Below are 54503 nucleotides of genomic sequence, written 5' to 3'. Positions count from 1 at the left end.
GCCGCCAGCGCGCCGGCGGCCTGGAAGCAGACGATCACCGCCAGCAGTGAGGTGAACTTGGCCAGCAGCGGCACCCAGTTCGGCACCGGTATGGCATCGGTCACTTCATTGATGCGCGCGCTGCGTTCCTTCCAGACCAGCTCACCGGCGAAGAACAGCACGATGATCACCAGCAGCCAGCTGAAGGCGCCCTGCAGGCCCATGATCATCTGCGAGGTGACCGGCCAGATCGAGGTGCCGTACAGGGTCTGCCGGAACAGCGCGCTGGGCAGGAAGTTGGCTAGGCCGAGCACCAGCAGCACGATGAACGGCACGCTGCGCAGGACGCCACGTGTATCGAAGCGGACCTGGCGCAGGAACTGCTGCCACGCCGTGGTGGTAGTGAACGCCGGTACCACGCGCGGCAGCGTTGCGCGGGTGGGGCGGACGGCGCCGGCATCGGCAACCGGTTGCGCCTGCCTGCGGCCCCAGCGCCGACGGCCACTGCCGCTGCGTTCGGTGCGGAACAGCGCGAAGGTGGCGGCGAACAGCGCGGCAGCCACGCCCAACCACAGGGCGCGATTGGCCAGCAGGTAACCGGCCAGCTCGGGAATCCCGTTGTTGCGTTCGGCGGTGGACCAGTAGCGGATCGTGCGGCCCAGTGCGCGCATGCCCAACGGTTCGCTCAGCACCGCGATCCACGTGTTGTCGATGTCGCGCAGCAGGGCCGCGCTGGCGCCGTACAGCACCAGGTAGGCCACCAGGCCGATGTAGACCCACAGGATCGAGCGCGTCAGCGCCGCCAGCAGCGACAGCAGCGCGGTGGTGAACAGCAGGTTCGGAATGACGATGACCGCGAACGTCCACGCATAGCCCTGCCAGCTGATCGGGCCCATGCGCTCGGGATCGACCCACGGCATGAACGGCGCCAGCCACAGGCCGAACGCGATCAGGACGTAGACCAGCAGCCCGGCCGCCAGGGCGGCAGCGATGCGCCCGGCCAGGTAATCGCGGCGCTTCACCGGACTGGCGAAGATCAGTTCGGCGGTGCCGAGTTCGAAGTCACGCAACAGCGCATTGCTGACGAACAATGCGGTGACCAGCATGCCAAGCAGGGTGAAGATGCCCAGCATCTGCGCGATCACGGTGGGCGCGTTGCTGTGCACGTTGCCAGTGCCGCCACCGATCTGCACGGCGTCGCTGGAGGCGGCGGCGAAGGCGAGCAGGGCGAACAGCCCGGCCAGCAGCCACAGCAGCGGGGAACGCAGCTGCTCGCGCAGCTCGAAGCGGAAGAAGTTGAGGATCATGGCGTGCTCCGCTCAGGCTGCCGCGCGGGCACGGGCCTGCAGGCGCAGGCGCTGGAAGTACACGTCCTCGAGGTCGGGAGCTACGGCCGCAAAGCCGTCACCGGGGTCGTTGGCGCTGTGCACGTGGATCACCGGGCGGCCACCGACCAGGCGGGTCGACAGCACCACATAGCGCGCTTCGTGGTCGGCCAGTTCCGAAGGATCAACCTGCTTGCGCCAGACCTGGTGCTGCAGGGCGTCGATGGCTTCGGCAGGACGGCCGGTCAGCAGCACCTGGCCCTTGTTCATGATCGCCATCGTCGGGCACAGATCGGTCACGTCCTCGACGATGTGGGTGGACAGGATCACCGCCACGTTTTCGCCGATCGCCGCCAGCAGGTTGAGGAAGCGGTTGCGTTCCTCCGGGTCGAGGCCGGCGGTGGGTTCGTCGACGATCACCAGCCGCGGGTCACCCAGCAGCGCCTGGGCGATGCCGAAGCGCTGGCGCATGCCGCCGGAGTACGTGCCGAGCTTGCGCTTGCGGGCGTCCCACAGGTTCACCTGCTGCAGCAGTCCATCGACCACCTCGCGGCGCTGCGCGCGCTGGGTCAGGCCCTTGAGCACCGCGAAATGCTCCAGCAGGTCCAGCGCGCTGACTTTCGGGTACACGCCGAAATCCTGCGGCAGGTAGCCCAGCCGGCGGCGCACCGCGTCCTTGTCGCGCAGCACGTCGATCGGTGTCTCGCCGGGGATGGTGAGCACGGCCGTGCCGCTGTCGGCCTCCTGCAGGGTGGACAGCGTGCGCATCAGCGACGATTTGCCGGCGCCGTTCGGGCCGAGCAGGCCGAACATGCCGCGCGGGATGTCCAGGTTGACGTTGTTGAGGGCATGCACGCCGTTGGCGTACGTCTTGGACAGCGAATCGATCTTCAGCATGCGACGTACACCTTTCAATGGGCGATGTCTGCGCGTTATCCGCGCATCAGCCTCCGTGCGCATCCGCCGTTGGTCATGGGGGGAGAATTCCGCCGTCGCACGTTGGGGCGTGGGGCGGTGGCCTGGCAGCGCTTACCCGCGCAGCGAAGATTCCCGCACCACCAGCTTCACCGGGATGCTCTGGCTCTCCACTGGCTGCCGGCCGATCAGTGCCAGCAGGCGCTCCACCAGCAGCTGTCCGGCCTGCTTGGTGTCCTGCTGCACGGTGGTCAGCGCCGGGGATACCGAGGCCGCCAGTGGGATGTCGTCGAAGCCGGTCACCGCCACGTCCTGTGGCACCCGCAGGCCAGCCTCGCGGAGCGCGCGCATCGCACCGATGGCGATCAGGTCGCTGGCGGCGCAGATCGCATCGATCGGTTCACCGCGCGCCAGCAGCACTTGGCAGGCCTCCTGGCCGGAAGCCTCGGTGGTGATCGCATCGTGCTGCAGCGCCGGCTCCGCAGCCAGGCCGTGTTCCTGCAGGGCCGCGACATGGCCGCGGTAGCGCTCCTGGAATTCGGGGTAATGGCTGGAGGCATGGCCGAGGAAGGCGATGCGGCGGCAGCCCTGCTGCAGCAGGTGGGTGGTGATGTCGTGCCCGCCCTGGAAGTTGTCGCTGCCGATCGAGACGCCGGGTTGGCCGGGCAGGGCGGCGCCCCAGCGCACGAAGTGCGTGCCCTGTTCGACCAGCCGCTGCAGGCGGTCGCGCGATTCGTGGTAGTCGCCGTAGCCGAGCAGGATGATGCCGTCGGCCTTGTTGCTGTCCTCGTAATCGGCCTGCCAGTCGGTGGACAGCTGCTGGAACGAGACCAGCAGGTCCTGCCCATGCAGGGCGCAGGCACGGGTGATCGAGCCCAGCATCGAGTGGAAGAACGGGTTGATCAGCGAGTCGTCGTTGGTCGGGTCCTCGAAGAACAGCAGGGCCAGCGTGCCGGCGTTGCGCAGGCGCAGGCTGGAGGCGTTCTTGTCGACCTTGTAGTTCAGTTCGCGGGCGATGCGCAGGATGCGCTCGCGGGTCTCGGCATTGACCATCGGGCTGCCTCGCAGCGCCCGCGACACGGTCGGCTGGGAGACCCCGGCCAGGTGGGCGATGTCCAGGGAGGTGGCTTTGCCTTTGATCGTCATGGGAACGCGGAAGCGGGCAGGCGGAAGATGCCTGAGCATGATGCCATGCGGTGGCTGCCGGCCGTCCTGGCCGACGCCGCTTGTGGTCAAGGTCGCGGGTGTGCGACGGTCAGTGCCACAGCCTGATGGAGCCAAGCGGTGTCTTTTCGCCTGTACCCGGATGTTCCGGATGATTTCGAGGCGCGGATCCGTATCCTCGCGCCGGAGGAGGGCGGGCGACGCAGCCCGGCCCGGAACGGTATCCGCTGGGACTTCGCCTACGCCGATGACGCCGGGACACCCGAGCTGTTCATGATCTGGCCCGACTTCCGGCACGCTGAGGGCGACAGCTGGGCGACCGAGCTGCCGCTGCCGGTGGGCGAGCCCCTTCTGGCGGGCCTGACCGTGGTAAATGAGGTGCTGAGGGCGGGGTTGCACCGGGAGCGTATCCAGCCGGGCGTGCGCTTCCACTGCCATGAAGGGCCCAAGGTGGTGGCGGTGGGGGAGGTTACGCGGGTCACCGGCCTGCTGCTGGATCGTCCCCTGCTTCGTTGAGGCCGGTTCCGACCCGGATCGGCCGGATTCCCGACGGGCCGGGGGCGAAGGGAATGGTAAGATGCCTCGTTCCGATATCCCCCATTCGCAACCGTGGGAGGTCCAGCGTATCGGCACCCCGTCGGGTGTGCTATCACTGGTCCAGCCCCGGACAACGGAAGAATCCATCTATGGCGCGCGGCATCAACAAAGTCATCCTGGTCGGCAACCTCGGCAACGACCCGGACGTGAAGTACACCCAGAGCGGCATGGCGATCACCCGCATCAGCCTGGCCACCACCAGCGTCCGCAAGGACAAGGATGGCAACCAGCAGGAACGTACCGAATGGCACCGCGTGGTGTTCTTCGGCAAGCTCGGCGAGATCGCCGGCGAGTACCTGCGCAAGGGCAGCTCGGTCTACGTCGAAGGCAGCCTGCGCTACGACAAGTACACCGGCCAGGACGGCGTGGAGAAGTACTCCACCGACATCGTTGCCGATGAAATGCAGATGCTGGGCGGCCGTGGTGACGGCGGCGGTGGCGGCGGCGGTGGCAACTACGGCGGCGACCGTCCGCAGCGCCAGCAGGCGCCGCGCCAGGAGTACGGCGGCGGTGGCGGTGGCCAGCGCGGCGGCCAGGGCGGTGGCTATGGCAACCAGGGCGGCAATCAGGGCGGCGGTTACGGCAACCAGGGTGGCAACCAGCGTCCGCAGCCGCAGCAGGCGCCGCCGATGGATGACTTCGCTGACGACGATATTCCGTTCTGATCGAACGCTCGTTCGCAGCAGAAAAGAAAGCCCCGCTCATGCGGGGCTTTTCTTTATCCGGAATCCCTTCGGAGTTGTGCCCCGCAGCATCGGTTTTCGTGCACCGCGACTTGCAAACAGACAATTTCCTCCCCTATGGTGCAATCGATTGCATTGCTGTGAATCGTTGCGTTTGATACCGGTTGGGAGGCCGGCAGGTGGATGTCCATCCATTCGATCAGACCGGCCCCGGCGACGGGCCTCACGCGGCGCGATGCGTTGCGCATGGCGGTTGCTGGAGGCGTAGCTCTGGGTACTGCGGGTACGCTGCCCGCATTCGCCGCCATGGCGCCGCTCAAGGGCAACCTGAAGCATTCCGTCGCCCGCTGGACCTTCCCGCAGCTGTCCGTCGCCCAGCTTTGCGCGACGGTGAAGGACATCGGCTTTGCCGCGATCGACCTGGTCGGCCCGGAAGACTGGTCCACGCTGAAGGCGAATGGCGTGTACAGCTCGATGTGCAACGGCGCGGAGCTGGGCCTGACCAAGGGCTTTGCCGGCCGCCAGTTCCATGACCAGCTGGTGGAGCGCTACACGCGGCACATCGATCTGGTCGCCGATGCCGGCTATCGCAACCTGATCTGCTTCTCCGGTAATCGCAACGGCATGGACCCCGCCGAAGGCATGGCCAATGCCGAAGCCGGCCTCAAGCGCATCCTCGGGCACGCCGAGAGGCGCGGGGTGGTGCTGGTGATGGAACTGCTGAATTCCAAGGTCGATCATCGTGACTACCTGTGCGACCACTCCGCATGGGGTGTGGAGCTGTGCCAGCGGCTCGGCTCGGACAACTTCGGCCTGCTCTACGACATCTACCACATGCAGATCATGGAGGGCGACATCATCGCCACCATCGGCAAGCATCACGCCTGCTTCAAGCATTACCACACCGCAGGCGTGCCCGGCCGGAACGAGATCGGAGACCAGCAGGAGCTCCACTATCCGGCCATCTGCCGCGCGATCCGCGACACCGGTTTCAAGGGGTATCTGGCGCAGGAGTTCACGCCTGCAGCGCCCGATCCCGTTGGCTCATTGCGCGAGGCGATCCGCCTCTGCGACGTCTGAAACGATATCCACCCAGGTGAGAAACCCATGGCAGATAATCACTACGACGCCATTGTTGTTGGCTCGGGAATCAGTGGCGGTTGGGCGGCGAAGGAGCTGACCGAAAAGGGCTTGAAGGTCCTGATGCTGGAGCGGGGCCGCAACATCGAGCACGTCAAGGACTACGTCAACGCGATGAAGGAGGCGTGGGATTTCCCGCACAGAAACCGTCCGACGCAGGCGATGAAGGCCAAGTTCCCGGTGCTGATGCGCGACTACGGCCTCGCCGAAAATCTGGAAGGAATGTGGGCCAACGAACAGGACTCACCCTACATCGAGACCAAACGCTTCGATTGGTTCCGCGGCTATCACGTCGGCGGCCGCTCATTGTTGTGGGGCCGGCAGAGCTATCGCTTCTCCGACCTGGACTTCGAGGCGAATCTCAAGGACGGCATCGCAGCCGATTGGCCCATCCGCTATGCCGACATCGCGCCCTGGTACGACCATGTGGAGAAGTTCGCCGGCATCGCTGGCACCCGCGAAGGGCTGGACGTGTTGCCGGATGGTGAGTTCCTGCCGCCGATCCCGTTGAATATCGTCGAGAAGGACGTAGCTGCACGGATCAAGAAGGCCTTTGGCGGAACGCGCCATATGATCCACTCGCGCACCGCCAACATCACCAAGCCCATGCCCGAGCAGGGGCGCGTCAACTGCCAGTACCGCAACAAGTGCATCCTGGGCTGCCCCTTCGGTGCCTACTTCTCGACCCAGGCGGCGACGCTGCCAGCGGCGATGAAGACCGGCAACCTGACCTTGCGGCCGTTCTCGATCGTCAAGGAAGTGCTCTACGACAAGGACCGCAAGCGTGCGCGCGGGGTGGAGATCATCGACGCGGAGACTGGGCAGACCTACCAGTACACGGCCAAGATCATCTTCCTCAACGCGTCGTCGTTCAACTCGACGTGGCTGCTGATGAACTCGGCTACCGACGTCTGGGACGGCGGGCTGGGCTCATCGTCGGGCGAGCTCGGGCACAACGTGATGGACCATCATTTCGGTGCGGGTGCCTCCGGCCGCGTCGAGGGGTACGAAGACAAGTACTACTTCGGGCGTCGCCCCTGCGGCTTCTACATTCCGCGTTTCCGCAACGTCGCGGCCGACAAGCGCGGTTACCTGCGCGGGTTCGGCTACCAGGGCGGCGCCAGCCGCACGGGGTGGTCGCGCGAGATCGCCGAGCTCAACATCGGTGCCGATCTGAAGGAGGCGCTGACCGTGCCCGGTGACTGGCGCATCGGCATGACCGGGTTCGGCGAGATGCTACCGCACCACGACAACACGATCCGCCTGGACCGCGACCGCAAGGACAAGTGGGGGCTGCCAGTGCTGGCGATGGACGTTGCCATGCGTGCCAACGAACTGGCGATGCGAAAGGACATGGCCGCCGATGCCGCCGAGATGCTGGAGGCGGCCGGCGTCAAGGACGTGAAGATGCACGACAACGATTACGCCCCGGGCAAGGGCATCCACGAAATGGGGACCGCGCGCATGGGGCGTGATCGGAAGAGCTCGGTGCTGAACCAGCACAACCAGGTCTGGGATGCGCCCAATGTCTATGTGACCGACGGTGCCTGCATGACCTCCAGCGCCTGCGTGAATCCTTCGCTGACCTACATGGCGCTGACTGCGCGCGCGGCCGACCACGCGGTACGCGAACTGAAAGCGGGGAACCTGTGATGGATCGCCGCGAGCTGTTGAAGATGATCGTCGCCGCCACCGGTGCGGCCATGGTTGGGTTGCCTGCCCTTGTGCAGGGTCAGGCACCGGCGGGCGCCACCAAGATTCATTTCTCCGATACCGACGTCGCTACGCTGGACGAGATCGCCGAGACCATCCTGCCTCGGACCCGGACACCAGGGGCGAAGGATGCCGGCGCCGGTCTGTTCATGGCGACCTTCGTCACTGACTGCTACACCGCCCGGCAGCAGGTGACGTTCCGCGCAGGGCTGACCGATATCGACAAACGTGCCGGTGGCCGCTTCGTGTCGCTCACACCGGAAGCCCGCACCGAATTGCTGCGCACGCTCGATGCAGAAGCCAAGGCACGTCATGCCGATGTGACCGAAACCGGTACGCCTGAAGAGGGCGAGGCGATGCCGCATTACTTCACGATGCTCAAGCAGCTGGCCATCTTCGGCTTCTTCACCTCCAAGGTCGGCGCCACCGGGGTGCTGCAGTACGTCGCCGTGCCGGGGCGCTACGACGGCGATCTTGCTTATGTTCCCGGCACGCCCGCATGGGGGACCAGCTGATGGAGTGCAACAGGATGATCAAGCCGCTGCTGATCGCGGCCACCGTGCTGGCCGCCGCACCCGTGTTCGCGCAGAACGGTGCCGACGCCGCGCGCGATCCGAAGAAGACCGAGGTGTGGACGCCGGTGCCTGCGACCGTTGCCACGCCGCCAGGCAGGGCCCCGTCCGACGCAATCGTGCTGTTCGATGGCAAGGATGTCTCCGCGTGGGAGTCGGAGCAGGGCGGAGGCGTGCCCTGGAAGGTTGCCGATGGCGCCATGACCGTCGTGCCCGGCAGCAAGGGCATTCGCACCAGGCAACGCTTCTGCGACGTCCAGCTGCATGTCGAGTGGCGCACGCCTACCGACACGAAGGGCTTCGACGGACAGAACCGCGGCAACAGCGGCATCTTCCTGCAGGAGCTGTATGAGCTGCAGGTGCTCGACAGCTACAACAACCCGACCTATGCCAATGGCCAGGCGGGCTCGATCTACAAGCAGGCCATGCCGTTGGTGAACGCCTCGCGCGCACCGGGTGAGTGGCAGGCCTACGACATCCTCTGGAAGGCGCCGCGCTTCTCGCAGGGCGGTGGGCTTGTGTCGCCCGCGCGCATCACGGTGCTGCACAACGGCGTGCTGGTGCAGGATGACACCGTGCTGGCGGGCAAGACCGAGTACATTGGCGCACCGTCGTACGCGCCGCATGGGTGCGCGCCGCTCTATCTGCAGGAACATGACGCCAGGGTCAGCTACCGCAACATCTGGGTGCGCGAGCTGTAGTGGCACATGGCCGGTGTGGTTGCCGGCCGCTTACTTCGCCAGATAGCTGGCGATGTCATCGATCTCCTGCTGTGACAGCTGGGAGAAGGGCGGCATCAGCCCGCCGCCCTTGCTGATCTTTTCCTTGATCTGTGCGGGTGCCATGCGCTTGCCGATGTCGGTGAGCGCCGGGAACGCGCCCGGCATGCCCGCACGATCGGCGCCGTGGCAGGCCACGCAGTTCGCGGTGTAGAGCTTTGCACCCGCAGCCGGATCGTCCTTGCACCAGGCGGCCGTCGCAACGCTCATGCCACCCAGGGCCACCGCCATTGCCAGGATCATTTTCATGTGGGACTCCTTGATGCGTCAGCGCCGCGCACGGGCAGGCACGTTGGTGGTCAGGTGTTCGCGCAGATAGTCCGCACCGGTCTGGATGATCCTGGCCGGATCGCGTGGCTGGTCGTGCTCGATGATGTACCAATGCACGCCGGCGGCTGCCGCAGCAGGCAGGATCGCGTTCCAGTCCAGCACGCCCTGGCCAACCGCGGCGAATCCGCCTTCGTCCTGGGCCTGGCCCTTCGGTGCATTGTCCTTGGCGTGTACCGCGAACACGTGGCCGCGGAACTTTGCCAGCATCACTGCCGGGTCCAGGCCTGCACGCGCGACCCAGGCCAGGTCCAGCTCGGTCTGCAGGTCTGGACCGGCGGCGGCGAACAGCAGCTCCAGTCCGGTCCTGCCGTCGAAGTCGACCAGTTCGAAGTCGTGGTTGTGGTAGGCCAGGCGCATGCCCTTGCCGCGCACCTGCTTTGCGATGCGGCCCAGTTCCTGGCCCAGGGCGGTCCAGCCGGCGGCATCGCTCGGACGATCCTTCTTGTCCAGGTACGGCACCACCAGCGTCGTGTTGCCGATCGACCGGTTGAAGGTCACCACCCCATCCAGGTTGCTGCGCAGCTCGGCCAGTGGCACATGCGATGAAATTGCCTTGATCGAATACCGGTCCAGCAGCTGCTTGAGCTCGGCGGCGCTGGTGTTCTGCGTGCCGACCGTTTCCACCGCATGGACGCCAGCGTCGTGGACGATCTTCAGCTGCTGCTCGAGCGAGCCTGCATCGCGCAGGGTGTACATCTGTACCGCGATCGGCTTCTGCGTGCTGACAGCTTCGACTGCAAAAGCGGGCAGGGCAGCGAGCAGCAGAATGAGGCTTGCAGTTCCATGGACAAGGGCTTTCATCAACAGATCCTCCCGGGTTTCAACCGATGGTGGTCCAGGCACGCGACCTGGCTGATGCAATGACACGATCGACGATCCGCGCCGAGCGCAGGCCGTCCTCGAAGGTGGGCAGGCTCTGCGGCCGCTCGCCCTCGATGGCGCGATAGGTGTCGGCGACAAACGCTTCGAAGCACTGGGCGTAGCCCTGCGCGTGTCCGGCCGGCAGCACGGAAAGGCGGCGTTGATCGGCACTGCCGGCGCCTGGTCCGCGCACGAAGATCTCCTCGCGTTGGTCGGGCAGGCCGATCCACAGCCGCTCGGCGTCTTCCTGGTTGAAAGCCACGCTGGCCTTGGCACCGTCGATCTCGAACCAGAGGCGGTTGTGGCGTCCGGCCGAGACCTGGCTGACCGTCAGAGATGCCAGCGTACCGGCACCGGTCCTGAACATCGCCGCAGCCACGTCCTCGCTCGTTACCGCCTGCATTGCGCTGGCCGCGGTTGGCGTGCTGAAGCTCTGCCCGCTGACGGCGCCGCGCTCGGCGATGACCGTAGAGAACGCCGCGCTGACCTCGGCGAAGCGTTCGCCGCTGACCCATTCCACCAGGTCGCACCAGTGCGAGCCGATGTCGGCGAATACGCGCGATGCGCCACCCAGCGCCGGGTCCACGCGCCAGTTGTTGCTGGCCGGGTCCAGCAGCCAGTCCTGCAGGTAGCTGCCGTGGATCAGGTGCAGCGGCCCCAGATCACCCTGTGCTATGCGTGCGCGCGCCTCGCGCACCACCGGGTGGTAGCGGTAGACGAAGGGGACCGTGGCAACCAAGCCGGTCGAGGCGGCCAACGCCGCCAGCGCCTGCGCATCGTCCAGCGTGGTCGCCAGCGGTTTCTCGCAGATCACGTGCTTGCCGGCTTCCAGCGCGGCCTGCGCCATCGCGCGGTGCAGATGGTTGGGCGTGCAGACGTGCACGACCTGCACCTGCGGATCGGCGATCACCTCCTCGATGTCCCGATAGGCGCGCGGGACATTCCACAGCTGCGCCATCTCACGCGCGCGCTGCGCTGACGAAGCGGCAACGCCGCGTACCTCGGCACCGGCGAGCAAGGCCGCACGGCGGTGCACGGCGCCGATCATGCCGGCGCCGACGATGGCGATTCCAAGCGTTGGCATCGGCTCGAATCCTCAGGGTGTGGAAGATGCGGCGGCCACGGCGGGCCGGTCGCGGAACAGCAGCAGGAAGGCGATCAGCACCACCAGCGCGACAGCGGCCGGGAACAGCCATATCTGCTGCCAGTCGGGGCCGGCCTCGGTGGTGAAGTGCTCCACCACCGCGCCGGACAGGAAGGTGCCGATCAGCATGCCCACGCCGTACGTGGCCAGGGTGATGAAGCCCTGCGCGCTGCTGCGCACGGCGGGGCCGGCATGGGCATCGGTGTAGATCTGGCCGGTGACGAAGAAGAAGTCGTAGCAGATGCCGTGCAGCACGATGCCGATCACCAGCAGCGGGAAGCCGCTGCCCGCATCGCCGAAGGCGAACAGGACGTAGCGCACCACCCAGGCCGCCATGCCGACCGCCAGCATCGTCTTGACGCCAAGGCGAACGAACAGGAACGGCATGGCCAGCATCAGCAGCACCTCGGAAACCTGGCCCAGCGACTGCAGGCCCGCGGCGCCGCGCACGCCCAGGTCGTTGAGATACGGATTGGTGAAGTTGTAGTAGAACGACAGCGGGATGCAGATGGCGATGGAGGCCAGGAAGAACACCAGGTAGGCGCGCGACTTCAGCAGCCGCAATGAATCCAGCCCGAGGATCTGCCCCAGCCCGGCATCGCGCTGCTGTGCCAGTGGCGGCGTGTGCGGCAGGGTGAAGGCATACAGGCCCAGCGCCAGCGAGGCCACCGCCGCCATCTGGAAGGTCAGCTCCAGACGATGCGCCTGTTCCCAGCCCAGCCAGCCGATCAGCACGCCCGCTACGATCCAGCCGATGCTGCCGGCCACGCGTACCAGCGGGAACTGTTTCTCGGGCGACTGCATGTGCCGCATCGCTACGCTGTTGGCCAGTGCCAGCGTCGGCATGAACAGCAGCATGTAGCCCATCGCGCAGGCCGAGAACACACTGAAGCTGGTGGCGGTGGACGCCAGCCACATCAGTACCGCGCCGGCCAGGTGCAGCACCGCGAGGATGCGCTGCGCGGCGAAGTAGCGATCAGCGATCAGGCCGACCAGGAACGGCGCCACGATCGCGCCGATCGACTGGCTGAGGAAGGCGGTGGCCACCTGGCTGGCGCTGGCCTGCAGCGGGCCCTGCACCAGGTACGTCCCGAGGGTCACGAACCACGCTCCCCAGATGAAGAACTGCAGAAACATCATCGCGCCCAGGCGCGACATTGCGTGCGACATGGCTTGCCCTCCCGGGGCGGTAATGGCTCAGATTCCCAGCATGTGGTGCAGTGATGCGGCGTCCGTGCCACTGTCGGCAAAGTCATCGAAGGCGCGCTCGGTCACCCGGATGATGTGGTCGCGAATGAAGGCGGCACCTTCGCGTGCGCCGTCCTCCGGGTGCTTCAGGCAGCACTCCCATTCCAGTACCGCCCATCCGGGGAAGTCGTACTGGGCGAACTTGGAGAAGATCGCCTTGAAGTCGATCTGGCCGTCACCGGGCGAACGGAACCGGCCCGGACGATCGATCCAGTCCTGGTAGCCGCCATACACGCCGCTGCTCGCGCTGGCGTGATACTCGGCGTCCTTGACGTGGAAGATGCCGATGCGATCGTGATAGCGGTCAATGAAGCCCAGGTAGTCCATCTGCTGCAGCAGCAGGTGGCTGGGGTCGTACAGGATCTTGGCGCGGGGGTGATGGTCCACCACATCGAGGAAGCGTTCAAAGGTCGCGCCGTCGTGCAGGTCCTCACCCGGGTGGATCTCGAAGCACAGGTCCACGCCGCAGGCGTCGAACGCATCCAGGATCGGGCGCCAGCGGCGGCCGAGTTCGGCGAAGGCTTCTTCCACCAGTCCCGGTGGACGCTGCGGCCAGGGATAGAAATAGGGCCAGGCCAATGCGCCGGAGAACGTGGCATGCGCGGTCAGCCCCAGGCGCTGGCTGGCTTTGGCGGCCAGCAGAAGCTGCTCGACTGCCCAAGCCTGGCGGGCAGCCGGATCGCCGCGCTTGTCCGCCGGCGCGAATCCGTCGAACAGACTGTCGTAGGCCGGATGCACCGCGACCAGCTGCCCCTGCAGATGGGTGGACAGCTCGGTGATCTGCACGCCATGACCGGCCAGCATGCCGGCGACGTCGTCGCAGTACGCCTGGCTGCGCGCGGCCTCGGCCAGATCGAACAGGTGGGGCGCGCCGGTGGGGACTTGTACGCCAGAATAGCCCAGACCCGCGGCCCATCCGGCCAGCGTGTCCAGCCGATCAAAAGGAGCTGTGTCGCCGATGAACTGCGCCAGGAACAGCGCTGGACCCTTGAGCGTCTTCAACGTGATTCGCCCTCGATGCAATCGATTGCATTATCCTAGCAGGGGCTCACGCAGGACCTGTTGTGCACTGCACAGCAGACAGGAGAACTAACGCCATGGCCACCATCTACGACATCGCGAAGCACGTCGGCGTCTCCGCAGGCACGGTGTCGCGGGCGCTTTCCCGGCCGGACAAAGTGCTGCCGGCCACGCGCGCGCGCATCGAGCAGGCCGCTGCCGCACTCGGTTATGTGCCCAACACGGTGGCCCGCACGCTCAAGACCCAGCGCAGCGGCAAGATCCTGGTCACCGTCCCGGACATCGCCAATCCGTTCTTCGCGCAGATCCTGCAGGGGGCGGAGGACGCCGCACAGGCGGTCGGCTATGCGGTTCTGCTCGGCGATACCCAGCATCAACCCGACCGCGAGGAGCGCTATGCGCAGATGCTTCGGCGCAACGAGGCCGACGGCATGATCGTGCTGGGGCACCGCCTGCCGCCCACGGCGCGCGAGATCGTCCAGCAGCGCGGTGCCGCCGCGCCGGTGATCAACGGCTGCGAGTTCGACCCCGCACTGGGCATTCCCAGCGTCCATATCGATAACGCCGCGGCCGCGCGCGTGGTGATGGAGCATCTGTATGGGCTGGGACACGAGCGGATCGCCGTGGTCGGCGGACCGCCGGACAATCCGCTGCACCAGCAACGGCTGGAAGGGGTGCGGGCGGCCAGCAAGGCGCGTGGACGCCTGCGCCAGCTGAACATCGTGCCGGGTGACTTTTCGGTGGAATCCGGCCATGCGGCTGCCATGGCGCTGCTGGACGGCATGTCTGCGCCAACGGCGATCTTCTGTTTCAGCGATCAGATGGCGCTGGGCACCCTGGCGGCCTGCCGCGATCTGGGCATCCGCGTGCCGGAGGACCTGTCCATCGTCGGCTTCGATGATCTGGCATCTTCCCGCTACCTCACGCCGCCGTTGACCACCATCCGGCAACCGATGCGGGAGATCGGTGAGCGCGCGGTCAACCTGCTGCTTGCCATCATCGAGCACATGGATGTGCCGCTGCAGCAGACGCTGGATTTCAGCCTGATGCTGCGGGGTTCAACGGCGCCACCCAGGCGTGGGTGAGGCAGGGTAACCGCCGTGAATCCTTGATCCCGAATTGACGCAGAGCTGTCAGACTCACCACAGGCCGCCCGGCAAGGGCGTGCGATCGCGCAAGGGGGTCGGCAATGCCGTTCTTGACGGACTCGACGGAAGTCGCGGTCGAAGGCATCGGCGCGGCACGTCGCATCGGCTGGATGCGCTTCGTGGGCAATGGGCTGGGCGCGATTCCCATCGCCTCGATCATTCTTGAACGTCAGGACGGCCCGTGGGCCTGGGTGTTGCTGCTGCTCAACGCGCTGGCCTGGCCGGCGCTCGCGCTGGTGCTGACCCAGCGCTCACGGCAGCCTGCGGTGGTCCAGTTCCGTTGCATGGTGGTTGATTCCTTCTTTGGCGGTGGCTGGATCGCCTTCATGGGGCTCAGCGTGATACCCAGTGCGTTGTTCGCCGCGCTGCTGGTCGCCGACAAGATCGCCGCCGGTGGGGTGAAGCTGGCGGTACGGGCCACACTGGCACTGGTGGTGGGGTTCGCGCTCACCTGGTGGGGCCTCGGGTTTCCTTACCAGCCGGTGTCATCGCAGCGCACGATCGTGCTCAGCGTGCCGTTCCTGTTCGTCTACGGCATCGGCCTCAGCATCCTCAGCTGGCAGCTGGCGCGGCGGGTGAAATCGCAGAACCGCCAGTTGAAGCGGCTGAGCCGCATGGACCCGCTGGTGGAGCTGGCCAACCGCGGCTTCCTGATCGTCCGTGCGCAGCAGGCACTGGACAAGGCGCAGGGGCAGGGTGGTTTTGCCTGCCTGCTGATGCTTGATGTGGATGACTTCAAGCGCATCAATGACTCGCACGGTCATCGCGCCGGGGACGAAGTGCTGCGCCATATCGCCTCCACCTTGCGCGCCTTCGCCCGGCCTGGCGATACCCCTGCGCGGCTGGGAGGCGACGAGTTCGTCGTGCTGCTGCAGGACTGTGCGCCCGTCGATGCGATGCATGTGGCAGAGCGGGTTCGGCTGCAACTTCTGGAGGCAGCACGGCAGGCAACCCCGGGCATCGAGTTCAGCGTCAGCATCGGAATCGCGGCGACGCCGCGCGGTGGCAGCGTAGAGGACTGGCTGGCACTGGCCGACCGCGCGCTGTACCACGCCAAGCGCCAGGGCAAGAACAACGCCAGCTATGGCGAATGAGGTGTTGCCAGGTCTCTGGCGCAGGCCAGCAGCTGGGCGGCCGTTGCCGGAGGCTTGCAGTGCACCGCCAACTGCAGCGTAGTGGTCGGCATGCCCAGTTCCAGCGCAACAAAAGCCAGGCCGCTGCGGTGCATGCTCTGCATCGAGGCCGGCACGATGGCGATACCCAGGCCGGCAGCCGCAAGGTTGATCGCTGAAGCCACCTGCGGCGCTTCCTGCTGGATGGTAGGCGCGAGGCCCTGGCTGCGGCAGGCAGCGACGACGTCTGCACTCAGGCCCTGACCCGATTTCCGCGAGAACAGGATGAAGCGCTCGTCGCGCAGCTCGGCCAGCGCGATGCTTGTCCGGCACGCCAACGGGTGATCGGCCGGCAGTACTGCCACCAGTGGCTCGGCACTGAGTTGCTGTGTCATCCGTTCACCGGTATTGGAAAACGGCGGGCGCACGATCACTGCATCGAGCTCGCCATCATCGAGGCGCCGGACCAGCGATTCACTGCCATCTTCGACCAGCTGCACCTGCACCGCCGGATGTGCCCGCTGGAAGCTGCGCATCAGCGCGGTGACCGCCTCGTTGTAGGTCGCCGATTCGGTCAGCCCCAATGTCAACGTACCGACCTCGCCGCGTGCGGCGCGCAACGCCTCCTCCTTGGCCTGGTCGACGCGCGCGAGGATGTCCTCCGCAGCTTTCCAGAATACCTGGCCAGCATCGCTGAGCACGATGCCGCGTCCCTGCCGGTGGAACAGCGGTGTGCCGATCTCTTCCTCCAAGGCGCGGATCTGCTGCCCGAGCGGCGGCTGGGCGATATGCAGGGCCTCGGCGGCCTTGGTGAAGCTCTGCAGCTGGGCAGTCATGACGAAGTAGCGCAGGTGCCGCAGTTCCATTGGAACCTCAAACGTTCTGGTGCTGTACGAACACGGTATTGGACGGTCGCCGCTGGCGGCAACATCATCGGTATCCCACGGCAGATGTCCAACGACAAGGGAGACCACATGAAAAAGACACGTCAGTTGCGCGATCTGCTCCGCCAGGGCAGCGTGATTGCGCCAGGTGCATTCGATGGATTGTCGGCACGCCTGGTGGAGCTGGCCGGCTTCGATGCGGTCTATGCCAGCGGCGGCGCCATCGCACGTTCGGCCGGCGTGCCGGACATCGGCCTGCTCGGCCTCAGCGAAGTGCTTGCGCAGGTTGAACGGATCGTCGATGCCTGCGATCTGCCGGTGATCGCCGACGCTGACACCGGCTTCGGCGGCACCGCGAATGTTGAACGCACGGTGCGCGCGTTCGAAAGGGCAGGGGTTGCCGCCCTGCATATCGAGGACCAGGCCTTCCCCAAGCGCTGCGGACACCTGGATGACAAGACGCTGGTCGACGCGGGCGAGATGTGCACGAAGATCCGTGTCGCCTGCCAGTCGCGGATCGACCCGGAGTTGATGATCATCGCGCGTACCGATGCCATCGCCTGCGAAGGCCTGGATGCGGCGATCGAACGGGCGCAGGCCTATGTGGACGCGGGCGCGGACATGATCTTCGTCGAGGCACCGGAAACGCTGGAGCAGATCGAGGTGATTTCGCAGCAGGTTCCCGGGCCGAAGCTGATCAACATGTTCCACAGCGGCAAGACGCCGCTGGTGCCGGTGGCGCGGCTGGCCGAACTCGATTACCGGCTGGTGATCATTCCCTCTGACCTGCAGCGCGCTGCGATCCGGGCCATGCAGCGCACCCTGCAGGAGATCGCAGCGACTGGCGACAGCGGGCGTGTTGCCGGCGAGCTGGCCAGCTTCGGCGAGCGTGAGACGATCGTGCGCACGGCGCGGTATCTGGCACTGGACCGGGTGTGATCCGGGCGTGATTGCGGACGTGCCGATGGACGGAGAAGGGGCGGCGGAATCCGCGTGTATTGCCTGTTCATCCTGCACCCGGAATCATCGCCGCCAATCCTCTACCATGGGCCACCCTGCCCGGACGTGCCGCCCATGCAAGACGCCCTCGTTGCCCAGCCCAAGCCCCCCGTCCCGAGGATCGCGGCCTGGCTGATGATGCTGCTGGGCATGTGGCTGGCGTTGAAGCTGGGCCTGGTGGTGACCCTGCTGTCGGGCCTGCTGGTGTTCCAGCTGACCCACCTGCTGGCCTCCACCGTGGAGGGCAAGCTGCCGCCAGGCCGGGCGCGGGCGATCGCGGTGATCGTGCTGTCAGCGGTGATCATCAGCGCGCTGGTGCTGGCCGGGATCGGCGTGGCGTCATTTTTCCGCAACGAGACCGGTGGACCGGACGCATTGCTGGCGCGGCTGATGGAGATCCTCAATTCGTCGCGGCACCAGGTGCCGGCGCTGCTGCAGCCGTACATCCCCGAGGACATGCCGGCGCTGCGCACGGCACTGAACGACTGGGCCGCCGAGCATCAGCGCCAGCTGGGCGTGGCCGGTACCTCGGTGGTGCAGGTGGGCGTACGCGTACTGATCGGTATGGTGCTGGGCGCGATGATCGCGCTGTATGACGAACTGCCGCTGCCGAAGATGGGCCCGCTGGCGCAGGAGCTGATCGGCCGCACCAGCCGCCTGGCCACTGCGTTCCGCCAGGTGGTGTTCGCGCAGGTGAAGATCTCGCTGCTCAACACCGTGTTCACCGCCATCTTCCTGCTGGGCGTGCTGCCGTTGTTCGGCGTGCACCTGCCACTGTCCAAGACCCTGGTACTGATCACCTTCATCGCCGGCCTGCTGCCGGTGGTGGGCAACATCATTTCCAACACCATCATCACCATCGTCGCGCTGTCGGTCTCGTTCTACGTGGCCGTGGCGGCGCTGCTTTACCTGATCGTGATCCACAAGCTGGAGTACTTCCTCAATGCGCGCATCGTTGGCGGCGAAATCCAGGCCCGCGCCTGGGAGCTGCTGTTGGCGATGCTGGTGATGGAAGCGGCGTTCGGCCTGCCCGGCCTGGTGGCGGCGCCGGTGTTCTACGCCTACGTGAAGCGCGAACTGGTCGACCAGCGCTGGATCTAGTACGGCAGGGTGTGACGCATTCGCCTCAGCCCGGCGCGGGGTGAGACCTTGCCGGCGCGTTCGCGGTGGCTGCGGTATACCCATGGTCACGGTTCGCGCGGCACTGGCTTGGCGCTGCCGGGACCGGCGGCTACAGTGATCCGCACTTCAGGGGAAATTTGCATGGCCGGCAAGGCATCGCCCATCGGACTGCGGACCTGGGTCTGGATCCTGGCGGGGTCGTTCGTGGTCTGTACGCTGCCGTTGATGGCCATCGCGCTGGTCCAGGGCACGCTGCGCTACAGCGCTGCCGAGGACAACCTGGTCAGCCTGCGCCAGCTGCGCCAGACCTTCGACCTGGCCAACCTGGTCTCGGCCGAACGCGGCCCGGCCAACAGCCTGCTCGGTGCCGACCCGGCCGATGCCAGCGAGCATGCGCGGCTTACGCTGCAGCTGGCGGTGGTGCGCAGGCGTGTGGACACCGCGCTGCAGCAGCTGGATGCCGTGTTCACGGCTGATCCGGGCGTGGTGGATGAGCATGGGATGCTGGCAGACGCGCAACGTCGCCTGCAGTCGGCACGCGCGGGCGTGGACCGGGTGGCAGCGCAGCCGCGCGACGCACGACGTGTCGAAGACGTGGAGCGCGCGATCAGCGGCATGTTTGCCGTGGTCGACCGCCTGCACCTGCTGACCTCGGCACAGATCAACGTACTGGTCCGGGCCGACCGCGAAGCGGCGATTCCAGCCATGCAGGGCCAGGTGCTGATCGACCTGCGCGAACACGGCGGGCGTCTGGCCTCCAACGTGATGGCGCCGGTGGCGGTACCCGGTGCCTGGCGCAACGAACAGGTGCGCGCGGCGCTGCAGACCGAGGGCCGCCTGCTGGAACTGTGGCGGCTGGCCGGCAGCCACGAATCGGTGTTCCGCAGTGATCCGACGCTGTCCTGGCATTGGGATATGGCGCGCCGGCAGTTCTTCGGCGAGTCACTGCCGATGATCGAACAGCTGATCGACGACGGACGGCGTGGCCTGCCGCCGCCGTGGACCGCTGCCGAGTTCACCACGCGCTACGTGCCGACCCTGCAGTCGCTTGAGGCGCTGCGTGACGGTTACCTGAGTGTGTCCATCGCCAGGTTCGAGCACACCCGCAACCGGGAGGCCACGCGGCTGGCGGTACTTCTGGCCACCGCGCTGGGAACCCTGGTGGTACTGGGTGTGGCGCTGCGTATCGCGCATCTGCAGATCCTGCGACCTCTGCTGCAGGCACAACGGCAGGTGATCCAGATTGCCTCCGAAGCGCCTGGGCCCGAGCAGCATGTCACCCATCCGCTGGCCGAGATGCAGCGCCTGTTCGATGCGATTGAAGTGCTGCGCGAGAAGTCGCGCGAACGCTCGGCGCTGACCAGCGAGCTGCGCCAGCTGGCCGGCACCGATGAATTGACCGGACTGCTGAACCGTCGCGCGCTGGAGGAACTGGTGCAGCAGCGCCACGACGAGGGGCGGATGAGCGCAGTGGTGATCCTGCTGGACGTTGATCGCTTCAAATCGATCAATGATGGTCATGGCCACGATGCGGGTGATGAAGTGCTGGTACAGGTGGCGCAACTGCTGCAGCGCCATCTTCGCCGCAGCGACAGCATTTCCCGCTATGGTGGCGAGGAGTTCCTGGTGCTGCTGGCCGACGGTGACCTGGCCGCTGGCCGACAGCTGGCCGAATCGCTGCGGCTTGCGCTGCAGCAGCTGGACATCGTGGTGGCCGGCGGTACCGTGCTGCGGGTGACCGCCAGCTTCGGCGTGGCCCGCGGTGCTACCGACGCCTTGGGCTGGCGGACCCTGCTGCGTGCCGCCGATGCGGCCATGTACCAGGCCAAGGCGCAGGGCCGCGACCGCGTGCGGGTCGCCGGTGGTGGGCGCATTCCACGCTGAAACATCATGTTCATCGCTGGCGCACGCATGGCTGCCTAGACTGGACCTTCGACCATTTGGCAGGAGCGCATCATGACCGTTCGCCCCGTCGTTGCTGCAGCGCTGCTGGCCGGGATGCTGGCCGGCTGTACCTCCACTTCGTCGCAGACCGCTGCGGATGCGCCACGCCACCCCTCGGTTGCCGCCGACCTGAGCCCGGTGCCGGCTTTCACCGGCGGCGGTGCGGGTTGGAGCATTGAGATCGCCTCCACCGGCCAGGGCAACCACGATGCCAGCCTCAGCGCTGACGGCCGTACCCACAAGGGCACGCTGCGCTATCCGGGGCAGCCGGCCGATGCACCGAGCTCGCTGATCGTGCTCAACGGCGAGCTTGGCCAGCAGCCCGCCATCGTCGAGATCAAGCGTGAGTCGTGTCGCACTGCCGAAGGTGTGGACACCCTGGCCAGCGTGCAGGTGACGATGGAAGGGCAGCCGCAGCGCCGCGGTTGTGGCCACCTGGCCGTGTACTGATCCTGTGCGCCGTCGTGCTTGAGATTCCAACCCTGCACACCGTGCGCCTGCGGCTGCGTCCACAGCAGCTGGATGACTTCGGCGTCTATGCCGCGTTCCTGGCCTCGCCGCGTGCGCGGGGCATGGGCGGGCCGTTCGGTGAGGTGGCGGCGTGGGGGCAGTTCTGCCATGACCTCGCCAGCTGGCATCTGTTCGGCCATGGCGCGTTGATGATCGAGCGTGCCGATACGGGAGCCTGCATCGGCCAGGTCGGGATCAATCATGGCCCGCTGTTCCCGGAAAAGGAACTGGGCTGGCTGCTGTATGACGGCCATGAAGGGAAGGGCTTCGCTACCGAAGCGGCCGGCGCGCTGCGCGACTGGGCCTTCGTGGTGGCGCAGCTGCCGACCCTGGTCAGCTACATGGCATCGGACAACCTGGCGTCGCAGGCCGTTGCACAGCGGCTGGGCGGCGTGCTGGACGATCACGCCGTGCGCAGTGATGCCGATGATCTGGTGTATCGCTACCCGCGCTGACGCCTAGCTGCCCGTGGCCGGGGCCTGTACCGTGCGGCCGAGCGCCTTGGCGACGCCTTCGCGCTTCTCGATCAGGAATTCCATCAGGGCGCGCACGCGCGGTGGCATCTGCTCGCGCGAAGGCACGTACAGGTAGAAGCCGGGGAACGGTGCCGACCACGCCGGCATCAGGCGGACCAGGCGCCCATCGGCCAGCATCGGCTGCAGTGACAGATCGATATGCTGCATCACGCCCAATCCCTGCAGCGCGGCGCGGATCATGCCCTCATCGTCGTTGGTGACATAGCGTCCGCGCGGTTCCACTTCAAAGTCATGACCGGGCTGGCCCGGCGTGCTGAATTCCCAGGCATAGACCCCGCCGCTGCCGGTCTGCCGGTAGCCCAGGCACTCGTGGGCGGCCAGTTCGGCGGGCGTGGTGGGCGTGCCATGGCGGGCCAGGTAGGCCGGCGAGGCGACCACCACCATTTCCAGCATCGGCGTGACCGGCACGGCGATCATGCCTTCGGCCAACCGCTCGCCAAGGCGGATGCCGGCGTCACAGCCGTCGGCAACGATGCTGGACAGGCCGTCGTCCATCACCAGCTCTATGCGCAGCTCGGGGTAGCGCGCGAAGAACTCCGGTAGATGCGGTTCGATCAGCGTCTTGGCAGTCAGGCGCGCGGTGTTGATGCGCAGCAGGCCGGACGGAGCGTCATGGCTGGCGCGCAGGTCGCGTACTGCGGTTTCGATGGTGCTCAGCGATGGCCGCAGTGCGTCGAACAGGCGCTGGCCTTCCTCGGTGAGCGACATGTCACGGGTGGTCCGGTGCAGCAGGCGTACCCCCAGCTGTTTCTCCAGGGTCTTCAGGCTCTGCGACAACGCCGGGCGCGAGACCCCCATCTCAACGGCCGCTTTGGTGAAGCTGCGGTGGTGGGCGATGTGGGCAAACCAGGCCAGCTGGGGCAGCAGGGCCGGGTTGATCGGGCTGGGGGCGCTCATGGGGCTCGGTCGGCAGGACGGCGGGAGAAGATGGCGGCACAGGTTGTCGCTCTTTGGTAATTGCAGCTTACTACTTTGGTTGTGATTGGCCGCTTTTTCGGCCCCAATCCCGGGTCTATCGTGCTTGCAACGGCGACACCCGTCGCCCCCCGCCGCTATCGAGGAGCCGCAGCATGGAAACCATCAACATCCAGAATCCGGACATGGCCTGGCCGATCGCCGCCGACCTGCATTTCCCGCCGGACTTCGACCGCAACCGGGTCTATCCCGCGATCATCAGCATGCATCCGATCGGCAGCTGCAAGGAGCAGACCGCCGGCAACATCTACGGTGAGGCCCTGGCTCGCGAGGGCTACGTGGTGATCGCCTATGACGCCAGCTTCCAGGGCGCCAGCGGTGGCGAGCCGCGTCGGGTCGAAGACCCGACCCAGCGCGTGGAGGATGTACGCCGCGTGGTCGACCATCTGGTCACCCTGCCGTACGTGGATGCCGAACGCATCGGCGTACTGGGCATCTGTGGCGGTGGTGGCTACGCGATCAACGCCACCATGACCGAGCGCCGCATCAAGGCGGTCACCAGCATCACCGGTGTCAACTTTGGCCGGCTCAGTCGTGAGGGCTTTGGCGGATTCGATCCGATCGGCACGCTGGAGGCCATCGCTGCCCAGCGCACCGCCGAGATGCGCGGCGGCGAGGCCCGTGTGGACCTGTTCCTGCCGCCTTCGGTGGAACAGGGGCGCGCCGCCGGCATCACGGATATCGATGTGCTGGAGGCCACGGACTATTACCGCACGCGCGAGCCGCAGCCCAACGGCGTGGTCAGTGCGCTGTTCTCGCATCGCGGTGCAGCGGTGGGCTGGGATGCCTTCCACCTGGCCGAAGTCCTGCTGACCCAACCGTTGCTGGTGGTGATCGGTGACAAGCCGGGTGGCTTTGGTGCCTACCGCGATGGCCTGGAGATCCATGGCCGTGCGGCGTCGAAGCACAAGCAGTTGAAGGTGGTGGAAGGCTGGTCGCATTACGACCTGTATGACAAGCCGGAGCCGGTGCGCGAGGCCCTGTCAGCGGTCGTTCCCTTCTTCAAGCAGCACCTGTGAGCTGATGTGGCAGGTTGTGCCGGCCACGGGCCGGCATCATCTGTACGCGGAGTACTCCGCCCAGTCATCGAGATCGGCCAGTTCCGGCGCCAGCGCATGTTCGACCGCGCGGCGCAGCAGTGCCGGCGCGACGTAGTGCCGGTGCGCGGCATCGATCAGCGCCATGTACAGGCGGCCGAACGCATTGCGGGTCTGCACGCGCGAGCCGAGGCTGATCTCGACGTGGCCATCGGCACAGCGCTGCACCCGCACGCTGCTGCGGAAGCGCAGGTGGCGATCATCGGCACCGAGCAGCACTTCGGCGCAGGTGTCCCCGTCATCGATGTGCGCGTCCAGCACCGGATAGCGACCGGCGAACAACCGGCTGCGGTCGGTCGACAGCAGTGACGATACCGGGCAGCCGAGCGGCGACGTACGCAGCCGCAACGGCGCCACGAGGCGGTTACGCAGTGCCATCAGGTGGCCCACGCCGGTGGGCGGATTGCGCAGGAAGCCTTCCAGTACATCGGCCAGCAGTACCGACGCGGAGTGATGCGCGACCTGCGCGCTGTCCAGGCACAGCGTGGTCTGGTCCTGGTAGTGGCTGTGCGGCAGCGCAGTGGCCAGCAGCCCGTCGCTGTGTGGTGCCTGCGACTGGACCGGGTAGGCCGGTGTGGCGCGTTCGACGAACCCGCGCAGCGGCCGCAGTGGAATCCGGCGCAGCGGACCGAGCAGGGCACGGGTACGCGCGCACAGCTGAGCACTCAGGCTGGGGGGGGCGGCCTGCAGCGACAGCTGCAGCAGTGGCGCTGCCGAGAGTGCAGTGGCCGATGGCCAGTGGGCATCGGGCAGTACCTCGGTCAGGCTGGGGATATCGGCCGCATTGCGTTGAACCTGTGCACGGGCCTGCTCATCCATCGCCCCGGCCAGCTCATTGCTGTGGCAGGACAACGCGAACAGCGCCGGATGTGTGCGATGGTTCGATGCGAACTGGTGCCACGTGCCGCCGCCGAAGCGCACGGTGAACAGGCAGTCCGGTGGAATGCGGATGCGCCGCAGCGTGCGTGCGAAGGCAGCGGGATCGCGCGCCAGCTGCGCGTCGGAGGCGGTGGCGAAGCGCAGCTCGGCGCCCGCGCTTCCGGCGATGGCGGTGAACGTGCGCGGGCCTGCATGGCGATGAAACGGGTGACCACCGGCACCGACGGTGAAGCTGTACAGCGAGGAGGCGTTGCCCTGCTGCAGATGCATGCCGCCCAGTCGCGCCGAAGGCTCGTCCAGCGCATCGATGAAGGCCGGGTGGTGGCGCTGGCGCTGGCTGGCGTCGGTCACCAGCGCATCACCGGCACCGATGCCGAGCTGCGCGATCAAGGTGACTTCGGTCGGGCTTCCGCCCTCCTGCCCCGGAAGCTGCACCCCTGGAAACGAACGGCGGTCGCGGGTCGAACCAGGCATGGTCATGCTCCTTGGCGGGGCGGTTCAGCGGGCAGGGGACTTGCGGCGCGCGCGTGCTTCGCGCTTCAGCGGGCCGCCGACCGGACACACTTCGGCTGCCCAGGAAAACAGCGTGTTGGCCAAGCGGTCGGGCACCTGCCGGAAGTAGACGAACTGGCCGCGCTTCTCGCGTTCGATCAGGCCGGCTTCCTCGAGGATGCGCAGGTGGCTGGATAGCGCAGGCTTGCTGAAGTCGAAGCGTTCGGCCAGCTCGCCCGCGCTCAGCTCACCGGCGCTGAGATAGGCCAGGATCTGGCGGCGGGCGGTGGAGGCGAGGGCTTCGAAGATACGGTCCATGGCGAGCTAATTAACTAATTCGTTAACTGATACTCCTCCCGCCAGCGGCGGCTGTCAAGCCATGACCCGTTGCGCGTGGCGCCCGGGCTTTGCCATCCTCCCTGCTGTTTTCCGTAGCGTGGAATCCCGATGCGTCCTGTGTTCTGGCTGGCTTTGGCCCTGCTGCCCACCCTGGCGGTGGCGCAACCTGCGCGTACTGCAAAGGCCAAGGCCCCAGCGCAGGATCCCTTCAGCGAGCTGTTCGATACTGCCTGCATGCAGCACATCGGTGCCCCGGCGCGGTTGCAGTCGCTGATGGAATCCAATGGGCTGTCGCCGTTGCAGCCCGCCGAAGCCGCGACGCTGTTGCAGGGGCAATCGGGCGTGGCCTGGATGGTGCCTCTGGCCAGTGGCCGCTATGCGGTGAGCTGGGCTGACGATGGCACGTGTACGGTCTACGCCGAAAAGGCCGACGCGGCGGTCGTGCAGAAGGGATTCGCCCGGTTGGTGCAGGCCGCACCGAAGCCGTTGCAGGTGCGGTCGCTGCCAGGGCGTGGGCCGCTGTCGGCTGATCAGGTGGCCATCCAGTACGGCTGGGCCACGCCGGGGCAGGGCAAGCTGCAGGTGCGATTCCGCCTGGTCACACGGCAGGCGGCCGAAGCCGGCGTGCAGGCGATGGCCTCGGCGGCCCCGGGCGAAGCGATGCTGGCGCAGGGCGCGCCTGGGCCCTGAAGGGCCCACGCTCGCGATTCAGCCTTTCACGCGGCAAGTGGTATATCGTTTATCGATAAATTCACCCGGGGCGGCGAGGCCACCCCAATGCCGGAGGCCGCTTGACCGCTCGTCCCGCCCGCGCCAGACCCGCGCGAGGCTTGTTCACCCTGGCCCAGGCCGCCGTACAGGCGGTGCGGGCGATGTGCTGGCTGGGCATCCTGGCCGCACTGCTGGCCGTGCCGCTGGTCGCCCACGACCGCAGCTGGCTGCTCGACAGCATCCACGACGCTGATGCCGCTGCCGTGCATGGCAGCGACCTGTTCCTGCATTTCTGCCTGGGCCTGGGCGCGATCGTCGCGCTGCTGGTGCTGTGCCTGATGTTCCTGCGCCACCTGCTGCGGCTGTTGAAGTCGGCGGCGCGCGAGCGGCCGTTCACCCACGCCAATGCACAGCGCCTGCAGCGCATGGCCTGGCTGATGCTGTCGATGGAGGTGCTGTCGATCCTGATCGGCGCCTACGCCGCCTGGATGGGCCCGGACTTCACCTGGATGGAGGTGGGCGGCGGCATGTCGATCACCGGCCTGGTCGCGGTGCTGATGCTGTTCGTGCTGGCACGCGTGTTTGCCGTGGGTGCGGCAATGCGCGATGACCTCGACGGTGTCATCTGATGGCGATTGTCATCACCCTGGACCGCATGCTGCAGGAACGGGGCATGACCCTGTCCGAGCTGGCCGGGCGCATCGACATCACCCTGGCCAACCTGTCGATCCTGAAAACCGGCAAGGCGCGCGCCATCCGCTTTTCCACACTTGATGCGATCTGCCGTGAGCTGCAGTGCACGCCCGGTGACCTGCTCGGGCATGACCCGGCGCAGGCGCAGGCGCAGGAGGCTGACTGAGTGTTTCCCCTTTTCCCTTACCTACTGACGAAACGGACCTGAAATGGAATGGTTGGCTGACCCCTCGATATGGATGGGCCTTGCAACCCTGGTCGTGCTGGAGATCGTTCTCGGCATCGACAATCTGGTGTTCATCGCGATCCTGGCCGACAAACTGCCGCCGCACCAGCGTGACCGCGCGCGGGTGATCGGCCTGGCGCTGGCCCTGCTGATGCGGCTGGTGCTGCTGGCCGCGCTGGCATGGATCATGAAGTTGACCGAACCGCTGCTCACGCTGTTCGACCACAGCTTCTCCGGGCGTGACCTGATCCTGCTGGGCGGTGGTCTGTTCCTGCTGTTCAAGGGCACGATGGAACTGCACGAGCGACTGGAGGGCCGCCAGCATGAGGACAATGGCAAGAAGGTCTACGCCAGCTTCGCGATGGTGGTGGCTCAGATCGTGGTGCTCGACGCGGTGTTCTCGCTGGACTCGGTGATCACTGCGGTCGGCATGGTCGACAACCTGGGCGTGATGTACGCCGCGGTGACCATCGCGATGGCGCTGATGCTGGTGGCCAGCAAGCCGCTGACCCGCTTCGTGAACAAGCATCCCACGGTGGTGGTGCTGTGCCTGGGCTTCCTGTTGATGATCGGTTTCAGCCTGGTGGCCGAGGGCCTGGGCTACAAGATCCCGAAGGGTTATCTGTACGCGGCGATCGCCTTCTCGATCCTGGTTGAAGCCTTCAACCAGTGGGTGCGCTTCAATCGCGAGCGCAACGAGCGTCGCCAGCCGTTCCGCCAGCGTACCGCCGACGCCGTGCTGCGCATGCTGGGCGCGCGCCCGGCCAATGGCCACGACGACGAAAACGCTGACGAACACGTCGATGCCGAAGAGCGGTTGCAGCCGGCCGAGCACGAGATGATCCGCAGCGTGCTGGGCCTGGCTGATCGCCCGGTGTCGAGCGTGATGACCGTGCGTGCCGACGTGCAGTGGATCGACCTGGCACGTGGGCAGGAGGATGTGGTGGCACGCCTGGTGGCATCGCCGCACACCCGCCTGCTGGTGGGTGATGGCGACCTGGACAGCCTGCGCGGCGTGGTGCAGAGCCGCGACCTTCTGGCCGACCTGCTGCAGGGCAGGCCGCTGCAGCTGGAGGGCAACCTGCGCGAGCCGCAGTACGTGCTGTCCAGCGCCAGCGCACTGCAGGCGCTGGAACTGATCCGCCAGCACCCGGTGCCGTTGGCGGTAGCGGTGGACGAGTACGGCAGTGTGGAAGGCCTGGTGACCGCCAACGATCTGCTGGCGGCCATTGCCGGTGACCTGGTCGACACCCAGGACGAGCGCTATGGCGTGGAGGCGCAGGGCGAGAACCAGTGGGAGGCCGACGGTGCGCTGACCCTGGACGACCTGCAGCGCCTGGCCGGCGTGTCGCTGCCGCGCAGTGCCGACTACATGACCATCTCCGGACTGGTACTGGAGCAGTTGGGTCGCCTGCCGGACATCGGTGACACGGTGGAGATTGCGGATGTACGCATCACCGTACTGGCAATGGAGAAGCGTCGCATCGCCCGCCTGCGGGTGGAGCGCATCGGGCTTTCGTAGAGTCGAGCCTGCTCGACTGGCCCTCTGTAGAGTCGAGCCATGCTCGACTGCTTCCTGAGCAGCCGGGTACGGGCCCGGCTCTACACAACACTGCCGGCAACCGTCACCATGGCGGGCCCGCTTTCTTTCCAGGATGGTTGCAGTGCTGAGTACGATCGGTTTGTTGATGGGCCTGTATGTGGCCTGGCGCCTGTTCTGGCCACTGCGCATGCCCATCTGGATGAAGGTCGTGCTGTCGCTGCTGCTGGTGAGCGTTGCCGTGCAGCTGCGCATCGTCGCCATGTTCTGGGGCACGATGGCCTCGCCGGAAATCCCGAAGCTGGCCATCGCCTCGTTGGCCACGGGTTCGACTGCCGTACTGCTGCTGGCGCTGTTCCTGCTAGTGCTGGACGCGGGCCTGTTGGTGTCGCGCATCCTGCGCAGGCCACGTGCTGTATCGGCGTTGCGCGCGCCGAAGCTGCGCTCGGCGGCGGGTGTGCTTGCGCTGCTGGTCAGCGCCTATGGCGTCAGCCAGGGAATGGCGGTGCCCAAGCCCAGGCAGATCGAGGTGAGCATCGCCGGGTTGCCGGCCGGGTTCGACGGCTATCGCGTGCTGCAGCTGACCGACATCCATGCCAGCCGCCTGCTGACCGGCGACTGGGTGCGCAGGGTGGTGGAGGAGAGCAACGCACTGAAGCCGGACCTGATCGTGATCACTGGCGATCTGATCGACGGCAGTGTCGAGGCCCGTCGCGACGACGCGCGTCCGTTGGCCGACCTGCAGGCGCCGGATGGCGTCATTGCCATCACCGGCAATCACGAGTACTACGCGCAGTACCAGGAGTGGATGCAGGCGTTCCGCGCACTGCACATGCAGGTGCTGGAGAACAGCCACCTGCAGGTGCGGCGCGGCGATGCGGCGCTGACCATCGCCGGTGTCACCGATCCGGTGGCCGCACGCTACGGTCTGCCGCTGCCGGACCTGGAGGCCGCGCTGGCCGGTGCTGATCCGGGCGCGCCGGTGATCCTGCTCGACCATCGCCCGCGCAACGCACGCGAGGCGGCCGCGCGTGGGGTAAAGCTGCAGTTGTCCGGGCATACACATGGCGGCCAGATCATCGGCATGGACCAGCTGGTGAAGCGCGCCAATGGCGGTTTTGTGTCCGGCCGCTACGAGGTGGATGGCATGACACTGTACGTGAGCAATGGCGCCGGCCTGTGGGCCGGTTTCCCGGCACGCATCGGCGTTCCTTCGGAGATCACCCTGGTGACGCTGCGCCGCGCGCCGTGACCCCTGACAAACCACAGGGAAGGAACCATGGCCCATCCCCGCGCACCCATGGAACGTCTGATCCGCGCCAATGCGGACGAGATCAATCGGCTGCGCCAAGCCATCCGCGAAGCCGCTGGCGCGCGCTGGCGTGGCCCGGAAGAAATGCAGCAGCACGCGGCAGCCTGCGCGGAATACAACCAGCGCTATGAACAGCTTGCGTTCCCGGGTGGCTACGCCAATGCACTGAAGCAACTGGCTGAGCAGGATCCGAATACGGTGGATGTCGTGCTGACCTTCCTTGAGGTGCGGCCCTACTTCTTCCGTTCCGGATATATGTGGAAGACGCTGCTGAAGCGTGTGCAACGGGCACCGATGGGTGTGAAGCAGCAGGCCCGGATGCAGAAGATCCTCGATGCCTACGCTGCCTATCGCGCCACACGTGACGGCTGATGGGGACGACATGATGGGGTCAGATCCCTTCGCCTTTGGCAAAGGGATCTGACCCCGGCCCGTCAGGCCGCTCGCAGCGGCGGCCGCGCATGCGCACTTCGACGCAGCGCTTGCGCCCGCTTGGCGATCCAGCGCACCACGAAGGCGGTGAACAGCAGCGCCGACGGCACCGCATACCAGAAGTTGCCCGGCACGCGCTTGAAGTACGAGTAGGTGAAAACCGCCGCGATGATCCACATGCCGGTGACGTGCAGGCGACGCCAGGCCGTGGGTCCCATGCGCCGGGCGAGCCCCCGATGCGAGGTGATGGCCAGCGCCAGGATGGCGATGTAGCCCACCGTGCCCGGGAGGTTGGCCAGCGCTGAGCGTGCTGGCCAGAATGCCGGGTTGAGGATGCCGAAACTGGTGATGGCGATGGCATGCAGCAGGTGCGAGAACGCGAAGGACAGGCCGATGATGCGCCGTTCGCGCAGCAGGAACCGGGTGAACGGGCTGGGCAGCAGGCTGGCGAACGACGATGCCGTGAACGCTGCCAGGAACAACAGGAACGATGTGCGTGCAGTGACCCGGATCGCGGCTCGGCTGCCTTCGGCCGCATCGGGATACAGGGCGAAGGCCGCCAGCGCGAAGGCGATCAGGACCACCGCCACGGACACGAACAGGCGCCAGCCGTGCAGGAAGGGAGTATTGGATGCAGCCATGGTGAGACCTCGAAGTAGGGGGGCGGTAGTGCCGGCCGCTGGCCGGCAATCTCAGAAAGCAGGCAATGCGACCAGCACGCCCGCCGCGCACAGCTCGCCCAGAACAGGCACGCAGGCAATGCGCAATGCGTCCGCTGCCTCGCCATGTGTTTCGGACAGCAGCTGCAGTGCTTCATCCACCGACGCGCTGTCGTCACCGAACACCGACAGCAGCGCGTAGGCCGGCGGTGACAGTTCCTCGGTCTGCAGGCTGAAATCGGCGAGGCGCTGGATCACCAGCAGCGTGGGAGCCGTGCTCAACACCGGCTCCAGCGCCCCGTCCTCATGTACTGGCCACTGGTAGCCAAGCACCCGCACCAACGGCGAAACCGCCAGCACATCATTGCCTACGGGAGCGCGCTGCAGCGGCCGCCCGCCGTCACGCGTTTCAATGTGCAGCGACTGCTGCGTGCTCTCGTAGTGCGCCAGTTCTGCTGCCCAGCCCGGCAGTGCCAGCGTGTCCTGCACTGCCAGCCAGGCCGCGAACTCGCCGGCGATCCGTGGGAACAACGGGGTGTGACAGATGTGGCTGGCGTAGTAGTGCTCCACGATGTCGCGCCAGCGCGACGTGCCCAACTGTTGCTGCAGTCGCGGCAGGCTGCTGGCCAGCAGGGTGTCCAAGCTGTCGATGCACAGGCGGCGGTAGACCGCCATCCGCCGCGCCTCGATGCCATCGGGTGCGGTCTTTGCAGGGTCGCGCACATGATCGGCCCAGCGCCGTTGCAGGGTCGCCAGCGACTCAGCCATGGGCCACCTCGGGCCAACGTGCCTCGGCCTGCGCCTGGCGGATCTGCCCGACCTCGGCCAGCAATTCGGCAAGCGGGGGGAAGTTGAAGTCGCGTTCGAGCAGCGTGGGGCGAACGCCCACCCGCGCATAGGCCTCGCGCAACAGTGCCCAGACCACGCCTTTCACCGGTGCACCATGGGTATCGATCTTGAAGCCATCGTCTTCATCGAAGTGGCCCGCCACATGCAGCGAGGCGACGCGGTGGGCCGGCACGCGGGCCAGGAATTCGAAGGCGTCATAACCATTGTTGCAGGCGTTGACGAAAACGTTGTTGACGTCCAGCAGCAGGTCGCAGTCGGCTTCGGCGAGCACGGCGTTGATGAAGTCGATCTCGCTCATGTCCGCGCCGGCAACGGCGTAGTAGGAGATGTTCTCCACGGCGATGCGTCGGCCCAGCATGTCCTGCACCTGGGCGATGCGACCGGCGATATGGTGAACGGCCTCGGCGGTGAACGGCAGCGGCAGCAGGTCGTAGACGTGGCCACCGGCAGCGCAGTAGCTCAGGTGTTCGCTGTACAGCTGCACCTGGTGCAGGTCGAGGAAGGCACGCGTCTGGGCCAGCAGGGTGCGGTCCAGCGGATCAGGACCGCCCAAAGAAAGCGACAGGCCGTGGCAGGTCAGGGGGTGGCGTTCGCTCAACCTGCGCAGCGCTGCACCGTGTGCACCGCCGACGCCGATCCAGTTGTCGGGCGAAACTTCGAGGAAGTCGATGGCACCGGCCGGCATGGCCAGCAGTTCGTCGATCAGGCCACGACGCAGGCCAAGACCGGCGGCATTGGAAGGCAGGGGCAGGGTCATGACGGTTGCTCCAGGGAGAGGGCGCCGCCTCGGAGGCGGCGCCGGTTGAACGTCGATCAATCGGCGACGCGGGAGAACAGGCCCTTCGGCATCGGCTTGCCGTTGGCGGTGTAGACGCTGCGCAGGTAGTCGTGCGCTTCCTGCTCGCTGATGTAGCCGTCGTGGTCGGTGTCGATGCGGTCGAACTCGGCGGCACGCTTGGCGGCCACGGCGTTGAACTCGGCACGCGAGACCCGGCCATCGTGGTCGCGGTCGGTGCGGGCAAACGAGGCGTCGCCGCACTTGCCTTCGCCACACTGGCCCTCGGCCACCTTGGCCTTGCCGGCGGGCTTGCCGGTGGCGGTCTTGTTGGCCCCGCACTTGCCTTCACCGCACTTGCCTTCGGCGGCGGCGCTCATGGCCACGGCACTGATCGCCAGTGGCTGGATCGCCGCAGCCTGGCCGGCCAGCAGCAGGCCACCGGCCAGGGCGATGCCGACGGCACCGATGCGCGGCAGGCGGGAGGAGAGGGTGTTCTTGGTCGAGACGGACATGGTGGTGACTCCTTGGGAATGCACGCGGGGCGTGCGGGATGGACGCCGCTTGAAGGCGACGGAAACGAAGGGAAGAAGCGCGGTGAAGGGGCGAAGCGGATCAGGCGTTGCGGCGACGGCGCAGTACGTAACCCACCAGCAGCACACCACCGAGCAGGGCGCCGCCGAAGCCGATGCCGGGCAGCAGCGCGGCAACCGGCAGCAGCAGGGCGATCAGGCTGACGCCCCAACCCAAGCCGTCATTGCCAACGGGGGCGTGCTGTGAGCCGGCCAGCAGTCGGTCCACGCTGAGTGCGCCACCGCCGTTGAGGATCAGTGGCAGCAGCATGGCCAGGAACAGCAGCGGCAGCTTGAAGTTGCCGTAGCCCTGGTCGGTGATCGCATAGCCCTGCCAGAGTTCGCCCAGGCCGTTCCATTGGTCGGGCCAGTGCACGGCGGCGATGGCGACCACGGTCAGCACCCAGAACACATAAGCCACCGAGCGCGTGGCCAGGCCGAGCAGCAGCATCACTGCACCCACCAGTTCCAGCCAGGTGGCCAGCTGCCAGTTCAGTGATGCGGGCAGGGTGGAGAATGGGAATGGGAAGCGACCTTCCAGGTCGGCGAACCAGTTCTGGCCGCCCAGCTTCTCGCGGCCGGATTCAAAGAACTCCCAGGCCAGCAGGGTGCGCAGCGCCAATGGCGAGAGCCAGCGGCCGACGGCGTCCAGGCGGGGGGTATACACGGAAGAGGCGGTGCTGATCATGGTGGTGTCCTGCGGGCCAGTGGGCGATGGAGGCCATTTCAGGCGGCGCAGGTATCGGCAACGTGTGCCGTTGCCCGGGGTTTTGTCAGCGACTGTGGCTGCGGCCGGGGTTTCGTACAGTCAGATACAAAGACGATGCGTTGACGCACATCGGGGCGTTGCGCGCCCCCGTGCGGGGAGCGATATCCACCCGGTAGCGCCCGGCCAGGCACGGCACCCGAATGTATCCCACTGTAGAAACCCGCCTGCGCCCTACAGTCCGGTACAACTCCGCGCCGCGGAGAAACAGCGGCGATACACCGGCAGGCGGAAATGGCCACTCCCAACACCGGAGTGCCACCCATGATCCGTACCTCGTTGCTTGCCGCTGCTCTCGCCCTTGCCGGCGCCGCCGCCCCCGCCTTCGCCAGCCAGGCCGATACCGCTGCACCGCCCACCGTCATCCTGGTGCACGGCGCCTTCGCCGATGGCTCCAGCTGGAGCAAGGTCATCAGTACCCTGCATGACTGGAAGCTGCCGGCGGTGGCCGTACAGAATCCGCTCACCTCGTTGGCCGACGATGTCGCCGCCACCCGTCGCGCGATTGCCGCCGCACCCGGCAAGGTGGTGCTGGTCGGCCACAGCTGGGGTGGCACGGTCATCACCGAAGCGGGCAATGACCCGAAGGTGCAGGCGCTGGTGTACGTGGCGGCCTTCGCACCGGATGCAGGGCAGTCTTCGGCGCAACAGGGCGAAGGTTTCCCGGTCGGTCCGGGCCTGGCCCAACTGCAGGAAAGGGATGGCTACCTGACGTTGCCGGCTGATGCCATCGCCCAGGACTTCGCGCCGGACGTGATGAAAAAATCGGCCGCACTGCTGTACAGCACGCAGGTCCCGTTGAAGGCCAGCGCGCTGGGCGAGGTGGTGAACGTTGCGGCGTGGCGCAGCAAGCCGAGCTGGTACGTGCTCAGCCGCGATGACCGCATGCTGTCGCCGCAACTGCAGGCCGCGACCGCACGTCGCATCGGTGCACAGCTGCAATCGATCGGCAGCAGCCATGTGTCGCTGCTTTCGCATCCGGCGCAGGTGGCCGACAGCATCCTGGAAGCGGCAGGGGTGAAGCCGGCGGAACTGCCGCTGGCCGAGCAGGGGGGCTGAGCGATGGCCGCACTGCGAGGGTACGCATTGCCGCTGTTGCTGGGGCTGCTGGGCGGAGCGGCGTTGCTGCTGGCATGGCCCGGTGCGGATGCCGGCGCGCAGCCGCTCGATGCCGCACCGATGGCGGGGTTCGACGGTGGCGGGCCCTGGCACAACAGCCCACCGCTCACACTGAAGCAGTTGCAGGGGCAGGTGGTGCTGGTCGAGTTCTGGACCTACACCTGCAGCAACTGCCTCAACGTGGCGCCCTATGTCCACCAGTGGCATGCGCGATACGCGTCGCAGGGCCTGATGGTGATCGGCGTGCATACACCGGAATTCGCCTATGAAGGGCTGCCCGGCAACGTGCGCAAGGCCATCGTACGGTTGGATATCACCTGGCCGGTGGTGCAGGACAACCAGTACCGGATCTGGAACGCGTGGGGCAACCGCTTCTGGCCCGCGCTGTACCTGCTCGGCCGGCAGGGGCGGGTGGTCTACCGCCATTACGGCGAGGGCGACTACGCACGTACCGAAAGCGAGATCCAGCGCCTGCTGGCCAGCCCCTGAGCCGCGCTACCATGGCCGCGCCGCGCGGCGCTGTCCCCCTGCCTTCATCGAGAACGCAATGAACCATGTACCGCACATCCTGGTCGTCGACGATGACAGCGAGATTCGCCAGATGCTGGCCGACTACCTGCAACGCAACGGCCTGCGCGTGAGCCAGGCCGACGGTGGCCGGGCCATGCGCGCGCTGATGGATACCCATGCCGTGGATCTGGTGGTGCTGGACGTGATGATGCCGGGCGAGGACGGCCTGAGCCTGTGCCGCAACCTGCGCGCCGGCAAGCATCGTGCGGTGCCGGTGGTGCTGCTGACCGCCCGCGACGACGAGACCGACCGCATCATCGGCCTGGAAATGGGCGCTGACGACTACGTGACCAAGCCCTTCTCTTCGCGCGAACTGCTGGCACGCATCAATTCGGTGATCCGCCGCACCCGGATGCTGCCGCCGAATCTGCAGGTGAGCGAAGCAGGTCGCCAGCTGGCCTTCGGCGAGTGGCGCCTGGACACCACCGCACGCCACCTGCTGGATGCGCAGGACACCGCCTATCCGCTCAGTGGCGCCGAGTTCCGCCTGCTTCGCGTGTTCCTCGATCACGCCAATCGGGTGCTCAGCCGCGACCAGCTGCTCAGCCTCACCCAGGGCCGCGATGCCGAACTGTTCGATCGCTCGATCGACCTGCTGGTCAGCCGCGTGCGGCAGCGCCTGGGTGACGACGCACGCGAGCCGACCTACATCAAGACCGTGCGCAGCGAAGGCTATGTGTTCAGCGTGCCGGTGCAGTTGCTGGGACCGGACGAATGAACACCACCGCACGCCGTCCACGCTGGCCGCGCACGCTGTCGGCGCGGCTGCTGCTGGTGTTGCTGGGCGGACTGGCCCTGGCCCACGCACTGTCCTTCGGTCTGCTGTTCTTCGAACGCTACCAGTCCACCCGCAGCATGATGCTGCGCAACCTCGATGAAGACGTGGCCGTGAGTGTCGCGCTGCTGGAGCACCTGCCCGAGGACCAGCGCGATGCCTGGGTGCCGCGGCTGGAGCGGCGCACCTACCGTTACCTGCTGCGCCCGGCTGCGGCTGGGCCGGGACTGCAGACCGATCGTGCACGCCAGGTCACGGCGATCATCGACGACAGCCTGCAGCACCGCTATCCGTTGCAGGCGCGCCAGGTGGCTCGCCTGCCGGAGCGGTTCGAGGTGGAACTGCGCCTGCACGACGGCACACCCTTGACCATTGAAGTCACTCCGTCGGGCCTGCCGCTGGCACGTTGGCTGCCCGCCGTGCTGCTGGTGCAGCTGGCGCTGCTGCTGGTGTGCGCATGGTTGGCGGTGCGCCTGGCCATGCGCCCGCTGCAGCAGCTGTCGCATGCGGTGGAGCATCTGCAGCCGGGCAAGGACGGGCCTGCACTGCCTGAAGACGGCCCTGCGGAAGTGGGCGGCGCGGCGGCCGCACTCAATGCACTGCAGGCACGCATTCGTGGCCATGTCAGTGAGCGCCTGCAGATCCTGGCCGCGATCTCGCACGACCTGCAGACCCCCATCACGCGCATGAAGCTCCGGGTGGAGACCCTGCCTGAAGACAGCACCCAGCAGCGGCTGCTGGCCGACCTCGACCACCTGGGTCAACTGGTGCGTGAGGGCGTGGCCTATGCGCGCAGCAGCCACGTCGCCAGTGGCGCGCCGGTGTCGATGGACCTGGGCGCGTTCCTGGCCAGTGTGGTCGGCGATTACGAGGACATGGGCAAGCCGGTCAGTGGTGGTGCGCCCGCTGGACTGGTCGTGCAGACCTGGCCGCAGCCGCTGCGCCGGGTGGTCGGCAATCTGGTCGACAACGCGTTGCGCTACGCCGGTGCCGCCGAGATCGAGGCGGGCCGCGATGAGGCCGGAAGGGTGTGGATCGGAATTTCCGACCGTGGCCCCGGCATTCCCGAGGGCCAGCTGCAGGCAGTGCTGGCGCCGTTCCACCGGCTGGAAAGCTCGCGCAATCGCGATACCGGCGGGACCGGCCTGGGCCTGGCCATCGCGGTGCAGCTGGCGCAGTCGCTGGGCGGCTCGCTGCGGTTGCACAACCGCGAGGGGGGCGGCCTGCGGGCGGAGCTGCAGCTGCCGGGGTAATTGGCGCGGTCAGAGCATCCACGCACGGCGCGGATCTATGGCAATCCTGCCCGGCCCCGGGATCGGCGATCATCTGCAGGGAGTGTCGAAACCAGGAAACACGCAATGCAGGGAACGCAGCATTCAATCCGGCGTCCGCGCCACGTCGCGCTGCTGGTCGGTCTACTCGCGCTGGCGGCCTGCCAGCGCACACCGGATGCGTCGACCGTGGCACCCGCAGCGGGCACACCGCTTGCCGCCCCGGCCACCGCAACAGACCTCTCACCGCTACTCGATGCCTTGCCGACCTGCGCGCTGGACGGCTGGTACATCGATCACCAAACCGATCGCCCGGCCCACCCCTGGTTGGCTGCGAACGCGCCGAAACCCTGCAAGGAGGACGGGGAGAACGAGATCGCCACGTTCTGCGTGCAGGGGCAATGGAAGGGGCTGCCGGTGGAGGAAGTGATCCTGCCGACGATGACGTTCGTTTCGTTCCGGGGGGCCAGGATCGGCCTGCCGCTGGAGAAGGCACGTCCCATCGTCCGCCAGCGTTTCGGCCAGGACTTCCCGGGTGGTGCGGCTTACGAGGAGGGCCGAGAGCCGAAGCTGCTGGCCGACCCCGAGGATGCGCAGCGTTCGTGGCTGCTGTGCAGCACGCCGGAGCCGGGAGATGACGCGGGCAGCCAGGCAGGCGTGAGCTATTCCGGCATGAACCTGCCCTACGACCACGACGGTTGCAGCTACCGCTACAGCCCGGTCGACTTCTGCGGTGCGCGGCACCGGGCCGCCATTGAAGAAGCTCTCCAGCATCAGAAGCCCAATTTCAACCAGCACTATCTGCTGGTACAGGTCGATGATCGTCCCGAGTACTTCCAGCGCACGCTGGTGCTGGTCGACACCCGCACCGGACGCGCCACGCCATTGCCGATCGATGCCTTCACCGGCCCGGCGGGGAAGGGCGGAGACGCCACCGGCTACGGGACCCTGGAAACGGGTGTGGACCAGCAACAGTTCTGCCTTGATGGTGCGTTGCTGGTCTACCGCGTGTTCGAGGAAGGACGCTTCTGCTTCGGCTTTGACGGTGAGCGATTCACCGGCCATGAAACCCAGTACATGCAGGCGACGGACAGCCGATGACCGGTATTTCACCCCGGCCGTGACATCCTCCCCGAACCTGCGCAACCGGGATCGAGGCTGTTGAAGGCGAACACGCAATGACTGCCGAGCGGCAGCGCTCGATGTGGGTGGCCGGCCTGTCCACGGTGGTGGAGTGGTACGACTTCACCTTGTACCTGTACTTCGCCACGGTGCTGTCGCGGGTGTTCTTCGGTGGTGGCGAGCAGGCGCTGCTGGTCACCCTGGCCGGCTTTGCGGTGTCCTACCTGATGCGCCCGCTGGGCGCACTGTGCTTCGGCCACCTGGGGGACCGGCTGGGCCGGCGCTGGATGCTGCTGGCATCGATGGCCTTGATGGCAGCGGCGATGCTGGCCACCGCGCTGCTGCCGACAGCGGCCACGGCGGGCACTACGGCGGGCGTGCTGCTGCTGGTACTGCGCTGCGTGATGGCATTTTCGGTGGGCGGTGAGTACACCGGCGTGGTGGCGTACCTGCTGGAAAGCGCACCAGCACGGCGACGCGGCCTGGTGACCTCGCTGGCATCGGCGGCCAGCGAGGTGGGCGCGCTGCTGGCGGTGGCGATCTCGGCGCTTACGGTTGCGCTGCTGCCCACGGCGCAGCTGGACAGCTGGGGCTGGCGCATTCCGTTCTTCTTCGGTGCCGCGCTGGCACTGGTGATCCTGGTTGCGCGCTCGGGCATGCACGAATCGCCGGAGTTCGAACGCCAGCGTCGCGAGGGCAGTATTCCGGCTACGCCGCTTCGCCACGTATTGCGTAACCACCCGCTGGCGGTAGCGCGCACGTTTGCGATTTCGGCGCTGGGATCGATCACTTACTACGTCGGCATCACCTATGTGCCGGCATTCCTGCATGCGCAGGGTCATGACGAAGGTGATGCACTGTGGCTGTCGACGATTGCGGCGGTGGCCGTGATCGTGATCACGCCGCTGTGCGGCGCATTGTCCGACCGCGTCGGGCGGCGGCCGATGCTGCTGGGCCTGACGGTGCTGGCAGCGCTGTTGCCGCTGTCCCTGTTCGCCTGGATGGCACAGGCGGCGCCGCTGGGCATCGCGCTGGCCGCGATGCTGCTGGCCTGCGTGGCCGGTGGCGTGAGCGCGGTCGCGGCCCCGGCCACGGCCGAGCAGTTCCCCGGCGAAGGCCGGGTCAGCGGGCTGGCACTGGGGGTGACCATGGCCACCGCCTTCTTCGGCGGCGCAACGCCCTGGCTGGCGCAATGGTGGGTGGAGCGCAGCGGCTGGGCAGCGGCGCCGGGCGCGATGATCGCGCTGGTGGCGGTGCTGGTGCTGCCGGTGCTGTGGACCCTGCCCGAGACGGTCCCGGGCAGGGCCAAGCGCTAGCGGGTCAGACCTTCAGGGTCTGCTCGATGTCGGCCAGTACCGCGGCCGCATCCACGCCGATGGCAATCGACTGCACCACGTGGCCATCCCACACGCTGGGACCGAACGCCAGGCCTTCCGGCTTGGGAATGGTCATGCCGCGGGCGACACCGTCGGTGGCCACGCGCACGCTGGCGCGCTCGAACTGGAACAGCTCCGGGCGGGTCAGCGCGATGCACGCGCAGCAGTCGTGCACGACCATGCCCTTGTGGCCGGCCTGCAGGTAGAAGTCCACGTAGTCCTGCGACAGCGCACGCACCAGCTCGGCGTCGGCACCGCCGATGGCAGCCAGCGTGTCCAGGCCGTCACGGTCCATTTCCACGCGGGTGGTCACGTCCAGACCGATCGCAGTAACCGGCCAGCTGGCGGTGAACACCACGTCGGCGGCTTCGGCGTCGCCCCAGATATTGGCCTCGGCGGCCGGGGTGATGTTGCCGTTGACGTGGAAAGCGCCACCCATGATCACCACGCCGCGCACCAGGCCGGCGATGTCCGGGGCCTGCTGCAGGGCCAGGGCCAGGTTGGTCATGCGGCCGACCGCGACCAGGGTCACCTCGCCAGGATGGGCGCGGACCAGGTCGATGATCAGCTGATGGGCCGGGCGCGCATCGGCGGCCACGTCCAGGCTGGCCGGCACCGGGTGATTGCCCAGCCCGTTGTGGCCGTGGATGTGCACCGGCCAGGCTTCCGGGGTGGCTTCCGGCTGCAGCGGGCCACCGGCACCGCGCGCGACCGGAGCGGCAAAGCCCCAGGCCTGCTTCAGGTACAGCGCGTTGTGCGTGGTCGACTCCACCGAGGCATTGCCGAAGGTGGTGGTGACGCCGATCAGGTCGATCTGGGCGTGCTTGTGCAGGTACAGCAGGGCCAGGGCGTCGTCGACGCCCGGGTCGGTATCGAAAATGACTTTCAGCATGTTGTTGTTCTTCTTCTTCCGTGTGGTGCGGGGGGCGCCGGCGGCCCGGAGGCAGGCCGGCGCGCCCTACATTGTCCCATCTTCATGACAGGCAGGGCCAACATCGGGGTGGAAGGCCATAATGCCTCCAGTCCAGGCACGGAGTCGCCGAATGCTGATCGTTGCCCTTCTGCTGGTCCTGCTGGTGCTGGGCCTGAACGTGGTGGCTACCGTGGTGATCGTCAGGCGCGATGGCCTGTCGGCCGGGGGGCGGGCGGTGCAGCTGCTGCTGGTCTGGCTGCTGCCGCTGGTCGGCGCGATCCTGTGCATGGCGGTGGCCACGGCCGATGGCTCACCCGCGCGGAGCGATGGCAGTGGCGGTGGGCCCGCCGATTTCTCCGGCGGCTATTCCGGGGACAGCCACAGTCATCACAGCTACAGCAGCTCCGACTGTGGAAGCGACGGCGGCAGCAGTGACGGTGGTGCTGGCAGCTGCAGCGATTGAGGTCTCTGTAGAGTCGAGCCATGCTCGACTGCACTTCGCTCCAAGCCCTCGGTGCCTGATCGAAAGGCAGTCGAGCATGGCTCGACTCTACAGAACAGCGGTTGGCTGCGGCCGGTAGTGCCGGCCGCTGGCCGGCAACCTCAACAGCTCAGCCGCCGCCTTCGGTCGGCAACGGCGCCGGTACGTTCAGCAGCCCGCCTGCCGCCACATAGGCGGCCAGTGCCTGGCCCTGGCTCAGCAGATGGCGTTCCATGGTGCGTTCGGCAGCCTGCGCGTCGCGGCGGCGGAAGCACTCCATCAACTCGCGGTGTTCGGCCAACGACTGCGCGGTGCGACCCGGGGTCAGCAGCTGACGGCCACGATGCATCTTCAGGATGCGGTGCAGGTCGTGGGTGATGCGGATCAGCCACGGGTTGCCCGCGTAATGCTGCACGGTTTCGTGGATCAGGTAGTTGTTGCGGTAGTACTCGGCGATGTTGCCCTCGGCCGCAGCCGCTTCCATCGCTGCATGCAGATCTTCGAGCTGCTGCACGCCGGCATCGTCGATGTGCCTGACCGCCTCATGCGCGCAGCGGCCTTCCAGCATCGCCATCACCGGGAACAGCTGGTTGAGGTCTTCCAGCGTCAGTCGCGTGACCCGGCTGCCACGACCCGCATCGATCTGCACCAGGCCTTCGGCGGCCAGCAGCTTCAGCGCCTCGCGCAGCGGCGTGCGGCTGATGCCCAGTTCTTCGCACAGCGCGGGCTCGTCGATCCATTCTCCCGGCGGCAGCCGGTAATCGTAGATGCGCTCGCGCACGTGTTCGGCCACCTCTTCGTACAGAGGCGCGCGCTTCTTCGGTGACCGCGGGGCAGGGGCAATGGCCATGGTGGAAGTGTACCGCCAGGTAGTGCCGGCCGCTGGCCGGCAACCCATGATTGCTGGATGGCTTCATGAGAGTGCCGGCCAGCGGTCGGCACTACCGCTGGGCGGTTACATCCAGCCCGGCACCACGAACACCAGCCAGGCCAGCAGCGGTCCGAGCGCAACCACCAGGCCGCTGTAGACCAGGAAGCGGCGGAACAGGGTCTCGCGCTCGTCCTTCGCGGCCGAGGCCACCACCAGTGCGCCATTGGTCGAGAACGGGCTGACATCGACGATGGTGGATGACACCGCCAGCGCGCAGATCACGCCGGCGGCGCTGAGGTGGCCCTGCATCAGGAACGGCACCGCCAATGGGATCGTCGCGCCGAGTACCGCTGCCGACGAAGCGAATGCGGAGACGATGCCGCCGACGTAGCAGACCAGCAGCGCACCGAGCAGCGGGATGCCGATGTCGGACACACCGTTGCCGATGAAGTCCACCGCGCCGGCATGTTCCAGCACGCCGATGTAGGTCACCACGCCGCAGATCAGCAGCACGGTGGACCAGCTGATGCCATCGACCGCACCCTTCTGGCTCTGCGGGGACAACAGCGCCAGCGCCACCGCCACGGTGATCGAGACCAGGCCGACGTTGAGGTTGTAGATCAGCGCGGCCACGCCCAGGCCGAGCAGGCCGATCAGGGTGAACAACCGCTCGCGGGTCAGGTTCACCGCATCCAGTGCCACCGGATCATTGCTGAGCGTGCCGCCGCCTGCCGCGACCAGCGCGCCATGACCTTCGATCGCGAACTGTCGCGACGACGCCTGCGGGCCACCGGCCATCGCCAGCTCGGCATTGCCGAGTGTTCCTGCTGCGGTGATCGAGCCACGGCGCAGCAGGGCGATGCCACCAAAGGCGAAGAAGCAGATCGTCGCCATCATGAAGTTGAAGCCCAGACTGGTCAGGAACACCGCCATCTCGGTCACTTCCAGCCCGGCTTTCTGCACCACGCCATTGGTGATGCTGCCGTACACGCTGATCGGCGAGAAGCCGCCCGCCTGCGCACCATGGATGACCAGCAGGCCCATCATCAGTGGATTGATGTTGTACTGCTTGGCAAAGCGCAGCGCGACCGGGCCGATGATCGCGACCGCCGCCGGGCCCAGTGCACCGAACGCAGTGAGGACCGCGGTGATCACGAACATCACCCACGGAATGGCCACGATATGGCCGCGCACCGCTTTCACTGCCCAGTGCACCAGCAGGTCGATGGTGCCGTTCTTCTGCGCGATGGCGAACAGATAGGTAATGCCGACCAGGGTCAGGAACAGATCGCCGGGAAAGCCGGCCAGGACCTCCTTGCCGCCCATGTCGACCCACAGTCCGCCGATGATGAAGGCCAGCGCGAAGGCGACGGCACCCATGTTGATCGGCATCGCGGTGGCGACGATGAACATGATCACCAGACCGATGATCGTTGCGATTTGTGGACTCATGCGCCCTCCCAGACACGTGACTCACGTACAGCGCGGATGGAGACCCGCCATCCCGGGGTAAGGCGACGTACTGCGTGTTGCGTGATACGTACTGCTCGAACCCGTTACTGCAGCCGCTCCAGCGCGCTGCGGACCCACGCCGCGGCGCCTTCAAGGCTCTGGAACTCTTCCACCGCGCGCACTTCGCAGCACGGATAGGCCGGCGCGACCATGCGCGCCAATGCGTTGCCCGGGCCCAGCTGCAGAAATACCCGCGCGCCACGCTCGAAGGCCTGGCGCATCACCTGCGCCCATTCGATGGTCTGCACGAGCTGCGCCGACAGCGTGTGGACTGCCGTTGCGCGATCCCGCACCGGTCGCGCATCGATGCCGGCCAGCAGCGGCAGGCGTGGGGCCTGCAGTGGCGAGGCGTCGAGTGCGGCAGCGAACGGTGCGACCGCCGCTGCCAGCAACGGTGTGTGTGCAGGCACGTGCACCGGCAGTAGACGGATGTCCGCACCCTGCGGCCGCGCGGCATCGGCCAGCCGCTGCAATGAGGCGTGCGTGCCGCCCACGATGAAATGGTCCTGCCCGTTGGCGATGGCCACGTGCGCTCCGTGCAGATCGCACAGCGGCTGCAGTACATGGCGTTCCAGGCCAAGCACTGCCTGCAGGCCTGCATCGGCGGGGCTGGTACTGTCCATCAACAGCGCGCGCTGCGCAGCCAGGGCAAGGCAGGTGGCCGCATCGACGCCGCCGGCGATGGCATGTGCGGCCAGCTCGCCGATGCTGTAACCCGCGATCACCGTCGGCGTTGGCAATATCTCGCGCAGGCCCTGCCAATGCGCCAGGCTTGCTGCGCACAGCAGTGGTTGCGCCCGCACATTGTCGAAGCGATCGTCGGCCGCCGCAGCGGCGAATGCATCGCGGCCGAGCAGTTCGCTCGTGGCATCGAGCACCGGCCGCGCGGCAGCCAGATCGCGCACGCGATCGAACATCGCCGCGTGCTGCGCGCCTTGGCCAGGGCAGAGCAGGGCCAGGCTCATGCCTGCTCCTGCTGCAGCAGGAACACGCTGCAGGCCAACAGGTCTGCGCTGCCGCCCGGGCTCAGCCTGCGCATGACGAAGCCGTCACCGATGCGACGCAGATGTACCTGCCAGTCCGGCGCGAAGGTGCCACCGGCGTCCAGGAAGGTGCGTGCCTGCCGCTGGGCCCAGCGCAGGCCGTCGGCGCCGCCGCGGTGCAGCAGGTTGAGGTCATCCACGCACGCGATCAGCTGCATCAGGGTCTGGCACATCGCGGCCTCGCGTGGCAGGCCGCTGGCCAGTGCGTGGCGCAGGGCAGGCAGTGCCTCTTCGCGCAGCAGCGGGTAGCCGGCGGCCGCTTGTTCGCGCACACCTTGCACGCCGTGCCGTGCACGCGCGCGCTGGCCAGGGCTGTTCGCATCCAGAGGCGCGTCGGCGAGCTCGGGCGCCCAACGGCGCACTTCCTGGCAGACCTGCTCGGCTGCGGCGACACGGCCCGCGCGGCCCCAGCAGGCAGCGGACGCGGCCACCAGCAGGCCAAGGCTGAAGATCGCACCGCGATGGGTGTTGATGCCCGCAGTGGCGTGCAGCATCGATATCTCGGCGGCGATGCCATGCCGGCGCAGCGTCTGGAACGGCGCCGCGCTGGCACCGGCGTCGGCCACGGCGATGAAATAGTGGCGCAACGCGAACAGGCTGCGCAGGAAGGTGCCGGCATCCATGTCGTGGTGGCTGCCGCGATCGAACGGTGTAACCAGTCCCGGTTTGGGGGCAAGGGCCAGTTCGGCGTGCAGGCTGGCGATGGCAAGGCGCCCCAGGCGCGCGCTGTCCACCGCCGGGGTGGACCGGGCGACGCGCTTCACGACGGCGTTCATGCGACAACTCCAGTGGCGTTGAACAAGGCCTCGCGCAGTTCCAGAGCGGCACCATCAATGCGTTTGACCAGTACTTCGCGGCTGCGACCGGCGTATTCGCGCCAGTTCACCGCGCCACCATCCACCAGGCACAGTTCGCCATCCACGCGATGCCCATAGGCGCTTTCCCAGTGCTGCAGGCGTTCGACCAGCAGGTCGGCCTGGCGCGCGTCATCCACCTGCCACAGCAGGTCGATGTCCGAGCGCGCGTGCACATAGGGCAGTCCGGTGAGGTGCTGCCATGCGAAGGCGCCGAATACGCGGGCTGGTGCAAGCCGCAGCATTGCCTGCAACGCCGCCTGCCAATCCGCCGGAACGCCGCCGGCGAGAACGTGATCCAAGGCAGGGGGAGGTTGCAGCTGCTGGACGACCTGCAGGGCCACGCGCAGCGCCAGCCGTTGCTTGCCTTCGCTTGGCGGTAGCGGTACCCCCAGGCGCAGCCGAGGGTCGGGGTCGTCCGCCGCACAGCGCGCCACCATGGCCGGCAGGCCCTGCGCGAACCACGCTGCCAGGCGTGGTTCCTGTGCAGTCACGTCAGCCCGCCAGTCGGCATCGGCCGACAGCCAGGCCAGCGTGTGGCGGGCGGGCCGCTCAGGCATCGCCGTGGGCCACCGCAGATGAAACCCCTGCCGCCAGGGCACGGCCGCCGCGATGTGCGCCGCGTGCGGCACGCAGGTCGCCTTCGGCGGGCGTGCGCAGCGCCTGCAGCAGGTGCTGGGCAAGATCGCCCTCCCACAGCGATTCCACCGCACCCATCGCCACGTAGTTCTCCACGCCCGGCGCGAACACCGGCGAGGTCTGGCTGAGTGCCTGCAGTTTCTCTAGCGGTTGCTTGGTCACCCGCGCCATCGCGCGCAGGTCCATCACCCGCACCTGTGCATCGGGCAGGGCGTGGATGTGGTCGGCCATCAGGCCGAACGACAGAAAGCCGCCGCTGACCGACTCGCCATAGACCAGGGTCACCAGCCGCGCACCGCGTCGGCGTGCCAGATCCAGCGTCTGCGCCAAGTGAGCGAAGTAGCCGTTGATGCCAAGCAGTTCGTCACGCCGCGCCAGGCGCTGGCCAGCGGTGTCCACCAGCATCACGATCGGTCGCTGTGGAAGCGCGGCGGTGCTGGCAAGCACGGTTTCGGCCAGTGCCAATGCGTGGTCCACGCCGACTTCGAGTTTGTCGGCGGTACCGATCACGGTCACCTCGCCATCCTCGGTGGTGGCGCTGCCGGTCAGCACCGAATCGTTCACGGCAATGGCATGCCCATGCGGGAACAGGGCATCGAGCAGGGTCTGCAACGGCATGCTCATGGCAGGCTCCGGTCGGCGGTGGCGATGAGGAATTCATCGGTGTCGAGCAGTGGCAGGCGTTCGGGGTGGGCAATGCCCAGCCGCGCCCAGATCTCCAGGCCATCGCGACAATCGCTCCAGGCCTGCACGCGCGCCTTCAATGCCAGATGGCGTTCCTGCAGCGCGGCCAGTGCAGTATCCGGATCGGTGCTGCTGGTCTCGGGCTGCAGCGCGTTGCTGGCCGCCTGCGCGAAGGCCTCGATGGCATCGGGCACCAGCACCTGTGCCTGGTCGATCAGGTAGCGGTGCTTGCCTCCCGTTACGCGCCAGACCAGCGCGCGATCGCGGGAATCGAACTCTTCCACGCCGCGCACGGTTTCGATCACTTCCGGGCCGGACAGCGACAGGCGCCCCTCTTCGGACATGATAACCGTGCTGCAGCAGCGGGCGACGATGCCCATGCCGCCGAAGGCGCCGTTGCCGCTGCCGATCAGCGCGATCACCGGCACACCCGCTGCACGCGCGTCCAGGGTGGCGCGCATGATCTCGGAAATGGCGATGAGCCCTGCATTGGCTTCGTGCAGGCGCACGCCACCGGTATCGAGCAGCAGCAGCACACCGTCAGGTCGGGTTTCCGCTGCACGGTGCAGCAGCCCGGTCAACTTGGCGCCGTGCACCTCGCCCACGCCGCCGCCCATGAATTCACCCTGTTGTGCGGCCAGCAGCACGCGTCGGCCGCGCAGTGTGGCTTCGCCGACAACGATGCCGTCGTCGAACGCCGCGGGCTGGTCGAGCTGTGCCAGGTGCGGGCTCATCATCCGCCGCGCCGGGCCGAGGAATTCACGGAACGAGCCGGCGTCGATCAGCCCGGCGATGCGCTCGCGTGCATCGGCTTCGTAGTAACTGTGGCGCTGCGTCCGGTTCATCGTGGATCTCCAGCAAGCAGCGTTTCCACCGCCTGGTCCAGGCGCAGGCTGACTACCGCCGGGGTTGCGCCGGCATCGTTGATCGAGATGCGCACATCGCGCAGCGAATGGCGCTGTGCGAAATCACCGATCACCGCCTCCCAGACGCGGCCAAAGCCCTGCGCGGCGGTGATGATGCGCACCGTCATCGCGCCGTCCAGTGCGGCCGGTTCCAGCAGGATTTCCAGGTTGCCCGAGGCCAGTACGCCGACCAGCACTGCATCGCGCGGAAACTGCACCGCCGTGTGTCCTTCGAATCGATAGTCGAGGGTTTCCATGCTCAGCCCCTTACCAGTTGCGGAAGCGCTTGGGCGGGTCGTACAGGCCGCCGGACCAGCGCACCAGGTCCTTCACCGAACGCGCCGCAAGCAGGTCACGGCTGGCATCGCGCACGGAGATGCCGAGGTCATCGGGACGGCGGATCACGCCGCAGTCGCGCAGGTTCTCCACCATCGCGCGGTCGCGCCCCATGCCCACGGCGGTATAGCCGGACACGCCGCGGATCGCCTGTTCGCGCTCTTCAGGGGTGCGGCACAGCAGCAGGTTGGCGATGCCTTCTTCGGTCAGTACATGGCTGACGTCGTCGCCATAGATCATCACCGGTGGCAGCGGCATGTCCGCGCGCTCGGCCAGCTCCCAGGCGTCCAGCCGATCGACGAAGGCCGGTGCCATGTGTTCGCGGAAGGTTTCCACCATCTGCACCACCAACTTGCGGCCACGCGGCATCTCACCGGGGCGTGCGGCCTGCTGGCCGGCCTTGACCCAGGCCTCGCTGGCATGGCGGCGGCCACGTGCATCGGAGCCCATGTTCGGTGCGCCACCGAAGCCGGCGATGCGGTCGCGCGTGGCGGTGGAGCTGTTGCCCTGCAGGTCGATCTGCAGGGTGGAACCGATGAACATGTCGCAGGCATACAGGCCGGCGGTCTGAGAGAACGCGCGGTTGGAGCGCATCGAGCCATCGGCACCGGTGAAGAACACATCGCTGCGTGCGGCGATGTACTTCTCCATGCCCAGTTCGGAACCGAACGAATGCACCGATTTGACGAAGCCCGATTCGATCGCCGGAATCAGTGCGGGGTGTGGATTGAGCGCCCAGTGCTGGCAGATCTTTCCCTTCAGCCCGAGCGATTCGGCGTAGGTCGGCAGCAGCAGCTCGATGGCCGCGGTGTCGAAGCCGATGCCATGGTTGAGGCGGTTGACGCCGTACTCGGCGTAGATGCCCTTGATCGCCATCATCGCCATCAGCACCTGGATCTCGGAGATCTGCGCCGGGTCGCGGGTGAACAGCGGTTCGATATGGTTCGGCTTCGGCGCCTGCACCACGAAGTTGACCCAGTCAGCCGGAATGTCGACGCGGGGGAGGGTGTCGACGATCTCGTTGACCTGGGCGATGACGATGCCGCCACAGAACGCGGTTGCTTCGACGATCACCGGCGTGTCTTCGGTGTTGGGGCCGGTATAGAGGTTGCCGTGGCGGTCGGCCGCCTGCGCGGCGACCAGCGCTACGCGGGGCGTGAGGTCGATGAAGTAGCGGCCGAACAGTTCCAGGTAGGTGTGGATGGCACCGATCTGGATGCGCCCTTCGGCCACCAGGTTGGCCAGCCGCACCGATTGCGGGCCGGAGAACGAGAAGTCCAGTTTCGAGGCGATGCCGCGTTCGAACACATCCAGGTGCGAGGGCAGCGACAGCACCGACTGCACCATGTGCAGGTCATGCACCCGCGCGGGATCGAGGTCAGCCAGGCACTGGGCGAGGAAGTCGGCCTGCTTCTGGTTGTTGCCTTCCAGGCAGACCTTGTCGCCCGGCTCCAGCAGTGCGTGCAGCAGCTCGCCCACGTCGGTGGCGGCGACCTCACGTCCCCGGGCCCACGGCGCGGCACGTTCCAGGCGGGCCTGGCGGCTGCGTTCCAACGTATCCCAGCTCGGGTTCATCGACCGGCTTCCGATTGGTGTCGACGTAATTACGGCATAATTACAGTCGGGCATGCAACCCGCACTGCAGCAAAAAGCGGGGCCCGCGCGAAGGCGGGCCCATTCAGATTGAAATGGAGGATGACCCGCATCGATCGGGGTAGTGCCGGCCGCTGGCCGGCTCCGCGTCATCGATGCATCGCTTGGAGCCGGCCAGCGGCCGGCACTACCGTTTCTGGTGGCTCAGAACTTCCAGCGCAGGCTGGCCGACACGAAGCGCGGTTCGCCGTAGTTGTTGTAGTCCAGATTCGCCCAGTAGGTCTTGTCCAGTGCGTTGCGCACGCTCAGGGTTGCCGTCCAGTTGTCGCTGATGCGGTAGTTGGCGTTGAACTGCACCAGCATGTAGGCCGGCTGGTTCACCGTCACCGTGCCGCCCAGCGGGTAGGCGATGTTGTAGCCCTGCACCTTGCTCTGCCACTGCACGCCACCGCCAACGCTCAGGCGTTCCAGCGCACCGCGCAGCTGCAGCTGGGTGTTGAGCTGCAACAGGTCCTTCGGCGGGTTGGCGTACAGCAGATCGGTGGCGGCGCGGGTGACCTTGACGTGGGTGTAGCCGGCATTGACCATCCAGCCCGGCACGATCTCGCCATTGACGTCCATCTCCCAACCGCGCGCCTTGGTGCCGTTGACGCCGACGTAGGCGGAGGTGCCATCGCTCAGCGAACCCTCCGGCACGCCCATGTCACGCACCGCGTAGTTGTCCTGCTTGGCTTCGAACACGGCGGCATTGGCGGTGAGGCGGCCATCGAACCACTGCGTCTTGATGCCCGCTTCCAGGTTCGAGCCCTGTACTGGCGCCAGCAGGTTCTCGTTGCGGTCCTTGAAGTTCTGCGGGTTGAAGATCTCGGTGTAGCTGGCGTACGCCGAGACGTTCGGCGTGATGTCGTAGACCAGGCCCACGTACGGGGTGACTTCATCACTCACCTTGTATGCACCGCTGGTGCCGGTGTAGGCGCCTGCGGCGTTGTAGGAGCGGCTGAGGGTTTCCCAGCGGCTCAGGCGTGCGCCGGCAATCAGCGACAGCGGATCGGCCAGGCGCAGGCGGGTGGCCAGGTAAATGCCACTCTGCGTGGTCTTGGCCACGCGGCGCGCGCCGGTACGGCGGTAGGTGACCTCGGAGATGTCGCCGTTCCAGCTGTACACGTTGGGAATGTAGTAGCAGCGTTCGCCGCCGCAGCGTGCCCAATCGTTCGGGAAGTTCAGCGCCAGGGTGTTGGTGGTGCCTTCCAGGTCCGACCACTGTGCGCCGAGGGTCACATCGTGGTCGCGGCCGAACAGATCGAAGCTGCCGGTCAGGTAAGCATCGACGTTGCGCCGGGTGTCCTTCGAATCACCGGCGGCCGCGCGCAGGAAGATGCCCGAGCCGGTCACCGGGTCCGGGTTGCCGGTGCCGTACAGGCGCACATTCTGCACGTTGCCGCGGGTGTAGGCGGTGTTGATCTTCAGCAGCCAGTTGTCACCGAAGCGCTGTTCAAGGTTGGCGAAGGCGGTATTGCTTTCGCGCTTCCAGTAGCTCCACTTCGGCGACAGGTTGGTCGAACGCGGCAGGTGCGCGAAGTTGCCCTGGTTGTCGAAGAACGGCACGGTGCCCCAGGTCGAGCCGGTCGGATTGTTGTCCTGGCTCTGGTAACCGAGGGTGATCGTGGTGCTGTCGGTGACGTCGCCTTCCAGCACCGCCATGCCGGCCATCTTGTTCTCGTCGTAGCGGTCGTAGTACAGGCCACGATCGGTATAGGCGGCGACCACGCGGCTGCGGAAACGGCCGTCATCGGTCAGCGGCGCGGTCACGTCCGCCTCCATGCGCCGATAGTCCCAGCTGCCGGCGCTGACCGCGAACGAGGCATCGAACTCCTTGCCCGGCCGCTTGCGCAGCAGATTCACCGTGGCCGACGGCACGCCGGCGCCGCTGAGCAGGCCGTTGGCACCGCGGATCACTTCGATGCGGTCGTAGAAGGCGGTGTCGTATTCCTGGTTGGTGGAACCGCTGTAGGTCGGGATGCCGTCGACCTGGAAGTCAGTGATGGCGAAGCCGCGTGCGTAGTACAGCGGGCGCTGGGTGTCATAGAAGGACACGCTGACGCCGGTGACGTTGCGCATCACGTCGTTGATGCTGAACAGCGATTCGTCCTGCAGGCGCTTCAGGCTGATCGCAGTGGCCGACTGCGGGGTTTCCTGCAGTGTGATCGGCAGGCGGGTGGTGCTGGATGGCGGAGCGGACTGCTCGGCACGGACGCTGACCCGGTCCAGGGTCTTGGCATCGGATGCATCGGCGGCGGCCTCGGCGAACGCCGGAGACGCGACCAGCGCGAGCGAAGAGAGCAGGGCAGCCGGCAGCAGCGCACGGCGGGGCAGGCGGTTACGGAACGTCAGGGACATGGTGGGTTCGAAGCTCGGAGACGGGAAGGGGGCGGCAACAGTCGTCCAGCACCCGGGGCGGCGGCTTCGGGCACATCAGGTCCATCTGGGAGGGGCGCGGTCACTGCGCAGGGCGCAAATGTAAATAATTCTTAACAACATTACAATTCGCGTCATTGTGCATAGGATTCGCGGCGCCGGGCATCGCTTTCTGCAGCAGGGAGCGGCCCAAACGCGAACGGCCACCCGAAGGTGGCCGTCCGTGTCTGCTGCAGGGAATCTGCCAGGCTTACAGCGCCTGCAGTTCCTCGTTGGCGTTGCGCTTTTCCTTGGCTGGTGCCGGAACGGCTGCCGGCACTACCGCCGGGGCCGGAGCCGCCGCATTGGCGTCCACCGGCACCTCCAGGTACGGCAGGCGCAGGGTCTGGCTGGTCAGCGTGCGGATCTCGTTGACCAGCGCGGCGTTGTCGTTGAGCTTGCGCCCGTACGACGGCACGATCTCGCGCAGGCGGGTTTCCCAGCCGGCCTTCATCTGGTCCGGGAAGGCCTTGGCCATCAGGTCCAGCATGATCGGCGGCGAGGTCGATGCACCCGGCGAGGCACCGAGCAGGGCGGCGATGGTGTGGTCCTTGTCGGTCACGATCTCGGTACCGAACTGCAGCACCGGGCCCTTCAGCGGATCACGCTTGATGATCTGCACGCGCTGGCCGGCGGTGACCAGCTTCCAGTCGCCCGGCTTGGCATTGGGGAAGTACTTGACCAGTTCGGCCTGGCGATCGGCATCGTTCAGGCGTGCCTGGGCCATCAGGTACTGCACCAGGTCCAGGTTGTCCTTGCCCACTTCCAGCATCGGGCCAACGTTGTTGTGGGTGACCGAGGAGTACAGGTCCCACCACGAGCCGTGCTTGAGGAACTTGGTGCTGTACAGCGCGAACGGCCCGAACAGGACCACCGGCTTGCCGTCCAGCTTGCGCGCATCCAGGTGCGGCACCGACATCGGCGGCGAACCGGTTTCGGCCATGCCGTAGGCCTTCACACCGTGGCGCGAGGTCACGTCCTGGCCCTGGAAGGCGAGGAACTGGCCACCGACCGGGAAGCCGGCGTAGTCCTTCGATTCCGGAATGCCGGACATCTGCAGCAGCTTCAGCGCGGCGCCACCGGCACCGATGAACACGAAGCGGGCGTGGGTGGTGGACTCGGTTCCGGCCTTGAGGTCCTTCACGGTCACGTTCCAGCTCTTGTCAGCGTTCTGCCGCAGCGCGCTCACTTCGTGGTTCAGGTGCAGGCTGAAGTTCGGGCTGCGCTGCAGGCCGGTGGTCAGCTGGCGGGTGATCACTCCGAAGTTGACGTCGGTGCCCAGCGGCATCCAGGTCGCGGCGACCTTCTGCTTCGGGTCACGGCCTTCCATCAGCAGCGGTGCCCACTGCTTGATCTGTGCCGGATCCTCGGAGTACTGCATGCCGTAGAACAGCGGATTCTTCACCAGGGCCTGCTGGCGCTTGTGCAGGTAGGCGATGTTGTCATCGCCCCAGACGAAGCTCATGTGCGGGGTCGGGTTGATGAAGTCGCTGGGCTGGCTCAGCCGGCCTTCCTTCACCTGGTGCGACCAGAACTGGCGCGAGACCTCGAACGATTCGGCGATGCCAACCGCACGCTTGGTCTCGATGCTGCCGTCGGGCAGTTCCGGGGTGTAGTTCAGTTCGGCGAAGGCCGAGTGGCCCGTGCCGGCGTTGTTCCAGCCGTCGGAGCTTTCACCGGCGACGCCGTCGAGGCGTTCGTAGACCTGGATGTTCCAGTCCGGCTGCAGTTCCTGCAGGTAGGTGGCCAGGGTGATGCTCATGATGCCGGCGCCGACCAGCACAACGTCGACGGGCTTGTCGTTGCTGGCGGCGGGCACCGAGCGCTGGGTCAGCGGCCAGTACAGGAACAGCGCGGCGGCCAGCAACAGCAGCACGAGCAGGGCGAGCAGGGCCTTGCCAAATTTCTTCATGGGGGCGGGATCGTTGGCGGAGGGGAAGGGG

General features: G+C 66.9%; 56 protein-coding genes (1 of these 56 running past the window's edge). 27 read left to right on the top strand and 29 right to left on the bottom strand.

Translation table 11 applies throughout. From position 1 onward, the window contains the following. The 3 genes from QRO95_RS10360 to QRO95_RS10350 form a co-directional block, all read right to left on the bottom strand. Positions 1–1286, bottom strand: the start of a protein-coding gene (locus QRO95_RS10360; RefSeq protein ID WP_285302482.1) for a M1 family aminopeptidase. Its footprint begins 2299 nt before the window's first position; the window shows 1286 of its 3585 coding nt (coding positions 1–1286); its start codon is at positions 1284–1286; its stop codon lies off the left edge, out of view. Positions 1287–1298: 12 nt separating this feature from the next. Beyond that, complete coding sequence (locus QRO95_RS10355; protein ID WP_134950937.1) at positions 1299–2201, bottom strand: ABC transporter ATP-binding protein; 903 nt, start codon at positions 2199–2201, stop codon at positions 1299–1301. A 132-nt stretch (positions 2202–2333) separates the two neighbouring features. Beyond that, complete coding sequence (locus QRO95_RS10350; RefSeq protein WP_100437497.1) at positions 2334–3365, bottom strand: LacI family DNA-binding transcriptional regulator; 1032 nt, start codon at positions 3363–3365, stop codon at positions 2334–2336. A 138-nt stretch (positions 3366–3503) separates the two neighbouring features. Between QRO95_RS10350 and QRO95_RS10345 the strand changes: the two genes are divergently transcribed. The 6 genes from QRO95_RS10345 (at position 3504) to QRO95_RS10320 (ending at position 8789) form a co-directional block, all read left to right on the top strand. Then, entirely contained in the window at positions 3504–3899 is a 396-nt protein-coding gene (locus QRO95_RS10345) for a hypothetical protein (protein WP_071227796.1), read from the top strand. 170 nt (positions 3900–4069) lie between these two features. Then, on the top strand, positions 4070–4645 hold the full coding sequence (locus tag QRO95_RS10340) for a single-stranded DNA-binding protein (RefSeq protein ID WP_149908858.1): 576 nt from the start codon (positions 4070–4072) through the stop codon (positions 4643–4645). A gap of 201 nt (positions 4646–4846) precedes the next feature. Beyond that, entirely contained in the window at positions 4847–5743 is an 897-nt protein-coding gene (locus QRO95_RS10335; protein ID WP_164079594.1) for a hydroxypyruvate isomerase family protein, read from the top strand. A 27-nt stretch (positions 5744–5770) separates the two neighbouring features. Then, entirely contained in the window at positions 5771–7456 is a 1686-nt protein-coding gene (locus QRO95_RS10330) for a GMC oxidoreductase (protein ID WP_285302481.1), read from the top strand. Next, positions 7456–8031, top strand: a complete 576-nt coding sequence (locus QRO95_RS10325) for a gluconate 2-dehydrogenase subunit 3 family protein (protein WP_049398851.1) — start codon at positions 7456–7458, stop codon at positions 8029–8031. Before QRO95_RS10330 ends, QRO95_RS10325 begins: the two co-directional genes overlap by 1 nt. Before the next feature lie 14 nt (positions 8032–8045). After that, positions 8046–8789 carry a DUF1080 domain-containing protein gene (locus QRO95_RS10320; protein ID WP_285302480.1) on the top strand — a complete coding sequence of 248 codons (744 nt, stop codon included), beginning with the start codon at positions 8046–8048 and terminating at the stop codon, positions 8787–8789. Positions 8790–8819: 30 nt separating this feature from the next. Here QRO95_RS10320 and QRO95_RS10315 read toward each other — a convergent pair whose 3' ends face one another. Genes QRO95_RS10315 through QRO95_RS10295 form a run of 5 tightly spaced genes read right to left on the bottom strand, consistent with a single transcriptional unit; the run spans position 8820 to position 13452 of the window. Beyond that, on the bottom strand, positions 8820–9116 hold the full coding sequence (locus tag QRO95_RS10315; RefSeq protein WP_049398853.1) for a cytochrome c: 297 nt from the start codon (positions 9114–9116) through the stop codon (positions 8820–8822). A gap of 18 nt (positions 9117–9134) precedes the next feature. Further along, positions 9135–9998, bottom strand: a complete 864-nt coding sequence (locus QRO95_RS10310) for a sugar phosphate isomerase/epimerase (protein WP_049398855.1) — start codon at positions 9996–9998, stop codon at positions 9135–9137. Between the two features lie 19 nt (positions 9999–10017). Beyond that, complete coding sequence (locus tag QRO95_RS10305) at positions 10018–11142, bottom strand: Gfo/Idh/MocA family protein (RefSeq protein ID WP_285302479.1); 1125 nt, start codon at positions 11140–11142, stop codon at positions 10018–10020. Positions 11143–11154: 12 nt separating this feature from the next. Next, positions 11155–12372: a nucleoside permease gene (locus QRO95_RS10300; protein WP_285302478.1), complete on the bottom strand. Its 1218-nt coding sequence runs from the start codon at positions 12370–12372 to the stop codon at positions 11155–11157. A 27-nt stretch (positions 12373–12399) separates the two neighbouring features. Beyond that, entirely contained in the window at positions 12400–13452 is a 1053-nt protein-coding gene (locus QRO95_RS10295) for a sugar phosphate isomerase/epimerase (RefSeq protein ID WP_285302477.1), read from the bottom strand. A gap of 95 nt (positions 13453–13547) precedes the next feature. Between QRO95_RS10295 and QRO95_RS10290 the strand changes: the two genes are divergently transcribed. Together QRO95_RS10290 and QRO95_RS10285 are read left to right on the top strand one after the other, a co-directional pair. After that, positions 13548–14555: a LacI family DNA-binding transcriptional regulator gene (locus QRO95_RS10290; RefSeq protein WP_049398862.1), complete on the top strand. Its 1008-nt coding sequence runs from the start codon at positions 13548–13550 to the stop codon at positions 14553–14555. Between the two features lie 104 nt (positions 14556–14659). Further along, positions 14660–15712, top strand: a complete 1053-nt coding sequence (locus QRO95_RS10285; RefSeq protein WP_285302476.1) for a sensor domain-containing diguanylate cyclase — start codon at positions 14660–14662, stop codon at positions 15710–15712. On the opposite strand, the gene QRO95_RS10280 is transcribed toward QRO95_RS10285, so the two are convergent. Beyond that, the gene (locus QRO95_RS10280) at positions 15700–16596 is read right to left on the bottom strand and encodes a LysR family transcriptional regulator (protein ID WP_285302475.1); all 897 of its coding nucleotides are present in this window, start codon (positions 16594–16596) and stop codon (positions 15700–15702) included. The two genes, QRO95_RS10285 and QRO95_RS10280, sit on opposite strands and share 13 nt — an antisense overlap. 108 nt (positions 16597–16704) lie before the next feature. Here QRO95_RS10280 and QRO95_RS10275 point away from each other — a divergent pair, with 108 nt between their 5' ends. The 5 genes from QRO95_RS10275 to QRO95_RS10255 all read left to right on the top strand — a co-directional run bounded on the left by QRO95_RS10275 (position 16705) and on the right by QRO95_RS10255 (position 21644). Beyond that, a complete protein-coding gene (locus tag QRO95_RS10275) occupies positions 16705–17553 on the top strand; it encodes an oxaloacetate decarboxylase (RefSeq protein ID WP_049398866.1) in 849 nt (282 codons plus the stop codon). A gap of 135 nt (positions 17554–17688) precedes the next feature. Next, the gene (locus QRO95_RS10270) at positions 17689–18714 is read left to right on the top strand and encodes an AI-2E family transporter (protein ID WP_012510371.1); all 1026 of its coding nucleotides are present in this window, start codon (positions 17689–17691) and stop codon (positions 18712–18714) included. Between the two features lie 162 nt (positions 18715–18876). Further along, positions 18877–20619, top strand: coding sequence for a diguanylate cyclase (locus tag QRO95_RS10265; protein ID WP_032127635.1), 1743 nt, complete (start codon positions 18877–18879; stop codon positions 20617–20619). 72 nt (positions 20620–20691) lie between these two features. Then, positions 20692–21129 (top strand): hypothetical protein, encoded by a 438-nt coding sequence (locus tag QRO95_RS10260; protein WP_032127634.1) that lies wholly within the window; start codon positions 20692–20694, stop codon positions 21127–21129. A gap of 14 nt (positions 21130–21143) precedes the next feature. Further along, entirely contained in the window at positions 21144–21644 is a 501-nt protein-coding gene (locus tag QRO95_RS10255; protein ID WP_032127656.1) for a GNAT family N-acetyltransferase, read from the top strand. A 3-nt stretch (positions 21645–21647) separates the two neighbouring features. Here the strand turns inward: QRO95_RS10255 and QRO95_RS10250 are convergent, their stop codons facing one another. Next, positions 21648–22622, bottom strand: coding sequence for a LysR family transcriptional regulator (locus QRO95_RS10250; RefSeq protein WP_049443813.1), 975 nt, complete (start codon positions 22620–22622; stop codon positions 21648–21650). A gap of 173 nt (positions 22623–22795) precedes the next feature. Here QRO95_RS10250 and QRO95_RS10245 point away from each other — a divergent pair, with 173 nt between their 5' ends. Continuing rightward, entirely contained in the window at positions 22796–23719 is a 924-nt protein-coding gene (locus QRO95_RS10245; protein ID WP_032127632.1) for an alpha/beta hydrolase, read from the top strand. 36 nt (positions 23720–23755) lie between these two features. Here QRO95_RS10245 and QRO95_RS10240 read toward each other — a convergent pair whose 3' ends face one another. Further along, the gene (locus tag QRO95_RS10240) at positions 23756–25150 is read right to left on the bottom strand and encodes a DUF2867 domain-containing protein (RefSeq protein ID WP_285302474.1); all 1395 of its coding nucleotides are present in this window, start codon (positions 25148–25150) and stop codon (positions 23756–23758) included. Between the two features lie 24 nt (positions 25151–25174). Continuing rightward, positions 25175–25486, bottom strand: coding sequence for a metalloregulator ArsR/SmtB family transcription factor (locus QRO95_RS10235; RefSeq protein ID WP_004147836.1), 312 nt, complete (start codon positions 25484–25486; stop codon positions 25175–25177). 129 nt (positions 25487–25615) lie between these two features. Between QRO95_RS10235 and QRO95_RS10230 the strand changes: the two genes are divergently transcribed. The 6 genes from QRO95_RS10230 to QRO95_RS10205 all read left to right on the top strand — a co-directional run bounded on the left by QRO95_RS10230 (position 25616) and on the right by QRO95_RS10205 (position 30361). After that, on the top strand, positions 25616–26197 hold the full coding sequence (locus QRO95_RS10230; protein ID WP_049398870.1) for an NMCC_0638 family (lipo)protein: 582 nt from the start codon (positions 25616–25618) through the stop codon (positions 26195–26197). A 182-nt stretch (positions 26198–26379) separates the two neighbouring features. After that, on the top strand, positions 26380–26847 hold the full coding sequence (locus tag QRO95_RS10225) for a DUF2975 domain-containing protein (protein ID WP_032127655.1): 468 nt from the start codon (positions 26380–26382) through the stop codon (positions 26845–26847). Further along, complete coding sequence (locus tag QRO95_RS10220; RefSeq protein ID WP_285302473.1) at positions 26847–27077, top strand: helix-turn-helix transcriptional regulator; 231 nt, start codon at positions 26847–26849, stop codon at positions 27075–27077. The genes QRO95_RS10225 and QRO95_RS10220 overlap by 1 nt, the downstream gene beginning before the upstream one ends. 43 nt (positions 27078–27120) lie before the next feature. Beyond that, entirely contained in the window at positions 27121–28659 is a 1539-nt protein-coding gene (locus QRO95_RS10215; protein ID WP_197615729.1) for a TerC family protein, read from the top strand. Positions 28660–28792: 133 nt separating this feature from the next. Beyond that, positions 28793–29929, top strand: coding sequence for a metallophosphoesterase (locus QRO95_RS10210; protein ID WP_285302472.1), 1137 nt, complete (start codon positions 28793–28795; stop codon positions 29927–29929). Between the two features lie 27 nt (positions 29930–29956). Further along, positions 29957–30361, top strand: a complete 405-nt coding sequence (locus QRO95_RS10205; RefSeq protein WP_285302471.1) for a hypothetical protein — start codon at positions 29957–29959, stop codon at positions 30359–30361. A 62-nt stretch (positions 30362–30423) separates the two neighbouring features. Here QRO95_RS10205 and QRO95_RS10200 read toward each other — a convergent pair whose 3' ends face one another. The 5 genes from QRO95_RS10200 to QRO95_RS10180 all read right to left on the bottom strand — a co-directional run bounded on the left by QRO95_RS10200 (position 30424) and on the right by QRO95_RS10180 (position 33964). After that, the gene (locus QRO95_RS10200) at positions 30424–31062 is read right to left on the bottom strand and encodes a ferric reductase-like transmembrane domain-containing protein (RefSeq protein WP_049422757.1); all 639 of its coding nucleotides are present in this window, start codon (positions 31060–31062) and stop codon (positions 30424–30426) included. Positions 31063–31113: 51 nt separating this feature from the next. After that, a complete protein-coding gene (locus tag QRO95_RS10195) occupies positions 31114–31848 on the bottom strand; it encodes a DUF2063 domain-containing protein (protein WP_049461799.1) in 735 nt (244 codons plus the stop codon). Then, positions 31841–32686 carry a DUF692 domain-containing protein gene (locus QRO95_RS10190; protein ID WP_049422759.1) on the bottom strand — a complete coding sequence of 282 codons (846 nt, stop codon included), beginning with the start codon at positions 32684–32686 and terminating at the stop codon, positions 31841–31843. The genes QRO95_RS10195 and QRO95_RS10190 overlap by 8 nt, the downstream gene beginning before the upstream one ends. Before the next feature lie 56 nt (positions 32687–32742). Next, complete coding sequence (locus tag QRO95_RS10185; RefSeq protein ID WP_049422760.1) at positions 32743–33219, bottom strand: EF-hand domain-containing protein; 477 nt, start codon at positions 33217–33219, stop codon at positions 32743–32745. 100 nt (positions 33220–33319) lie between these two features. Beyond that, positions 33320–33964: a DoxX family protein gene (locus QRO95_RS10180; RefSeq protein ID WP_049461797.1), complete on the bottom strand. Its 645-nt coding sequence runs from the start codon at positions 33962–33964 to the stop codon at positions 33320–33322. Between the two features lie 342 nt (positions 33965–34306). Between QRO95_RS10180 and QRO95_RS10175 the strand changes: the two genes are divergently transcribed. The 6 genes from QRO95_RS10175 (at position 34307) to QRO95_RS10150 (ending at position 40215) form a co-directional block, all read left to right on the top strand. After that, positions 34307–35101: an alpha/beta fold hydrolase gene (locus QRO95_RS10175; RefSeq protein ID WP_285302470.1), complete on the top strand. Its 795-nt coding sequence runs from the start codon at positions 34307–34309 to the stop codon at positions 35099–35101. A gap of 3 nt (positions 35102–35104) precedes the next feature. Beyond that, entirely contained in the window at positions 35105–35650 is a 546-nt protein-coding gene (locus tag QRO95_RS10170) for a redoxin family protein (protein WP_285302469.1), read from the top strand. Positions 35651–35708: 58 nt separating this feature from the next. Next, positions 35709–36449 carry a response regulator gene (locus QRO95_RS10165; protein ID WP_285302468.1) on the top strand — a complete coding sequence of 247 codons (741 nt, stop codon included), beginning with the start codon at positions 35709–35711 and terminating at the stop codon, positions 36447–36449. Continuing rightward, positions 36446–37759, top strand: a complete 1314-nt coding sequence (locus tag QRO95_RS10160) for a HAMP domain-containing sensor histidine kinase (RefSeq protein ID WP_071227777.1) — start codon at positions 36446–36448, stop codon at positions 37757–37759. Before QRO95_RS10165 ends, QRO95_RS10160 begins: the two co-directional genes overlap by 4 nt. 105 nt (positions 37760–37864) lie before the next feature. Next, on the top strand, positions 37865–38878 hold the full coding sequence (locus QRO95_RS10155; RefSeq protein WP_285302467.1) for a hypothetical protein: 1014 nt from the start codon (positions 37865–37867) through the stop codon (positions 38876–38878). 77 nt (positions 38879–38955) lie between these two features. After that, a complete protein-coding gene (locus QRO95_RS10150) occupies positions 38956–40215 on the top strand; it encodes an MFS transporter (RefSeq protein ID WP_285302466.1) in 1260 nt (419 codons plus the stop codon). A 4-nt stretch (positions 40216–40219) separates the two neighbouring features. Here the strand turns inward: QRO95_RS10150 and QRO95_RS10145 are convergent, their stop codons facing one another. After that, positions 40220–41167 carry a nucleoside hydrolase gene (locus tag QRO95_RS10145; RefSeq protein ID WP_032127622.1) on the bottom strand — a complete coding sequence of 316 codons (948 nt, stop codon included), beginning with the start codon at positions 41165–41167 and terminating at the stop codon, positions 40220–40222. A gap of 151 nt (positions 41168–41318) precedes the next feature. Between QRO95_RS10145 and QRO95_RS10140 the strand changes: the two genes are divergently transcribed. Beyond that, complete coding sequence (locus QRO95_RS10140; RefSeq protein WP_285302465.1) at positions 41319–41651, top strand: hypothetical protein; 333 nt, start codon at positions 41319–41321, stop codon at positions 41649–41651. Between the two features lie 148 nt (positions 41652–41799). On the opposite strand, the gene QRO95_RS10135 is transcribed toward QRO95_RS10140, so the two are convergent. The 11 genes from QRO95_RS10135 to mqo form a co-directional block, all read right to left on the bottom strand. After that, positions 41800–42519 carry a GntR family transcriptional regulator gene (locus QRO95_RS10135; protein WP_107433623.1) on the bottom strand — a complete coding sequence of 240 codons (720 nt, stop codon included), beginning with the start codon at positions 42517–42519 and terminating at the stop codon, positions 41800–41802. A 105-nt stretch (positions 42520–42624) separates the two neighbouring features. After that, positions 42625–43992, bottom strand: a complete 1368-nt coding sequence (locus tag QRO95_RS10130; RefSeq protein ID WP_285302464.1) for an SLC13 family permease — start codon at positions 43990–43992, stop codon at positions 42625–42627. Between the two features lie 104 nt (positions 43993–44096). Beyond that, positions 44097–45017: a malonate decarboxylase subunit epsilon gene (gene mdcH, locus QRO95_RS10125; RefSeq protein WP_285302463.1), complete on the bottom strand. Its 921-nt coding sequence runs from the start codon at positions 45015–45017 to the stop codon at positions 44097–44099. Beyond that, positions 45014–45871 carry a triphosphoribosyl-dephospho-CoA synthase MdcB gene (gene mdcB, locus QRO95_RS10120; RefSeq protein ID WP_285302462.1) on the bottom strand — a complete coding sequence of 286 codons (858 nt, stop codon included), beginning with the start codon at positions 45869–45871 and terminating at the stop codon, positions 45014–45016. The genes mdcH and mdcB overlap by 4 nt, the downstream gene beginning before the upstream one ends. Beyond that, the gene (gene mdcG / locus QRO95_RS10115) at positions 45868–46509 is read right to left on the bottom strand and encodes a malonate decarboxylase holo-[acyl-carrier-protein] synthase (RefSeq protein ID WP_285302461.1); all 642 of its coding nucleotides are present in this window, start codon (positions 46507–46509) and stop codon (positions 45868–45870) included. The genes mdcB and mdcG overlap by 4 nt, the downstream gene beginning before the upstream one ends. After that, complete coding sequence (gene mdcE / locus QRO95_RS10110) at positions 46502–47206, bottom strand: biotin-independent malonate decarboxylase subunit gamma (RefSeq protein WP_285302484.1); 705 nt, start codon at positions 47204–47206, stop codon at positions 46502–46504. The genes mdcG and mdcE overlap by 8 nt, the downstream gene beginning before the upstream one ends. 2 nt (positions 47207–47208) lie before the next feature. Beyond that, positions 47209–48117, bottom strand: coding sequence for a biotin-independent malonate decarboxylase subunit beta (locus QRO95_RS10105; RefSeq protein ID WP_285302460.1), 909 nt, complete (start codon positions 48115–48117; stop codon positions 47209–47211). Continuing rightward, positions 48114–48434 (bottom strand): malonate decarboxylase acyl carrier protein, encoded by a 321-nt coding sequence (gene mdcC, locus QRO95_RS10100; protein ID WP_032127616.1) that lies wholly within the window; start codon positions 48432–48434, stop codon positions 48114–48116. The genes QRO95_RS10105 and mdcC overlap by 4 nt, the downstream gene beginning before the upstream one ends. Positions 48435–48444: 10 nt before the next feature. Continuing rightward, entirely contained in the window at positions 48445–50088 is a 1644-nt protein-coding gene (gene mdcA / locus QRO95_RS10095) for a malonate decarboxylase subunit alpha (protein ID WP_285302459.1), read from the bottom strand. Between the two features lie 222 nt (positions 50089–50310). Then, entirely contained in the window at positions 50311–52503 is a 2193-nt protein-coding gene (locus QRO95_RS10090) for a TonB-dependent siderophore receptor (protein WP_285302458.1), read from the bottom strand. A 268-nt stretch (positions 52504–52771) separates the two neighbouring features. After that, a complete protein-coding gene (gene mqo, locus QRO95_RS10085; protein ID WP_032127613.1) occupies positions 52772–54472 on the bottom strand; it encodes a malate dehydrogenase (quinone) in 1701 nt (566 codons plus the stop codon). Positions 54473–54503 lie beyond the last annotated feature (31 nt).

Source organism: Stenotrophomonas maltophilia group sp. Smal13 (assembly GCF_030236855.1).
Taxonomy (GTDB): Bacteria; Pseudomonadota; Gammaproteobacteria; order Xanthomonadales; family Xanthomonadaceae; genus Stenotrophomonas; species Stenotrophomonas maltophilia_A.
The sequence above is the reverse complement of the archived record's forward strand: the minus strand, read 5'-3'. Positions and strand labels throughout refer to the sequence as shown.

What these genes read in the sequence shown, in the direction of transcription:
- QRO95_RS10355 (WP_134950937.1), bottom strand. Translation starts at nt 2,201, where the DNA reads ATGCTGAAGATCGATTCGCTGTCCAAGACGTACGCCAACGGCGTGCAT.
- QRO95_RS10350 (WP_100437497.1), bottom strand. Translation starts at nt 3,365, where the DNA reads ATGACGATCAAAGGCAAAGCCACCTCCCTGGACATCGCCCACCTGGCC.
- QRO95_RS10340 (WP_149908858.1), top strand. Translation starts at nt 4,070, where the DNA reads ATGGCGCGCGGCATCAACAAAGTCATCCTGGTCGGCAACCTCGGCAAC.
- QRO95_RS10335 (WP_164079594.1), top strand. Translation starts at nt 4,847, where the DNA reads ATGTCCATCCATTCGATCAGACCGGCCCCGGCGACGGGCCTCACGCGG.
- QRO95_RS10330 (WP_285302481.1), top strand. Translation starts at nt 5,771, where the DNA reads ATGGCAGATAATCACTACGACGCCATTGTTGTTGGCTCGGGAATCAGT.
- QRO95_RS10325 (WP_049398851.1), top strand. Translation starts at nt 7,456, where the DNA reads ATGGATCGCCGCGAGCTGTTGAAGATGATCGTCGCCGCCACCGGTGCG.
- QRO95_RS10320 (WP_285302480.1), top strand. Translation starts at nt 8,046, where the DNA reads ATGATCAAGCCGCTGCTGATCGCGGCCACCGTGCTGGCCGCCGCACCC.
- QRO95_RS10315 (WP_049398853.1), bottom strand. Translation starts at nt 9,116, where the DNA reads ATGAAAATGATCCTGGCAATGGCGGTGGCCCTGGGTGGCATGAGCGTT.
- QRO95_RS10310 (WP_049398855.1), bottom strand. Translation starts at nt 9,998, where the DNA reads ATGAAAGCCCTTGTCCATGGAACTGCAAGCCTCATTCTGCTGCTCGCT.
- QRO95_RS10305 (WP_285302479.1), bottom strand. Translation starts at nt 11,142, where the DNA reads ATGCCAACGCTTGGAATCGCCATCGTCGGCGCCGGCATGATCGGCGCC.
- QRO95_RS10300 (WP_285302478.1), bottom strand. Translation starts at nt 12,372, where the DNA reads ATGTCGCACGCAATGTCGCGCCTGGGCGCGATGATGTTTCTGCAGTTC.
- QRO95_RS10290 (WP_049398862.1), top strand. Translation starts at nt 13,548, where the DNA reads ATGGCCACCATCTACGACATCGCGAAGCACGTCGGCGTCTCCGCAGGC.
- QRO95_RS10285 (WP_285302476.1), top strand. Translation starts at nt 14,660, where the DNA reads ATGCCGTTCTTGACGGACTCGACGGAAGTCGCGGTCGAAGGCATCGGC.
- QRO95_RS10280 (WP_285302475.1), bottom strand. Translation starts at nt 16,596, where the DNA reads ATGGAACTGCGGCACCTGCGCTACTTCGTCATGACTGCCCAGCTGCAG.
- QRO95_RS10275 (WP_049398866.1), top strand. Translation starts at nt 16,705, where the DNA reads ATGAAAAAGACACGTCAGTTGCGCGATCTGCTCCGCCAGGGCAGCGTG.
- QRO95_RS10270 (WP_012510371.1), top strand. Translation starts at nt 17,689, where the DNA reads ATGCAAGACGCCCTCGTTGCCCAGCCCAAGCCCCCCGTCCCGAGGATC.
- QRO95_RS10265 (WP_032127635.1), top strand. Translation starts at nt 18,877, where the DNA reads ATGGCCGGCAAGGCATCGCCCATCGGACTGCGGACCTGGGTCTGGATC.
- QRO95_RS10260 (WP_032127634.1), top strand. Translation starts at nt 20,692, where the DNA reads ATGACCGTTCGCCCCGTCGTTGCTGCAGCGCTGCTGGCCGGGATGCTG.
- QRO95_RS10250 (WP_049443813.1), bottom strand. Translation starts at nt 22,622, where the DNA reads ATGAGCGCCCCCAGCCCGATCAACCCGGCCCTGCTGCCCCAGCTGGCC.
- QRO95_RS10245 (WP_032127632.1), top strand. Translation starts at nt 22,796, where the DNA reads ATGGAAACCATCAACATCCAGAATCCGGACATGGCCTGGCCGATCGCC.
- QRO95_RS10240 (WP_285302474.1), bottom strand. Translation starts at nt 25,150, where the DNA reads ATGCCTGGTTCGACCCGCGACCGCCGTTCGTTTCCAGGGGTGCAGCTT.
- QRO95_RS10235 (WP_004147836.1), bottom strand. Translation starts at nt 25,486, where the DNA reads ATGGACCGTATCTTCGAAGCCCTCGCCTCCACCGCCCGCCGCCAGATC.
- QRO95_RS10230 (WP_049398870.1), top strand. Translation starts at nt 25,616, where the DNA reads ATGCGTCCTGTGTTCTGGCTGGCTTTGGCCCTGCTGCCCACCCTGGCG.
- QRO95_RS10225 (WP_032127655.1), top strand. Translation starts at nt 26,380, where the DNA reads ATGTGCTGGCTGGGCATCCTGGCCGCACTGCTGGCCGTGCCGCTGGTC.
- QRO95_RS10220 (WP_285302473.1), top strand. Translation starts at nt 26,847, where the DNA reads ATGGCGATTGTCATCACCCTGGACCGCATGCTGCAGGAACGGGGCATG.
- QRO95_RS10215 (WP_197615729.1), top strand. Translation starts at nt 27,121, where the DNA reads ATGGAATGGTTGGCTGACCCCTCGATATGGATGGGCCTTGCAACCCTG.
- QRO95_RS10210 (WP_285302472.1), top strand. Translation starts at nt 28,793, where the DNA reads ATGGTTGCAGTGCTGAGTACGATCGGTTTGTTGATGGGCCTGTATGTG.
- QRO95_RS10205 (WP_285302471.1), top strand. Translation starts at nt 29,957, where the DNA reads ATGGCCCATCCCCGCGCACCCATGGAACGTCTGATCCGCGCCAATGCG.
- QRO95_RS10200 (WP_049422757.1), bottom strand. Translation starts at nt 31,062, where the DNA reads ATGGCTGCATCCAATACTCCCTTCCTGCACGGCTGGCGCCTGTTCGTG.
- QRO95_RS10195 (WP_049461799.1), bottom strand. Translation starts at nt 31,848, where the DNA reads ATGGCTGAGTCGCTGGCGACCCTGCAACGGCGCTGGGCCGATCATGTG.
- QRO95_RS10190 (WP_049422759.1), bottom strand. Translation starts at nt 32,686, where the DNA reads ATGACCCTGCCCCTGCCTTCCAATGCCGCCGGTCTTGGCCTGCGTCGT.
- QRO95_RS10185 (WP_049422760.1), bottom strand. Translation starts at nt 33,219, where the DNA reads ATGTCCGTCTCGACCAAGAACACCCTCTCCTCCCGCCTGCCGCGCATC.
- QRO95_RS10180 (WP_049461797.1), bottom strand. Translation starts at nt 33,964, where the DNA reads ATGATCAGCACCGCCTCTTCCGTGTATACCCCCCGCCTGGACGCCGTC.
- QRO95_RS10175 (WP_285302470.1), top strand. Translation starts at nt 34,307, where the DNA reads ATGATCCGTACCTCGTTGCTTGCCGCTGCTCTCGCCCTTGCCGGCGCC.
- QRO95_RS10170 (WP_285302469.1), top strand. Translation starts at nt 35,105, where the DNA reads ATGGCCGCACTGCGAGGGTACGCATTGCCGCTGTTGCTGGGGCTGCTG.
- QRO95_RS10165 (WP_285302468.1), top strand. Translation starts at nt 35,709, where the DNA reads ATGAACCATGTACCGCACATCCTGGTCGTCGACGATGACAGCGAGATT.
- QRO95_RS10160 (WP_071227777.1), top strand. Translation starts at nt 36,446, where the DNA reads ATGAACACCACCGCACGCCGTCCACGCTGGCCGCGCACGCTGTCGGCG.
- QRO95_RS10155 (WP_285302467.1), top strand. Translation starts at nt 37,865, where the DNA reads ATGCAGGGAACGCAGCATTCAATCCGGCGTCCGCGCCACGTCGCGCTG.
- QRO95_RS10150 (WP_285302466.1), top strand. Translation starts at nt 38,956, where the DNA reads ATGACTGCCGAGCGGCAGCGCTCGATGTGGGTGGCCGGCCTGTCCACG.
- QRO95_RS10145 (WP_032127622.1), bottom strand. Translation starts at nt 41,167, where the DNA reads ATGCTGAAAGTCATTTTCGATACCGACCCGGGCGTCGACGACGCCCTG.
- QRO95_RS10140 (WP_285302465.1), top strand. Translation starts at nt 41,319, where the DNA reads ATGCTGATCGTTGCCCTTCTGCTGGTCCTGCTGGTGCTGGGCCTGAAC.
- QRO95_RS10135 (WP_107433623.1), bottom strand. Translation starts at nt 42,519, where the DNA reads ATGGCCATTGCCCCTGCCCCGCGGTCACCGAAGAAGCGCGCGCCTCTG.
- QRO95_RS10130 (WP_285302464.1), bottom strand. Translation starts at nt 43,992, where the DNA reads ATGAGTCCACAAATCGCAACGATCATCGGTCTGGTGATCATGTTCATC.
- mdcH (WP_285302463.1), bottom strand. Translation starts at nt 45,017, where the DNA reads ATGAGCCTGGCCCTGCTCTGCCCTGGCCAAGGCGCGCAGCACGCGGCG.
- mdcB (WP_285302462.1), bottom strand. Translation starts at nt 45,871, where the DNA reads ATGAACGCCGTCGTGAAGCGCGTCGCCCGGTCCACCCCGGCGGTGGAC.
- mdcG (WP_285302461.1), bottom strand. Translation starts at nt 46,509, where the DNA reads ATGCCTGAGCGGCCCGCCCGCCACACGCTGGCCTGGCTGTCGGCCGAT.
- mdcE (WP_285302484.1), bottom strand. Translation starts at nt 47,206, where the DNA reads ATGCCGTTGCAGACCCTGCTCGATGCCCTGTTCCCGCATGGGCATGCC.
- QRO95_RS10105 (WP_285302460.1), bottom strand. Translation starts at nt 48,117, where the DNA reads ATGAACCGGACGCAGCGCCACAGTTACTACGAAGCCGATGCACGCGAG.
- mdcC (WP_032127616.1), bottom strand. Translation starts at nt 48,434, where the DNA reads ATGGAAACCCTCGACTATCGATTCGAAGGACACACGGCGGTGCAGTTT.
- mdcA (WP_285302459.1), bottom strand. Translation starts at nt 50,088, where the DNA reads ATGAACCCGAGCTGGGATACGTTGGAACGCAGCCGCCAGGCCCGCCTG.
- QRO95_RS10090 (WP_285302458.1), bottom strand. Translation starts at nt 52,503, where the DNA reads ATGTCCCTGACGTTCCGTAACCGCCTGCCCCGCCGTGCGCTGCTGCCG.
- mqo (WP_032127613.1), bottom strand. Translation starts at nt 54,472, where the DNA reads ATGAAGAAATTTGGCAAGGCCCTGCTCGCCCTGCTCGTGCTGCTGTTG.